Here is a 57,449-nt window from a genome sequence, read left to right as displayed (position 1 = left end):
TGATGTCACGCTTTATGAAGTGGATTGCCTTCATTATCTTTATCTTTGTAATGGATTTGTCGCGTTTCATCGATGCCATAGATAATAGCTTCTCACACTTTAAAAAGTGGTTAACTAAAAGTTAGAGAAACAGCAAAAAACACCTCGAAAAGAAGTTCTGATTCACAATAATTGAGAGGTACATTGAGAATCCTATTCCCTAACTTTTATTCGGGCGCCCCTAACCCCTAAAAAAGATGTGAGAAATCAATACGTTATTTTATAAAAAAGAGAGTATGGTACGCCCAAGGGGAATCGAACCCCTGTTTCCGCCGTGAAAGGGCGGCGTCCTAACCGCTAGACGATGGGCGCAAACCAATGATGAGGCTTATAGAGAGGATCTTTTTAATTCGCAAGCCCTCTCCGTGTTTTTTTTGAAAAAAACATATTTTATGAGATTATTTTTAGCTATGCTTCTCTAAAAAGTGGAAAAAATAATCATTTTTCTCCTATGTTTACTCTACGCGGTTAAATGAGGAGATTTTGGGAAGAGATAAGAGTTTACTGCTTCTTGCTCTTTTCTATATTTAAAATCTTTTTGTTTAGAGGTTTCTGTGCGTGGAGAAATTAAATTAGGTTGGTGTGCTCATAATTAGCCAATATTTGAGGATTGCGTTATATATAAGCCAAGCGTATGGTTCTTGTGTTGAGATAAGACTTATGAAGATGTTTGAATGTAGGAACAGACGTTTAAATTATAAGATACTAGCAGGATATGTAGTATTCACTTCTATTGTATTATATTCATCTTTTTCGTTTTTCATAACTTAAGTTTTTTCACCGAGCGTTATTTGTCTTTGAATTTTTTGCTTTATGCTTTGTTTATTGAGTTTAGCTTTTATGAATAAGATTTTGTTATCTTAGAATAAAACTATTTTTTGATATAATTTGTTAATAAAATCTGCATCTATAGATTTAACAGTTTCCATTGAGAATGTTTGCAATAGTTTACATGGAATATATTAAAAAAAATGTTAGACTAGCGGATATGTTTTTCTATTGAAAATGGATGAATTATAAGTTTTATGCAATGTAAAATCCTGTTGAGAATATGGGATATTTCCATAAGAGTGTTTGTGACCAATCCATTGAAAAATATATAAAGAAATATGGGGGCGTAATTAAAATTTTTATGCGCCATGCAATACCCAATATTTGAATCAGTCATTTTATAGAGATTCTTAATTTTTGAAAAAAGAAATGTTGGTGTTTTTAGGAATTTTGATTACGTGAGTGGTGGTGTTGTACGAGGGTAAAAATTGGTTTAAATAGAACGGGGGACTTCTTTAGATTATACTGGTTATAAGTGTTATTTGGATTGGTTAGCAGGTTATTTGAATATTTTTTAGAGAAGATAGGGATAAGCAGTTAGATAATGAGAGAGGCTTTAAGGATTGGCATTGCGGGGCTTGGTACTGTTGGTAGTTCAGTTATTCGAATTTTACGTGAAAAAGCCAATAGTTTGGCTGACCAATGTGGACGTGCAATTAAAATTGTTGCAGTTAGTGCACGTGATAAAGACCGTAACCGTGGCATTGATTTGAGTGATGTAAAATGGTTTGATTCACCTGTAGAAATGGCTGCTTCTCATGAGATTGATGTTTTTGTTGAGCTTATTGGTGGCGAATTAGATATTGTGTATACAGCTGTTAACAAGGCCCTTGAGGTGGGACATCATGTTGTTACTGCTAATAAAGCGCTTCTCGCCAAACACGGCGGGGAACTTGCTGTTAGTGCAGAAAAGAAAGGTGTGTTCCTTCATTTTGAAGCCGCCGTTGCAGGAGGAATTCCTGTCATTAAAGCGATGAGAGAATCACTTGTTGGTAATCATATATCGCGGATTTATGGCATTCTTAATGGTACATGCAATTATATATTAACGCGCATGTTTACAGAAGGTCTTTCATTTAAAGATTGTTTGGAAGATGCACAGAGGCTTGGTTATGCTGAAGCGGATCCCACTTTCGATATTGGAGGTCATGATACTGCTCACAAGTTAGCTTTATTGACAAGTTTAGCATTTGGAACGGCGGTTTCGTTAGATGATGTTTATGTTGAAGGAATTAGCAATATTTCGCAGATTGATATCCGTGCGGCTGATGAATTGGGGTATCGGATTAAGCTTTTAGGAGTTGCATTAAAGACTGATACTGGAATTGAACAACGTGTTCACCCCACAATGGTACCAACATCATCAATGATTGCGCAGATTCATGGTGTGACGAATGCTCTTTCTATTCAAAGTGATTTATTAGGTGAACTCTTATTTTCTGGTCCCGGTGCTGGGGGAGTGGCAACAGCATCAGCGGTTATTGGTGATTTAGCTGATATAGCTAAAGCATGTCCTGGTTTTCAGTATGCACCTGTTTTAAGAAGTCCAGCATTGAGGCTTGCTCCTCACAAAAAAGCGCGTATTTCGCATCATGCAGGTGGTTATTTTATTCGTTTAAATGTTCATGATCGTGCTGGGGTTTTTGCAGCGGTTGCAAAGCATATGGCTGATAATTACATTTCATTAGAGTCGATTGTTCAAAGGCCTTTTATAGAAAGCCAGATGCTCAAAACAATCATCTTAATAACGCATGAGACAACGGAAGTGAATGTACGGAAAGCACTTGCTGCAATTGAAAAAGATGGTCATCTTGTTGCAAAATCTCAATTTATTCGTATTGAGCCTATAGCATAGAACTGATAATTTGTTTATGGTGAGCAACAAAGGCCGGAGTGCTTTTTCTCTTGTGGAAAGTGTGCATCTTTGCCAAAAGCGTTCTTCTTTATATTTAGATATTTAGTAATAAATGCTAGTATCTGTTGTAATGCTTTTTCAGTAGGATTTTTTATATGCTAGCAACTCAGAAAATTTTAAATGGGCTTGATCGTATTTTAACCCTTGAATTGGTACGCGTAACTGAACGTGCTGCTGTTGCTGCGGCACACTGGCGTGGACGTGGTGATGAAAAGGCTGCTGATCAAGCTGCTGTGGATGCCATGCGTCAGGAACTTAATCGGTTGCCTATTGATGGTACAGTGGTTATTGGCGAAGGTGAACGCGATGAAGCTCCTATGTTGTATATTGGAGAGAAAGTAGGTTTACAAAACGGGCTGGCAATTGATATTGCACTTGATCCACTTGAAGGAACGACAATTTGTGCAAAAAATCTTCCTAATTCTTTAGCGGTGGTTGCTATTGCTGAAAAGGGTAACCTTCTTTATGCTCCTGATGTTTATATGAAAAAAATTGCTATTGGTCCTGGTTATCCAAGGGGTATTGTTGATATAGATGCGCATCCTGCTGATAATATTCACGCTCTTGCTAGGGCTCGGGGCGTGAGCGTTAATCAGATTACCGTTTGTATTATGGATCGTCCTCGCCATACAAAACTGATTGATGAAGTGCGAGCAACGGGCGCATCAATTCGTTTAATTGGTGATGGAGATGTTGCAGCTGTTATTGATACAACTGATCCAGAGGAAACGGGTATTGATATCTATATGGGGATTGGTGGAGCACCAGAGGGCGTGTTAGCTGCTGCAGCCTTACGCTGTATTGGTGGACAGATGCAAGGGTGTTTGCTGCTTGATACAGACGAAAAAGTCGCACGTGCAGCCAAAATGGGGATCGATAACCCCAATAAAGTTTACACAATGGAAGAAATGGTAAAGGGTGACGTGTTGTTTTCTGCAACAGGTGTAACGGACGGCAATATGCTTTCTGGTGTTAAATTTACTTCTCGTTATATTCAGACGGATACTCTTGTAATGCGTTCACATACGGGAACAATTCGTAATATTAAAGCACAGCATAGGGATTATTCAAAGTTTGATTAACCTCGTCTTTTGGCTGTAGCTCTTAAAAAATATCTTTTGAGAACGTATGCTCCCATGAGGTTTCTAAGAAATCCACTCTCATGGGAAATATTGACAGTTGTAATTAGAGAGACCTTTTTATTCTTATTATGAGAGCTTGACAGAATGTACCCAGCCATTTTTATCTTCTCTATTGCCTTTTTGAAGGTCAACGAGCTGTGTGCGAAGTTGTTTTGTTACCTCACCAATCATTCCATCTCCGATAACAAATTCACCGCCTTTATATTTGAAATGTCCAATTGATGTAATAACGGCTGCCGTACCACAAGCAAAAGCCTCTTTAAGATGGCCACTTCGTGCGTCTTCTTTAAGGGCTTCAAAAGAATAAGGACGTTCTTCTATCATTAGTCCCATTTGTTGAGCCAACTGTAAAATTGAATGACGTGTTATTCCTGGAAGGATAGTGCCACTAAGTGCAGGTGTTACAAGTGTATTATCTGCCATAATAAAGCAAGCATTCATACCACCAAGCTCTTCAATCCACTTATGTTCAATCATGTCAAGAAAAAGTACTTGGCTGCAATTATTTTCAGTTGCGATTTTTTGTGCAAGTAAGCTTGCTGCATAGTTACCTCCACATTTTGCTGCACCTGTTCCACCCAGACCTGCACGGCTATAATCTGTTTCAATCCATACGCTCACAGATTTTTCTTCTCCTTTGAAATATGATTCAACGGGAGATGCTATGATACAGAAAAGATATTCTTCAGAAGGGCGAACGCCCAAAAAGCTCTCATTGCCAAACATGAATGGACGTATGTAGAGGCTAGCATTTGGATTTCCAGAAACCCATTTTTGATCAATTCTTACCAATCGATGAACAGCGTCTAAAAAAATATCCTCTGGCAATTCAGGCATAGCTAAGCGTTTTGCTGATTCTATGAAGCGCTTTGCATTGGCTTCAGGGCGAAACAATAAAATACGCCCATCTTTTGCGCGATATGCTTTTAAACCTTCAAAAATTTCTTGCGCATAATGCAAAACAGCACTTGCTGGGCTAATTTCTAAAGGTTTGTATGGAGAAATAACAGCGTTATGCCAACCTTTGGTGTTAGTCCATTGGATGGTACATATGTGATCTGTAAAAAATTGCCCAAAACCTGGCTCTTTAAGAATATGCTCACGTTCTTCATCTGAGAAAGGTGATGGATGTTTTTCTATTTTAAACGGGATTGATGATGTAGGAGAGTTCATAAGTAAAACCTTTTGCGATATACTTTATTTCTAGGTGTTTTGTATTATAAAAATAAAGAAGTTCTTCTAATATAGCACTCTATTATTAGCAAATCAGTTGTGTCAATGCCTTATTATAAAATTAAAAGAAGGGCTATTGAGAGATGTTTTGTTGCTCTTTTTATATTTTCCTTCTCAATTTAATCAAATCATCAGGAACCTTTATACATATTGGTCGTTTTCTAAAAAGTGTCTGAATAATTTCATATATGTATATCTTATAACTTGAAGGTAGGGGAGTTTAGAAAAGGAATTTACCATGATTAATAGAAATTACCATACATACGAGGAACGTATCGCTGAAGAACAGAAAGAGCGTGAACAGCGTAATGCGATTGGTAAAGGTATTCTTGCCATTCTTCTAGCGCTTTTTTTACTCTGGTTTATTTTCGGTTTTTTAGGATCTTTTTTTGAAAAGTCCCCTGAACATGTATCTCACTATAATACGACGGAATCAAGCCAAACAATAACAACTCCAAAAAAAGATTTAAATCCAACAATTCCAGTACCTTATACCTATAGGGATCAGGGAGTATCTTTATCTCATGAAAAAAATCCTTAAGAAGAAACTAAACCAACATGGGTTAAAGAGTAAAATGACCTATAATCTATGGAAAAATTGATCAGATAGATTTTAACTCCTGAAGTTGGTCGATAAATTAATTGCTCTAAACATAAACACTGCAACGGGTTTAAAAACCGTTGCATGTTTTATTTACCGTGTGATGAAGCAACTTCCTCCATAATTTTTGATATTTTCACAAAGGCTTATGGCATCATTTCGGTTTTGTGTTTGAATCCGAACACGATAATAGGTTCCTTTTCCTGGTATGAGAGCAGATTGAATATTTACAGGACGAACGCCGATAAGGGATCCAAATTTAGACTTCATTTTTTTCAATGAATTCCTAGCGAGTTCATGGGTTGGTTGGGATGCAAGCTGGACGTAATAATTCTCTGAATTTTGTATGCTTATTTGCTTTGATAGTGTCGGGTGAGAAGCAGCATGTGTCTGTAACTGTGAATTTTTCTCTGCATGTGAAGGCACTGGTATAAATTTTTCTTCAATATCAGAATGAGGAGCATTTTCCGCTATTATTGCATCAATATCACTGGTAACTTTATCTTCTGTTTCTTTGTTATTTATATCGGACTCGTGCGAAGCAACAGGAGACAAATCTTGAAATTGCTCTACTGTCGTTTGATCACTCGTTTCTTTTATTTTATCTGTGGTTTTTCTTTCTGTGAGATTCCCTGGTGCTAATACAATCGTGCCGTCGTGATTTACGATAACAGTTTGTACTTCTCTTGTTGGAATGGTGTGATTGATGGCTTCGTTTACTGCGTCGTCGACATCGGTTTCAGCAAAAGAAGGAGATAAAGAATCTGTTGTCTCTTGTTGGTTTACTTCCGCTAAGTCTTCAGGCTGTTCAGAATTATCAATAAGGAATTTTTGTGTATTTTCTTGTTTTTCATTTTGCCCAGTTGTTTGTTTATAAATATCTAAATTATGAGCAACATCATCTTTCGTTTCAGTTGATTCTTGTTTGAATTTGAAAGGTGTATTGTCAGCATGGATAATAGGGACTCCTTCATTTTTTTCTGATGGCGTAAAAAAATGAGAATAACCAACAAAACCAATGGCTATTAAAATAAGAAGAAGAGCACTTTTGATAAGAGTTTTACCAACAATAAAACTTTTTACAGGAGGAGGAGCTGATGCATAAGTCGAAGTTTCATCTACACCTTTGTATGATGGACTCTCAGTAAAAGAGGAGGAACTATAATCCATATTGTCAGTGGGAAAAGAGTTGGAATTTTTATTTTGGGAATTTGTATATGCATCTTCTCTTGGATTTTGCATGGTTTGATGAAAGATTTCATTGAAAATTTCATTTTGTTGTTGCTGCCGCGAAAAATTTTCTTCTGAAACATGTCCGATATTGAGGACATCAGCAAATTCTTCTTTTAAACTATCCGTCGGTATGTCATATTCTGGAGCTTCATAGGGAACCTCAGGCACCATAATTGGTCCAGTTTTTTCTACGAGCTCCTCTGCAAATTTATAAGTATCGACATCTGGAGGGGGAGTGTTTTTATGCGTATAGTTATGAGCAAAGAAACTATCTGTTTGGCTTGTTGCAAAAGTCTCCGATGAGGAGCGTCTATCCTTTAAATTATTTTGATTATAGGGACTTTCTTTTTTACTGCTTTGCTCAGAGATATTTTCAGCAGCATTGATAAATTCGGTTTGAGTATCATGATATTTTTGAGTTTTTTCAGCATAAGTTTCTTGTTGTAAAAACTCTTCTTCATAAAACTTGGGGGAATTAGTTGTATGGTGCTCTTGGGGAGAGTCTTCTAAATCAGAATGTTTGTTTATCTGTGTTGCAGCATTTGAGGGTGATGAGAAGTTTTTCATTGTCTCATTTCTTCCAGTATCTTCTTTCTCTGCAATAAGATGAGAAGAGGAGAAAAATACGTCTGTAGAAGGGGGAGAGACATCAGTACGATATTCTTGAACTCGATTTTTTTCATTAGCCGAAAATTTATAGGGATGTTGCACAGAAGTATCGTAGAACCTTTGATTGTTATCATCATTTTGTTGTACGCTTCCAATATTTTTCTGATTTTCTTGCTGCGAAATTGTTGATGAAAAGCGATCAATGTGTTCGCGGTAGTCTGTTGTGATTTTCTTATTCGTAGTTTCATCTGTTTCATCAAAAAAGAAATCTTCTGGTCGTGCACTAAGATCACTTTTTTCAAAAGAAGTAGTTCTCTTTTGAGGTGATTGATTTTGAGGAATAGGTAACGGAGAAAGCGCATCTAAAATTTTCTCTTCATCATGATTCATAGGTAAAGAGTTTTCTTCTTTAGGCAAAAAGCTCCTTCTTTCTAAATGCTTGAAAGAAGAAGTTGAGGCAATATCTGGGGTTGATTCACCGCCGACTGTATGTAAATCCCATTGCTTCTTTTGATCATTACAGGATAAGTCGTTTGTTAAATTATTTTCAAGTTCCACTTCTAGGAAGGACAAATCAAAATCATCATAGGATGAAGTTTCAGGGGAGGATGGAGCTTTAGAGGAAGGAGACATCGCTTGATCAGTCTGTATAGAAGAGTGATCATTTTGACTTTCGCTTTGTTTGCGCGGATTAAAAATTCGCGTAAGTCTCTCTAAAGGATCATGATGTTCATGATCTTGTTTCATTTCGTGTGGATTCTTGCGATCGTTATCGCTCATAGCTTTTCTCACATGATGATCTGCATCTGCGTGCAATAAATGGTTAATTTTGATTTGTTATTTAATTACAATTTTCCCCTCTTTATCAAAATATACGAAAAAGTTTATTAATAAAGTACCTATTTTATGTAATTATAGAACTTTTTCAACGCATTTCTATTGGGGCTTCGACTCCTATAATTGTAAGTCCTGATGATAAAATATTTATGACAGCTTGTACTAAGCCCAATCTGGCAAGTGATAGTTCCTTATCATCAGGCTGAATAAAGCGTAAATTCAGATTATCACTTCCTTTGTTCCAATGGGTATGAAAGCTAGAAGCCAGATCATAGAGATAAAATGCCAATCGATGAGGTTCTTTATGAATGACCGACTGTTCAATGATACGTGGATATTCAGACAATTTGCGTATTAAGGATATTTCATTATCGTCTGTTAATCGGTTAAGATGCGTGATTATTGTATCATTTGGAAGATTTTCAATACGAAGAATTTCTTGTGCTTGACGAAGGACTGAATGACAGCGTGCATTTGCATATTGCACGTAAAAGATAGGGTTATCTTTTGATTGTTCTGTTACTTTTGCAAAATCAAAATCAAGAGGGGCTTCACATTTGCGATATAACATCATAAAACGGACTGGATCGCGGCCGACTTCTTCTACAACGTCACGCAAAGTGACAAATGATCCCGCTCTTTTTGACATGCGTACAGGTTGACCATTGCGAAAGAGCTTGACTAATTGGCATAAGAAAACACTCAACTTTGCTTTATCGCTAGAAATTGCTTTTGCCATCGCTTCTAACCGCTTTACATAACCAGCGTGATCAGCCCCTAAAATATAAATCATTTCATCAAAATGACGATTGAACTTATCATGAAAATACGCAACATCTGCAGCAAAATAAGTGTAAGAACCATCAGATTTAATTAAGACACGATCTTGGTCATCTCCTACATCTGTTGAACGGAACAAAGTTTGTTCGCTTGGTTCCCAGTCTTCTATAGTTTGCCCTTTGGGTGGTGGGAGTTTGCCTTTGTAGATATAACCGTTTAAGGTGAGGTCATTAATCGTATTACGAATAGCACGCGCATCATCTGCGTAAAGCATTCGCTCTGAGAAAAAAATATCGTGATAAATATTAAGGGCTGCTAAATCTTCGCGGATCATTGACATCATTGCATGAATGGCACGTTCTTTTACGATAGATAAAGCTTTCTCTTCGTCCATAGTAAGCAGTTGGTCACCAAATTCTTGCGAAAGTGCTTGTCCTAAGGGTATCAAATATTCACCAGGATAGAGACCTTCTGGAATTTCATTGATTTTTTCTCCAAGAGCTTCGCGATAGCGCAAGAGCACAGAGTGAGCGAGTATTTCGATTTGTTGACCAGCATCATTTATATAATATTCTTTTGTAATATCATAGCCGGCAAATTGCAGCAAATTGGAGAGAACATCTCCAACAACAGCACCGCGGCAATGTCCCACATGCATTGGTCCCGTTGGATTTGCTGATACATACTCAACATTGATACGTTTTCCTTGCCCCATAGAGATACGACCATAGGAAAGACCTAATTCAAGCATCGATTTTATAATATCTTGCCAAAATGATTTGGTCAGCTTTATATTGATAAAACCAGGGCCGGCAACATCAATATGCTCAATAGAGGGGTCATTTTTTAAAAGATTGATAATCTTTTCTGCAAGTATCCGAGGATTTAATCCAATAGGTTTGGCAAGCACCATAGCCGCATTGGTTGATAAATGACCATGGGAAGAATCGCGTGGAGGATCAACAGTGATTTTTGATAAATCTAAATCTTCTCCATTTTTTCCTTTTATATCAGATGACTCAAGTGATTTTTTAATTTTTTTCTCGAAGTTTTTAAAGACATTCATATTCAACTTCCATCATGGTATTCAAAAGCAATTAAATGAAATTATCTGTATAGTCAAATAAACGGTGATATTCACGTAGAGCATAGGGATCGGTCATACCTGACAGAAAGTCCGCAATGTGACGTGCTAACTCATGATTTGTTAAGTGCGCTGTTTTTTTGCACCAATTTTCAGGCAGGTTCTCTGGGTTTTTATAATAAGAGTCGAATAATTTTTGGACAATGCATTTTGCTGCATTACGACGACTAAGAACTTGATCATGGTAATAAAGATTTTTAAACAGGAAATCTTTGAGTTCTTTTTCATAAATGGCCATTGTGGGGGAAAAGGTAACAATGGTTTGTTTTGCGTGATGAATGTCATTGCTGCTTGTGGGGTTGATTTGTGCTAGGTTTTCTTGTGATTGTCTTATGACATCTTCAACCATGGTTGTTATCTGTCTTCGTACCAGTGCGTAACCACGACGAGTTTGATCGAGCTGTGGATGTTCGTCTGTGATGTCTTTTAATAATTTTGCTGTTAATGAAACTTGTTCGAATTGATCAAGTGTTAAAAATTGTGAACGTAGTCCATCATCAATATCATGCGCATTATAAGCAATATCATCAGCAATAGCAGCACATTGTGCTTCGAGTCCAGCGAAACAGTCAAGCTCAAGATCTTGCTTTGCATTGTATTGTAGAATATCGATAGGAACTTCTTTTTGGTTTGCATAAGGACCTAAAAGGGGACCGTTATGTTTTACAAGTCCTTCGAGTGTTTCCCATGTCAGGTTAAGTCCATCAAAATTTGCGTAGCGTTGTTCTAGCTTTGTGACAATGCGTAATGCTTGTGCATTATGGTCAAACCCGCCATAAGGTGCCATTGCTTCATTGAGGGCATCTTCTCCTGCATGACCGAAAGGCGTATGCCCAAAGTCGTGAACAAGGGCAATGGCTTCGGCAAGATCTTCATCAAGACAAAGTGCACGGGCTAATGTTCGTGCGATTTGAGAAACCTCTATTGAATGCGTCAGCCGTGTACGATAATGATCACTTTCATCAGCGATAAACACTTGTGTTTTGTGTTTGAGGCGTCGAAATGCATTAGAATGAATTATGCGATCTCTATCTCGTTGAAAAGGTGACCGTACGGTATTCATAGTCTCATAAAATAATCTTCCACGGCTTGTTTGCGGATTGGTACTATAGACCGCTCGAGTTTGGTAATTAATATTACTTATATCCATTGCAAGCTGTCCATTCTCATCTTAAAATTGAGGTTGGTTTATTAACTTCTCTTTAGTTAACAATACTCTTTCTTGATAGTTTAATGCAAGGATATACAGAATGCGTGTGAATATTTCAGATGTTGCTGCCAAGCAAATTGCTCAGATACTTTTGAGTGAACCCGATAAAATAGGATTACGTATTTGCGTTGAAGGCGGTGGGTGTTCGGGTTTTTCTTATAAATATAGTTTGGTTTCTGAAATGTGTGAAGATGATCTCGTTCTCAAAAAAGATGGAGCTGTCGTCTTTATTGATTCATTATCCCTTCCCTTTATGGAAGGGGCTGAGATTGATTTTGTTGACGATCTTATGGGACAGTCTTTTCAAATTCACAATCCCAATGCTGTTGCATCGTGTGGGTGTGGTGTGAGTTTTTCAATTTGAGAGTGATGATTTTGTGATATTGTTTCTTGAAAAAATGAACACTTTGGTCAACAATGTGAAAATGGGTATTTTTACAAAAAGATTGAGCCGGTGGTTGTGCGTGGTGTTTGGCTTATTGATTTGGAGCTATTGCGCCTTTTCTAAAGAAGGAGAAGATCACCAGCAGACACAATTAAAAAGCTTTATGATAAAATCTTCAGATTATGAAGCAGATCATGAAAAAGAAAATAAAGAAAATTTTGTTGCTCAAAGCCAGCTTATTTTGCATGCTCGATTAAAAAATAGCAATGAAGATATCGTAAAAGGGCTCATATGGCGGATTTATGCGCCCATCTTAGGGATTGATAATAAATTACCACTCATTGCAACTTATAAGGGGGGGAGTGCGCGTTTTGATTTAGAACCAGGGAGCTATCTTGTTCATCTTTCATTTGGTCACGTGAGTGCAGTACAGCATGTAGATTTAGAAAGTGGACAAAATCTTGTGAAGAATTTTGTCCTTGATGCTGGTGGTATTATTTTTAATGCTACACTCCTCAATGGTGCAATCAATGAAAAGGAATTGCGTTTTACTCTTTATGAGGATGAAAAAGAAAATGATGAAACTGGCGTTATTTTATCAAATATTAGTGCTCAATCAATTGTGCGTTTGAAAGCTGGCCGTTATCATGTTGCTTCCCATTATGGTTCTATTAATGCTACTGTTCGTTCTGATGTCCAAGTCGATGCAGGGAAAATTACAGAAGTCACTCTTGAACATCAAGCTGCTCAAATTATCTTAAAGTTGGTACGGCAAGAAGGAGGCGAAGCGCTTGCAGATACAAGTTGGTCTATTACCAATGATTCTGGTGATATTGTTTATGAGACAGTTGGCGCGTATGTTTCACTTGTATTAGCTGAGGGGGAATATATTGCGATTGCTAAAAATCAAGATAAAATTTACCAGAAAGCTTTTTCTGTTGTTTCTGGCCATGATGAGGAGATAAGTGTGGTAGCAAATGCACAAAATATGCAACGAATCGATGAGGAAATAGATTAACAGCTAAGAGCGGTTTATCGCATAAAGGATAATGAGAGACAGGTAGAGGGTTTTGGTGGTAGAAATTTCAACAGTTGGTGTTTTTTTTGCTGGTGCATTGTCTTTTTTATCACCATGTGTTTTGCCATTAGTTCCTCCTTATTTATGCTATATGGCAGGGATTGGTATTGATGATTTTCGTTCAGAAAAGCATCAGAAGAAAACGTTTATACGATGGGGGCTTTTATCCTCTGTTATTGCTTTTGTGCTCGGTTTTACAACGGTTTTTATTGCTTTAGGTGCCAGTGCAAGCACAATTGGTAAGTTTATCGGTTATTACCGAGATTGGTTTGCACTTGCTGCTGGAGTTATCATTATCATTTTGGGTTTAAATTTTTTGGGTCTTTTCAAGATTACTTTTTTATTTCGTGAAGCACGTTTTCAAACACGAGGAACGCCTGCTGGTCCTTTAGGCGCTTATGTTATTGGTTTAGCTTTTGCATTTGGTTGGACACCATGTATTGGTCCAATTTTGGGACCTGTCATAACTTTGGCTGGGACAAAAGAGACTGTAGGTGAGGGAGCACTTCTTTTGGGAGTTTACGCATTAGGTCTTGGAGTACCTTTTATTTTAGCAGCTCTCTTTTCCAGCAGTTTTATGAGATTTTTAAGAGCTTTTCGTATTCATTTAGGAAAAGTTGAAAAAGTTATTGGTATTTTTTTGGTTGTTAGCGGCATTTTATTTTTAACAGGTTCTATGCAAGATCTTTCCTTCTGGCTTTTGGAACATTATCCTTCCTTGAGTCATGTTGAAGCTCTTCGTTGGGACAATATTATAAGTTTTTTTGGATTTTCTCGTTAGTTTTATGTGTTTTTATGGTTAGAAATTGTCTTTCTATTATCCTTGCAGCAGGTGAAGGGACGCGGATGAAATCGTCTCTTCCTAAAGTATTGCATAAAATTGCTGGATTGCCTCTTATATGCCATGTCATCAAACAAATAGAAGCGGCAGGGACTTCGCAATTAGCTGTCGTTGTAGGATTTGGTGCTAAAGATGTCACGGAAATTGTTCAGTCCTTTGCAAAAAATGCAATGATTTTTGAACAAGAAGAGCGTTTGGGAACTGCTCATGCTGCTCTTTCTGCTCGTGCAGCTTTGCAGAAAGGGGTTGATGATGTGCTTATTGTTTTTGCTGATACCCCTTTGATTGAGCAAAATTCATTGCAACAAATTCGTGCACAACTTGCTGGTGGAGCAGATGTGGTTGTGGCTGGTTTTCATGCTCTAGAGCCAACAGGATATGGGCGTCTTGTTGAGAAAAATGGTAAACTTATCGCGATCGTAGAAGAAAAAGATGCCAGCGATAAAGAAAAAAAGCTCTCTTTTTGTAATGGTGGAATCTTTGCTCTTCAGGGAAAGCATGCTCTTTCTCTTTTAGGCAAGGTTGGTAATAACAATGCGAAGCAAGAATATTATCTCACGGATATTGTTTCTATTGCCGCGCGTGAAGGATTAGATATTCGTATCGTTGAAGTGCCTTTTGAAAATATTTTAGGGATTAATAACTGTTTTGAACTTTCTGAAGCTGATGCTTTGTGGCAAAAGCGTAAAGCACGTGATCTCATGTTGTCTGGTGTGACAATTCTTAAACCAGAGACCGTTTATTTTTCTTATGATACAGAGATTGAACCTGGCGTTGTCATTGAGCCAAATGTTTATTTTGGGTTAGGGGTGAGAGTACAATCTGGTGCGGTTATTCATGCATTTAGTTATCTAGAGGGAGCGGTGGTTGGTATGAATGCGCAGATTGGGCCCTATGCACGTTTACGTCCTGGAACAGAGTTAGCACGGTCAGTAAAGGTTGGAAATTTTTGTGAAGTCAAAAAAGCTCGGGTAGGAGAATTCTCTAAAATTAATCATTTGAGTTATGTGGGCGATGCAGAAATTGGTACACATAGCAATATTGGAGCTGGTACGATTACTTGTAATTATGATGGCGTTCATAAATATAAAACCACGATTGGTAATCATGCTTTCGTTGGGTCTAATTCAGCACTTGTTGCCCCCTTAATAATAGGGAATGGTTCATACATTGCTTCAGGAAGTGTTATTACTGAAAATGTTCCTATGAATAGTATGGCTTTTGGGCGTGCACGACAAGTGACGAAAAAGGATTATGCAACGAAATTGCGTGCGCGTTTATTAGCAGATAAACAGAAAAAGTGATCATTTTCAGTCTCTTTCGTTGTTTTTGGATGATCTGAAATTTTGTAGGAGGCTTATTTTAGATCTTAAAGTTTGAAATAAAGATAATTTGATTGTTTTATGAGATTATATAAAACTCAGATGTGAGTTGGAGCTTTTTAAAATGTGTGGGATTATCGGAATTCTTGGAAACAGATGTGTTACATCCTCTTTAGTTGATGGTTTAAAACGTCTTGAGTATAGAGGCTATGATTCTTCGGGGGTCGCAACAGTTCATAAGGGGAGGCTTTATCGCATACGCGCTGAAGGTAAGCTTGTTCATTTAGAAGAAAAATTAAAAAAAACACCTTTAGAAGGAAATTTAGGAATTGGCCATACGCGTTGGGCGACCCATGGAGTTGCTGTAGAGCGGAATGCTCATCCTCATGTAACTGAACGGTTGGCGATTGTTCATAATGGTATTATTGAAAATTTTGTAGAATTACAAAGGGAACTTATTGCAGATGGTTATAGCTTTGAAACAGAAACAGATACGGAGGTTATTGCACATTTAATTACGCGTGCATTAAACAGTGGTCTTTCTCCACAAGAAGCCATGCGTACAAGCTGGAAAAGATTGCAAGGTGCTTTTGCACTTGCTGTTATTTTTGAGGGTGAAGACAATCTTATGATTGCTGCTCGTTGTGGACCACCATTGGCAATTGGCTACGGAAAAGATGAATTTTTTGTTGGATCGGATGCCATTGCTTTGGCACCATTCGTCAATCGTATTAGTTATATGGAAGATGGTGATTGGGCTGTTTTGACACGAGAGGGGGTAACAATTTACGATACGGATAACCGATCGGTAAAACGTCCTATGACAACATTGTTTGACGGAAATTTATTGGTTTCTAAGGGTAATCATCGACATTTCATGCATAAGGAAATGTTTGAACAACCTGAAGTGATCTCTCATAATTTAGCGCATTATCTTGACCTTGTAAACCATACGGTTCGCCCACTTGAGAATTCAATTGATTGGAAAAATATTAATCGGATCGTTTTTGCAAGCTGTGGAACGGCTTATTATTCAACTTTAGTTGCGCGTTATTGGTTTGAAAAACTTGCTGCTTTAAGTGTTGATAATGATGTCGCTTCGGAGTTTCGTTATCGTGAACCCCCTCTCACTTGTGATGTATTATCGATATTTGTTTCTCAATCTGGTGAAACAGCTGATACATTGGCTTCTTTGCGTTATTGTCGTGAACGTGGTGTAAAAACCGCGACAATTGTGAATGTTGAGCAATCAACAATGGCAAGAGAGGCTGATTTTATTCTACCAACGCGCGCTGGACCAGAAATTGGTGTTGCTTCAACAAAAGCTTTTACCTGTCAGTTAACAACGCTTGCTGCAATAGCGCTTGGGGCTGCAAAGCAACGGGGATATCTCTCAGAGGAAGTGGAGCATCAGTTTGTTCAACAATTGGCAGAAATTCCGCGTATTTTTAATGAGGTCTTAAAGCTGGAGGATAAGATTGAACATATTTGTCGTGATTTAGCGCATGCAAAAGGTGTCTTGTATCTTGGGCGAGGGACTTCTTATCCTATTGCTTTAGAGGGGGCGCTTAAACTGAAAGAGCTGTCTTATATTCATGCTGAAGGTTATGCTGCGGGTGAATTAAAACATGGACCAATTGCGTTGGTGGATGAGACAATCCCAGTGATTGTTGTTGCACCTTATGATCGGTGGTTTGAAAAGACTGTTTCTAACATGCAAGAAGTGGCAGCCCGAAAGGGGCGTATTATTTTGATTACGGATAAGAGAGGAGCAAAAGCGGTTCATCTTGATACTTTATCAACGATCATTTTGCCTGATATTCCAGAATTTATTACACCTATTGTTTATGCTTTACCTATTCAGTTAATTGCTTATCATACAGCTGTTTTATTAGGAACAGATGTGGATCAACCGCGTAATTTAGCAAAATCAGTCACTGTTGAGTAAAAATGATTTTGTATTTTGAGATTTTGCAGGAATAATTTTAAGAATACAAAAGATTACTTAAGAGTGGTATTTATTTTTTACAGAATAGAGATGAGGCATTGCTTCACGCTTTTGTTTTTCACGTTCTTTAATGGTGGTATGCGCCTCACGTAAAACAGAACCCCAATGTGTTGAGTATTTGCGTACTTATTAAAAAAAGTTTTTCAATGCTTTTCAGCCCATTTTTGTGATAGCGTCCGTGGACGGTATCGTGATAAAGCTGTTGAAGCAACTACTTCCTTTGCGCTTATGAAGGAAAATCGAGTACCGTCATACTCTTTGCTCTTTGCCAGCTCCCAATATAGCGACATTTTTGGCAGCTAAAGCGGTTCATAAAAGATATTTTTAGTACTTTCTTGTGACAATTTTCATTCACACGCCAGTTCCGCTTGTGATGTGTAAGAAGGTGCTTTTGATTGCTTTTATATCAACAGGTTTGAAAGGGAGAAAATGACAGTATTCGGGGCTCTCATTCAATATGGTGAAACCATAAACTATCATTATAAATCGGTATATTATACATTTAATAACGATATTGAATACAGAAATATTTTTTCATTTTGTTTCAGAATACAGAAATATTTTTTGGCATGTCAGAAGAGGGATCAGATGTGTGAATAGGAAAATGTAGAAGGATATGCCTCTTATGAACTGTCTTCATGCGGATGCAGTAGAATCTTGGATGTGGGGAAAGAGAGTTTGGTTTGTGTGATTTCATAATTTTAAGGATAGCGACGAGAGTTTTTCAGTATATTTTATTTGGCGAAGGCAGTGGGCGGACAAACTATCAGCGAGCTTTTGAAGAAAGTTTTTCATTTTTATTGAATTGCTTTTTTATCATTATCCTGCTTGTAAGAGACGTGTAGCATCATCTCGTCCGAAAAGATAAAGCAGCAAACGTAAAGCTTGTCCTCGCTCTGAAGACAGATGAGGATCACGTTGCAGGAATAAACGCGCATCTCTTCTCGCTATTGATAAAAGATCACTATGTACGGAAAGATTTGCTATGTGAAACTCAGGCATACCAGATTGTCGTGTACCTAAAAGTTCCCCTTCTCCTCGCAGGCGCCAGTCTTCTTCAGCGATTTTAAAACCATCTTCGGTACCACGTATAATATTAAGGCGTGTTGCAGCCGTTTTTGTTAAGGGATCTTTGTAGAGCAAAATACAGGAGGATTTTTTTTCTCCCCTTCCGACACGTCCACGCAATTGATGTAGTTGTGAAAGACCAAAATGTTCAGCATGTTCGATGACGATGATTGAAGCATCTGGAATATCTACGCCTACTTCAATGACTGTTGTTGCAACTAAGATATTGATATTTCCGCATTTAAAGGATGTCATGGCTGCTTCTTTTTCATCCGTTGACATTTTGCCGTGGATCATACCAACACGTGTTCCAAATCGCTCTTGGAGAATAGCAAAACGGCTTTCAATAGAAGTAAGCTCTAGAGCGGTTGATTCTTCTACTAAAGGACAAATCCAATAGAGCTTTTCTCCTTTTTTTAGTGCAAGAGTAATTCGTTCTATGAGTTCATCAATACGTTTTAGAGAAAGTGTTGCTGTTGTAATGGGTTGGCGTCCCACTGGTTTTTCTGTGAGCTTTGAAACATCCATATCTCCAAAAGCTGTTAAGACGAGCGTGCGTGGAATTGGGGTAGCAGTCATGACCAGCATATCAGGTTTATGGCCTTTTGCTGTTAAAGCAAGACGTTGATGTACACCAAAACGGTGTTGTTCATCGATGATGCTCAGGGAAAGATTATGATAGGAAACACTCTCTTGTATGAGGGCATGGGTTCCAATGATAAAAGAAGCTTGGCCTGAGTGAATAGTGTTCAAAATATTTGTGCGGACTTTTCCTTTTTCTCGTCCTGTTAAAAGAACTGTTTGTAAACCAATCTTTTCGGCAAGAGGCGCAATTGTTGCAAAATGTTGTCTTGCAAGAACTTCTGTTGGGGACATTAAAGCTGATTGTCCTGAATTCTCAGCAATTTGTGCCATTGCCATCAGTGCTACGACGGTTTTTCCTGCGCCTACATCTCCTTGAAGTAGCCTTAACATTGGTTCTGCTGAAGCAAGATCATTGGAAATGTCATGTATCGCTTTTGTTTGTCCATTTGTCAGTTGAAAGGGAAGGGATTGCAGCAATTTTTTCGTGTAAATCCCTGTTGATGGTCGAGATGTTCCGACAAGAGACTTGGTTTTCAAACGCACGAGTCCAAGAGCCAGTTGACAGGCGAGTAATTCATCATAGGCAAGGCGTTTGCGTGCTGCACTCTCTAGGGCTAAATCATTGGGATCGATAGGTGTATGAATACGGTGTAAAGCAACAGAAAAAGAGCAAAAATTTTGCTGCTTTTTGATGTTTTCTTCTATCCATTCTGGTAAGAGAGGAAGAGAGTCAAGGGCATGTTGTATGATACGCCTTAGTGTTTTTGCCGATAGTCCAGCGGTAGAAGGGTAAACGGGTTCTATCAGGGGTATTTGATTTGATTGTTCGCTTGCTATGATATAATCGGGATGGATCATTGAAAGTTGTCCGTTAAAACGCTCAACTTTGCCTGATATAATGGCTTTTTTTCCTTCTGGTAGTTGTTTTTTTAACCAAAAAGGCTTGGCATGAAAAAAGACTAAACTCATTTTTCCTGTTGGATCATGTGCAATAACCCGATAGGGTAATCGGTTACGACCCATTGGTGGTGGCTGATGCTGATCAATAACAATTTCGAGTGTAACGGTATCTCCTTCTTGTGCAGCAGCGATGTTGGGACGCATTCTGCGATCTATAACGGAATAAGGCATTAATTGAAGAAGATCAATGAGGCTCGGCTCGTGTTGCGTGGGATTAGTGTTTAAGACTTTTGCTAGTAAGCTATAGACTTTAGGTGTAACCCCAGGAAGGGTACGGATAGAATTAAAAAGGGGAGTAATAAGGCTTGAAAGCATAAGCAAATTTACCTTGCTCTTTTTGTTTTTTCTAGTGCTTTAAAAGAGCTTTTTGGGGATAAGTTATCGAAGAGAAAGGTCGTTTATTTACATTTTGAACTTTAAGCAAAAAACTTTATCTTTGAATATATAAAATAAAAAAATGAGAGTTATTATTCATAATATTCTATCCGATTTTTTCCTTTTTATTTTTGTCTGTTTATTTGCTGTGAATAGAGATATTTTCTTGATGAAAGTCTTTTATAAATAGCAATAAAATTGCAATATCTTGCTCGTATACAGAGGGATGAACTTATAAATTTAAAGATGAGTAAGTTGGAGTATTCTCTATTATAAAGCAGATAAGGGTGCAATTTGATATTTATTTTTGAGTAGGAAACTGTGAGAGTGATAAAAGATAAAAGTAAAATACGAGATAAAAAAAAATCTCTTCCTCGCTTTATTCATTTGAGAGTGCACTCTGCTTATTCACTTCTTGAAGGGGCTTTGAAAATCCCACAAATTATTCAACATGCCATTTCAGATTATGCTCCAGCGGTTGCTATTACCGATACAAATAATTTATTTGGTGCTTTGGAATTTTCGCAATATTGTTTTTCTCACGGGATACAACCTATTATTGGCTGTCAGCTTGCCGTTGATTTTGCTGATGAAGATGATAATGTGTGTTTTTCTCAAGGGCGTCATCCTGCTCATTTCTGCTCTGTTGTTTTGTTAGCGGCTAGCGAGATCGGTTATGCTCATTTAGTTCGTCTTGTTAGTCGTGCTTATCTTGATAAGTGCGATAGTGATTCTCCTCATATTAAAATTGATTGGTTGTTGTCGCATAGTGAAGGAATCATTGCTTTAACGGGAGGCAAGGGAGGACCTATTAATTTCTCTTTGGCAGAAGGGAAGAAAGAACGTGCTGCTGAACGCTTAATTTCTTTAAAAAAAATTTTTGATGATCGTCTTTATGTAGAATTACAGCGGCATGGCTCTTTTGATCAACAATTAGAAGCTGCATTGATTGAGTTGGCGTATCAATATGAAATTCCTCTTGTTGCAACCAACGAAGCTTTTTTTATGAATAAAGAAGGTTATGAAGCCCATGATGCACTGATGGCCGTTGCAGAAGGACAAATTGTCTCTAATCCAGAGCGTAAACGTGTGACACCAGATCATTATTTGAAATCACAAGATGAAATGGTGGCACTGTTTTCTGATCTTCCAGAAGCTCTGGAGAACAGTGTTGAAATTGCCTTGCGTTGCCATATTGCTACGCCAGTCCGAAAACCTATTTTGCCTCGTTTTATAGAAAAGTCTGTTGATACAAACTGTACTTTAGAAGTAGAAGATAGTGAATTGTTAAATCAAGCTAAAGCTGGTTTAAAAATGCGCCTTGAGACAATTGGATTGGCTGAAGGATATACTGTTACAGATTATGAGCAGCGGCTTGATTATGAAGTGTCTATTATTACACGTATGCAATTTTCAGGCTACTTTCTTATCGTTTCAGATTTTATAAAATGGGCAAAAGCGCATGATGTTCCTGTTGGTCCAGGGCGTGGTTCTGGTGCTGGTTCACTGGTTGCTTATGCGTTGACTATTACTGATGTTGATCCATTGCGTTTTTCTCTTCTCTTTGAACGCTTTCTTAATCCTGATCGTGTGTCTATGCCCGATTTTGATATCGATTTTTGTCAAGAGCGGCGTGAAGAGGTGATTCAGTATGTTCAAAAAAAATATGGTCGTGATCAAGTTGCGCAAATTATTACCTTTGGTAAATTGCAAGCACGTGCGGTGTTGCGTGATATTGGGCGTGTTTTAGAAGTACCTTATCGTCAGGTAGATTATCTTACAAAACTTGTTCCTGCTACGCCTGGGAGTCAGGTTGAATTGGCTGATGCTATCAAGGATGAACCTAAATTTGAGGAAGAAAAGAAAAAAGATCCCCTCATAGGACGTGCATTAGATATCGCGCTTCAGCTGGAGGGGCTTTATCGTCATGCATCAACCCATGCAGCAGGGATTGTTATCGGTGATCGTCCACTTTTAGAACTTGTTCCAATGTATCGTGATCCTCGTTCTGATATGCCCGTGACACAATTTAACATGAAATATGTTGAACAGGCAGGGCTCGTCAAATTTGATTTCCTTGGATTAAAAACCCTTACTGTTTTGAAAATGGCGGTAGATTTTGTTGCACGAAAGGCTATCAAAATAGATTTGTCGAATATCCCTCTCAATGATGAAGCGACCTATGCTATGATGGCACGTGGTGAAACGGTTGGTGTGTTTCAAGTGGAAAGTGCTGGTATGCGTAAAGCACTGATTGGGATGAGGCCTGATCGTATTGAAGATATTATTGCTCTTGTTGCGCTGTATCGTCCTGGTCCAATGGAGAATATTCCAACCTATAATGCACGCAAACACGGGGAAGAGGAAATTGCTTCCATTCATCCTAAAATAGATCATCTCATTAAAGAAACACAAGGTGTTATTGTCTATCAGGAGCAAGTGATGCAGATTGCTCAGGTGCTTGCTGGTTATTCGCTTGGGGAAGCGGATTTATTACGTCGTGCTATGGGTAAAAAAATTCATAAAGAAATGCAACAACAGCGGACGCGCTTTGTGAATGGAGCTATCGCTGGTGGTGTTGATAAAGATCAAGCTGATATTATTTTTGATCTTTTAGCAAAATTTGCTGATTACGGTTTTAATAAGTCGCATGCCGCTGCTTATGCAATCGTTTCTTATCAGACAGCTTATATGAAAGCGCATCACCCCGTTGAGTTTTTAGCTGCTTCAATGACATATGATATGACAAATACGGATAAGTTAAATGATTTTCGTCGTGAAGCATTAAGGTTGGGTATTAAAGTTATTGCACCTTGTGTGCAAACGTCACATCGTGTTTTTGAAGTTGGTGATAACTGTATCTATTATTCTCTTGCTGCCATTAAAGGTGTAGGCGAAGCAGTTGTTGATCATATTGTTGCTTGTCGGGGAAATAAACCTTTTAAGGATTTGGAAGATTTTTGCGAGCGTATTGATCCGCGTATTGTTAATAAGCGTGCGATGGAAAGTTTAATTTGTGCTGGCGCTTTTGATTGCTTTCATATTGCACGGGAGGTTTTATTGGCAAGTCTTGGAACGCTTCATGCACGTGCGCTTCGTATTCTCGAAAACAATTCTAGTGGACAGATTGATATATTTGGCATTTCGGGTGGATTAAAAGAGCCGTTAATTTTATCGCAAACCTCTCCTTGGTTACCAGATGAAAAACTTCATCGAGAATTTCAAGCAATAGGTTTTTACTTTTCTGCGCATCCTCTAGATGAGTATCAGGCTATTCTTGCTAACAAACGCGTTCAAACTTGGCTTCATTTTGCCAATGCCGTAAAAGGGGGAGCAACTGCTGCTAGACTTGCTGGAACTGTCGTAGCAAAACAAGTGCGTAAAACAAAGTCTGGTAAAAAAATGGGAATTATTCATTTTTCTGATACGAGTGGACAGTATGAAACAGTTCTCTTTTCTGACGCACTTGCGGATTATGAAGAAATACTAGAGCCTGGGAAATCTTTTATCATCACAGTGAGTGCGGAAAATCGCTCTGAAGGTGTTAGTTTGCGTCTTGAGACGGTCCAATCTTTAGAAAAGGAAGCGTTGCAGAATCATAAAATGATGCGTCTCTTTATAAAGAGCGTTGATATGCTTGCGCAAATTGAGCAAAATTTAAATCATCATGGGAATGGAGAAGTTGGACTCGTCCTTATTCAGGAGGATGGATTACGGGAGGTCGAAATTGCGCTCCCAAAACGATACAAGGTTAATTCACATATAGCAAGTGCTATGAAATCAATTCAGGGGATTATCGCTGTGGAGTTGACTTAAATCAAGAGTTGTAAGATGAGGACTTATTGTACATTATGTTTGACGTGATTGGTGGTGGGGAATTTTACTTTAAACCAGATTGGAAACTTTGAAAATTCTTGTTTTTATTTTTGATAAATGATGTTGGGTCCCTAGCATCATAAAGTGAATAAAATATTTCTTGTATCTCTCAAGTTATTAAAGGTATTTTATAAGTTCTTATCATATATTTTTATGGCATTCATCGCATCATACATATAAAGCCAATTAAGCTGAGAGATGATATTCTCTGGTGTACGAATTTTCATAATAAAATTACGTGCAATTGCCATAGGACCCGTTGCGTGATAAACTATTTTATTGAAATCTCCACGTTTTTTTACTGCTCTTATGCGGGGTGTTCGTATTTTTTCATAAAGCGAAAGAGCTTTTTTTAATGACAGATTTTTAAGAGAGAGCGTTTCTGCTAATGTGGCGGCATCTTCTATTGCCATAGCAGCACCTTGTGCGGCAAAGGGAAGAGCTGCATGTGCACTATCACCAACAAAAACTTGTCGCTCTAAGCCTAGAAAACGGTGTTTTTTCATATGAAAGAGGGGCCAATAGGTCCATTCATCAATATGGTCAAAGATTTGCAAAATTTGTCCATGCCAATTTTGAAAAAGAAATTTCAAATGTTCTTTATTTCCTTTATGCGCCCATCCTTCTTTGGGATTGTTTCCATTTGTAATGGCTACAAAATTAAACAGTTTTGCTGATGGTTGAATGGGATAGACAACAAGATGATTTTGAGGTCCCATCCAAGCCATGATTGCTTTCATATTTTGCAATAAAGAGCGAAAGTCTTTAGGAAGATTTTCAAATTCTGTTGTTGCACGCCAAGCAATAAAGCCACTGAAATCTGCTGTTTCATGAAAAGGAGCCAATTTTCGTAATGTGGACCAAACTCCATCGCATCCGATAAGGAGCGATGTTGAATAAAACTGGTATGCTCCTGTCTTATTTGATGTATCTGTTTTGATTGTTTTTATGTTTATGCTGCTTATCGTTTGGGTCGTCGATAGAAAAGATTCGCCTGTTTTGTATTTAATAAAAGGATTTTCCATAACAGCGCTGTGTAAAACTTTTTGTAAGTCGGCACGATGAATCGTAATATAAGGGAATTTCCAGTATTTCTCTGATAAATTGATCAGATCAACACGCAATCGCGTTTTTAAAGAGACTCCATCTCTTAGCTCAAGAAAGCGTGGTATTGTACCCATTTCTATGAGCTTATTAAGAATTCCCCAATGAGAAAGTATACAGGTTGCATTTGGAGTAAGCTGAATACCAGCTCCCACAGCATCACGCTGTTGACACTTTTCAATAACTATCGTTTCTATTCCTTTATGGGCGAGTGCTAAAGCAGTGCTTAAACCTGCAATTCCACCTCCAACGATGATTGGCGATTGGTCCATAAGCCTCGTCATATTGAAAAAGCAGAAAATGCATTATAATGAATTGCTTGGATAATATAAACATCCTGGTGGATTTGTTTGATTGTATGATAGCGAAGAAATATAACGATAAAGGGTTGAACAATAAGGGCAAATTTTCTCATCAGCCGCTCCCATGTCAATAAAAATATGAGGGTGATCAAAGGGTTGTGTCGCCCCCACACACATAAATTCTTTTACACCAATTTCGATTGTTTTATATCCAAGATCATTTTGGAAATGGGGAATGTTGTGATCAGCCATGGTGTCAAGCTCCGGATAAATTGTCTCATCAGGTATGATTGGGATTTTTTATTTCATGCATGAGTTTGTAATAAAGCTTATGATAATGCAAGGTGCTTTTTAAGATAAACTCACTATCTTGTATGTTCATGAGCTTATCACTCTGTTTTTTAGCATTTTACGTACAGGAAGAGTATCAAATGTTTGAAATATTCAATGGAAATCACATGAGAAAAATAGATCGTTAAACAGTAATATATTATAAATTCTTCAGTAATATATTCAATTATGAAAATTTTAGAAAGTATAAAGGAAATTTAGCTAAAGTATATGGGACAGAGGGTGGAAGACCAGATTTCTTTATCGGATATAACAATGAAAAATCCGATGCGGTTTATTAATAGAGAATTTTCATGGTTACAATTTAATACGCGTGTATTGATGGAGGCCACTAATACAAGGCATCCTTTATTAGAACGGCTACAATTTCTTTCCATTTCCGCAGCAAATCTTAATGAGTTTTTTATGGTTCGTGTTGCTGGTCTTGCTGCTCAAATTCGTGCTGGCGTGACAGTGTGCAGTGCAGATGGGCGCACACCGCAGGAACAGCTTGATCTTGTGTTAGCTGAGATTTCACATTTGCAGGCTCAGCAATTACGAGAATTACGTGTTTTACGTCATGAATTAAAACAGAATGATATCGAAATTATTTGTCCTGAGGAACTTTCAGGAATTGAAAAATCATGGCTTGAAAAATATTTTCTTGACACAATTTTTCCTGTTCTTGAACCTTTGTTTGTTGATTCTGTTCACTCTTTTCCGTTTATTCCTAATTTAGGGCTTTCTCTTGCTTTGCAATTGTCTGGGGGTGCTGCTCAACAGGCAATTATAGCGTTGTTACCACTGCCAATGGCTTTAAGGCGTTTTATTCTTCTCCCTCAAAAAGACAGTCATTTTCGTTTTATTGCCTGTGAAGATGTTCTTCGTCTTTTCATAAATTATGTATTTCTTGATCATAAAGTGGACGGAATTGGTATATTTAAAGTGATTCGCGATAGTGATATTGAAGTAGAAGAAAAGGCTGAAGATCTTGTTCATTTTTTTGAAACTGCTCTTAAAAGGCGCCGTCGTGGGCAGGTTATTCGAATTGAATTTGATACGAAAACACCAAAGAATTTACGCCAGTTTATAAGCAGTGCTCTTGCTGTTCCTGATAATTGGATCAGTGTTCTTGATGGATTTTTGGCTCTTAATATGGTTTCAGAGATTGTTTCTATTCCACGTAATGACCTAAAATTTATTCCTTATCATCCTCGTTTCCCTGAATGTATTCGTAAGCATAAGGGTGATTGCTTTGCAGCTATTCGTGAAAGTGATATCGTACTTCATCATCCTTATGAATCCTTTGATGTTGTTGTACAATTTTTACATCAAGCCGCTTACGATTCTGATGTTGTGGAAATCAAACAGACTCTTTATCGTACATCGAATGATAGCCCAATTGTCAGTGCTTTAATTAAGGCTGCTGAACAGGGGAAATCAGTGACTGCTTTGGTAGAACTTAAAGCACGTTTTGATGAGGAAGCAAATATTCGTTGGGCGCGTGATCTTGAGCGCGCAGGTGTACAAGTTATTTTTGGTTTTATTGCCTTGAAAACACATGCTAAAATGTCACTGATAACGAGGCGTGAAGATAAACGTCTTTGCTCTTACGTTCATCTTGGCACGGGAAATTATCATCCTATTAATGCTAAAGTTTATACCGATCTTTCTTTTTTTACCAAAGATGATGATACTGCACGTGATGTTGCGTTATTGTTTCATTATATTGCTCAGTATGAGCGCCCAAATGAGGTTATGAAGATTGCTTTTTCACCCTTAACATTGCGCAATCGTATTTTGGAGCATATTGAAGGGGAAATTACTCATGCGCGGCAGGGGCGGTTTGCTGCTATTTGGATGAAAGTCAATGCATTGGTTGACCCGGAAATTATCGATGCTTTATATCGTGCTAGTCAAGCGGGTGTACAGATCGATTTGGTGGTGCGTGGTATATGTTGTTTGCGTCCTAGTATTCCAGGAATTTCAGATAATATTCGTGCAAAGTCAATTGTAGGGCGCTTTCTTGAACATAGTCGTATTTTTTGTTTTGGTAATGGTGAAGATTTACCCAATGAGAACGCACTTGTTTATTTAGGATCTGCTGATATGATGCCTCGTAATCTGGATTATCGTATTGAAATATTGGTTCCAGTTTTCAATAAAACGGTTCGTAAGCAAATTCTTTTACAAATTATGTTAGCTAATATTATTGATAATCAACAAAGTTTTGATATACTCTATAATGGAAAATCAAGGCGTATAATACCGCAAAGAGGTGAAAGTCCGTTTAATGCACAGGAGTATTTTATGGCCAATGCAGGTTCTGCGGGCTGGAAAAGTTCTTTTGAGTCTTCTGCTTCATCTTTGATGGCGTTGCATCGGCAACAAGCCGAAATACATAAAGACTGAAATCCAATGACATATATAAATGCTCAGGGACGGTTAAAAGGATGTAAACCTGTTGCTGTTATCGATATTGGCTCAAATTCTGTTCGACTCGTTATTTATGAGGGTCTTGTTCGTTCGCCAACGGTTTTATTTAATGAAAAAGTTCTCTGTGGTCTTGGGCAAGGTGTTGCAAAAACTGGATTTTTAGAAGAAAATTCCATAAAAATGGCGTTGCAAACACTGAAACGTTTTCGTGCGCTTTGTCAACAGATTGGAGCAGATGAGGTCTATACACTCGCAACAGCAGCAGCGCGAGAAGCAAAAAACGGATCAGTCTTTATTCAAAATGCTGAAGATATCTTGCAAAATAAAATATATCTTCTTTCAGGAAGTGAAGAAGCTGTTTATTCAGCATATGGGGTGATTTCTACTTTTTACAAACCTAAGGGTATTTCTGGAGATCTTGGTGGTGGAAGTTTGGAGCTTATTGATATTGATGACTCTGAGGTAGGAGAGGGCGTAACACTGCCCTTAGGTGGTTTACGCCTACAGTATATGTCTAATAATGATATTGCTGTTGCTGCAAAAATTGCCCATGAGCAGTTTGGTAAATCTGCTGTCGTTTGTAAAGGCAGGGCACGTTGTTTTTATGCTGTTGGAGGGACTTGGCGTAATTTGGCAAAGCTCCATATGGCAACCAAACATTATCGGTTGCCTGTTATGCATGGCTATGAAGTTGATGCAGCTGAAATGGAAGATTTTCTACGTTTTGTTGTGCGTGGCAGCATTGATAATATGCAAGGAATTACAGCTGTTTCAAAAAATCGTCGTCAGCTTTTATCTTATGGGGCGATCATTCTTGTTGAACTTATTCAATGTATGGGGGTAAAAAAAATAGTTTTTTCTGGAGCTGGTGTTCGTGAAGGCTTTCTTTATTCACGATTGCCACAAAAAATTCGTGCTTCAGATCCGCTCATTGCAGCATGCACGGAAATGGCTATTTTACGGGCTCGTTCACCAAAGCAGGCAGAAGAACTCATTGATTTTACGACAAGCGCTTTTAAAGCTTTTGGGATTCTCGAGACTGAAAATGAATGCCGTTATCGCAAGGCTGCGTGTCTTCTTGCGGATATTGGTTGGCGTATCCATCCAGATTATAGGGGTAATGAGGCGGCCAATCGAATAGCACTAGGATCATATCCGGGGATTTCTCATGAGGGGCGTGCTTATGCTGCGCTCGCTGTTTTTTTTCGCAATACAGGTTCATTAATTGATGAGGAATCCCTTCCTATTTTTCAACTTGCAACTAAAAATCTCGTTGATAAAGCAAGAATTCTTGGTGAAATTATGCGGATTGCTTATCTTTTTAGTGCGTCTACTGCAGGAATTTTACCTCATTTATCGTGGCAAAAAAAGACAGATCACGTTGTTTTATATATTCCCAGGCGTTATGCTGATTTATTAGGAGAACGTCCTTTCAATCATTTAAAGAAGTTATCAAAAATAATAAACCAGCCTCTTTGTTTTGAAACATTCTGATTCTTTTCTATTATTTGTAGAAATTCATTGCTCTATTATTACTTATGAGGGGGCTATGCAAATTTATTTTTTGTTGTTGTGTCACGGTTGCTATAGGATATTCATAATATGAGGATATGAGATATTATGCTTCCACATTTTTTTGCGCTAAACTCATATTTCCGCAAACGAATCCGCTATTATTAGAGGAAAGTTTTTCCGTTATTCGATTAGGGGGCTTGTTTTTTCATCGTCATTTTGAGCAAGCATTGATCAAATTTAAGTTTTTAAATTATAAGTTTTTTTACCGTATTTGTATTGGTCATAAAGCACATTCTAAATTGACGCGGGAATATGGATAATGAGGCAGATTTTTCCGGAATAAAAGTACTTAAAATTTATTTAGAGCTTTTATTTTTTCAAATACAATTTGCTTAGCGGAGTGAGATTACACAATTCCTCTTTTTTGATTCTCACTTCATGTATTATACTCAAAATAAATATACTCTTTTCAAAAATTTTATTGCACCCATTTTAGAATGCAAATGGTGAAAAATCTTTTGTAAATTAGAGTTGTTTGATGTTTATTTTTCCACTGTCAAAATAAAATCCTATCTGGCCTTTTAGCATTTGTTCGGCTTTTTTACCAAATATTTCATAGCGCCAACCATTCATAGCGGGAATATTTTTCTTGATACATCCATTAGCGATTTTTTCTAAATCATTGGTAGTGGCAATAACTTTGGGTGCAATGTCATTTTCGTTGGCAACGTGCTTTAATAACACTTTAAGAAGGTCGATAACGGCAGTTGATGTCTCATTGAGTGGATTATATTTAGGAAGGGGAGGTAAAGTCGCAAGATCAACTTCTAAGCCTTCATTTACAGCTTGTATGAGTGTTTGTGCGATTGAAAATTTATCCCAGTTTTTGTTCAGACTGCGCAAGCGTTTCAGGGCAGTTTCATCTGTTGGCTGTTGAATTGCTATTTCAATTAAGCACTCATCTTTCATGATATGACGGCGTGGAATATTATATTTGCGTGCTTTACGTTCACGCCAAGCAGCTATTTTTTGTAATACGGCAAGTTCACGTGTTTTTTTGATTTTGCCTTTTACTTTTTTCCATGCCTCATCTTCTGGCATATCATAGGTTTTAGGTGCTAAAAGGATTGCTATTTCATCATCCATCCAGTGGGTGCGTTTGTTTTTTTCTAGCTGTTTTTTTAATAAGAGATAAACATCTCTAAGATAGGTGACATCGGCAAGTGCATAGAGCAGCTGTTTTTCCGAAAGAGGGCGGTAGCTCCAGTCTGTAAAACGAGATGATTTATCAATGTGATGCCCAGTGCAACGTTGTACAATCTGGTCATAGGAGATAGAATCACCAAAACCACAAATTGATCCTGCTATTTGTGTATCAAAGAGAGGGGAGGGAATGATGCCTCCAAGATGATAAATGGTCTCAATGTCTTGACGTGCTGCATGAAACACTTTAACAATTTTTTTATCCTTCATGAGATCAAAAAATGGTTGTAAATCAATATCTTGTGACATTGGATCAATGAGAGCTGTTGTGTCTGGTGAGGCAAGCTGAATGAGACACAGTTGGGGCCAAAAAGTTGTTTCACGAATAAATTCAGTGTCGACTGTTACAAAATCTGAGGTACGCAGAATAGAAAGTGCAATTTCAAGATCTTTGGTTTGTGTAATAAGATTCATCATCACTCTATTATAACGAGAGAAATTAAATTTGTCTTTTCTTGACTTTTTTTTTGAGTCTTTATCCTCATATCTTGACAAATGGTTATGAAAAGGACTTTGTAGCCCATGTGAAAATTATATCAAAGGCAAAAAACTATGCACCGTTATCGCAGTCATAATTGCGCTGCTCTTCGTAAATGTGATGTAGGGACAAAGGTTCGTCTTTCGGGATGGGTTCATCGTGTTCGTGATCATGGCGGAATCCTTTTTGTAGATTTACGTGATCATTTTGGAATCACGCAGATTGTTGCTGATCCTGCTTCGCCAGCTTTTAAAATTATTGAGAGCGTACGTTCTGAATGGGTCATTCGTGTAGATGGGGAAGTATGTGCACGTGCTGATGAGGTTGTTAATACATCTCTTCCAACAGGCGAAATTGAAATTTTTGCCAAAGAGGTTGAAATTCTTTCAAAGTCTGATGAGCTTCCTTTACCTGTTTTTGGCGAACCTGATTATCCAGAAGATATCCGCTTGAAGTATCGTTTTCTTGATTTACGTCGTGAAACTATGCACAAAAATATTATGCGTCGCACTGAAATTATTGCTGCTATTAGACGCTCTATGCAAGAGACTGGTTTTACAGAATTTACAACACCGCTTTTGACGGCTTCATCACCGGAAGGAGCACGTGATTTTTTGGTGCCAAGTCGTATTCATCAGGGAAAGTTTTATGCATTGCCACAAGCTCCTCAACAATACAAACAATTGTTGATGATGTCGGGTTTTGATCGTTATTTTCAAATTGCTCCCTGTTTTAGAGATGAAGATCCCCGTGCTGATCGTCTTCCTGGAGAATTTTATCAATTAGATCTTGAAATGAGTTTTGTTGAACAAGAGGATATTTTTGTAACAATGGAACCTATTATGCGCTCTCTTTTTGAAGAGTTTGCAGATGGAAAGTCTGTAACACAAAACTTTCCTCGTATTTCTTATGATGAAGCAATGCGAAAATATGGTTCGGATAAGCCTGATTTACGTAATCCGATTATTATGGAGGATGTCTCACAGCATTTTTATGATTCTGGCTTTAAAGTTTTTGCGCATATTTTAGCAAATGATAAAAATGCACGAGTGTGGGCTATTCCAGCTAAAACGGGTGGAAGTCGTGCTTTTTGTGATCGTATGAATGGCTGGGCACAAGGTGAGGGACAGCCTGGGCTTGGTTATATTTTCTGGCGTGAAGAGCAAGGAAAGTTTGAAGGGGCTGGTCCTATTGCCAAAAATATTGGCGAGCAAAGAACTGAAGCACTTCGTATGCAGCTTGGACTTGAAAGTGGTGATGCCTGTTTTTTTGTGGCAGGAGATCCCAAGAAATTTGCATCTTTTGCCGGTGCAGCACGCACAAGAGTAGGGGAAGAATTAGATCTTGTTGATCTAGATTCTTTCTCTTTAGCATGGATTGTTGATTTTCCATTTTTTGAATGGAATGAAGATGAGAAAAAGCTTGATTTTGCACATAATCCTTTTTCTATGCCGCAAGGAGGAGAGAATGCTCTTGACTGTCAAGATCCTCTCACGCTTAAAGCATTTCAGTATGATCTTGTTTGTAATGGTTATGAGATTGCATCGGGTGGAATTCGTAATCATTCACCAGAAATGATGCTTAAAGTTTTTAATCTTGTTGGTCTTTCCAAAGAGGTGGTAGAAGATCGTTTTGGTGCTCTTTATCGTGCATTTCATTATGGAGCTCCACCACATGGTGGTATGGCGGCTGGTATTGATCGTATTATTATGCTTTTACAAGGCGTTAAAAATTTACGTGAGGTTGCTTTATTTCCTATGAATCAACAAGCGTTTGATCTTTTGATGGGGGCGCCGTCTGATGTTTCTTCTGCACAATTACGTGATTTAGGGATACGAATGGCTCCTGTTAACAAAAATAGTTAATGAATTGGTTTTGGGTTTTTAGCAGTTTTCTCTCTACAGTGAAGTTTTAAGATTTTTAGTTCATGTGTATATGTTGTTTATAAAGCTTAGGTTTATACTGCATTTGCATTTTTTTACATTGTAGAAAAGGGCAGTTATTTTAGTGTTTAATAAGCATAATGCGATGCTATTAAGCATCGCATTATGCTTAAAATTCCGTACAGTCCGTAATAGAAACGAGATATTATTTTTGTCCGATTGTTTTCCAAAACAGTATTATTTGAGATCACGATATAAGGTAGCTAATGCTTTATACATTGAGTTTCTTTGTTAGCAATAGAGATAAATATTCAAGGTGGGGTTTGCTCTTAGAGTCTATGAAGAGAATTGCATGGAGGACAGCCAAGGGAAATTTGCTAAAAAAGCAGAATTGTTGACCAAAACGGTGTGCATAGTAATCTTTGTTTTTAGAGCAGTAAGAGGTCAAGCATATTCAATAGCTATAATGTTTTAGAGCTTAGTAACAAGCCGGTACTATCGCTGTTTCCTAGAGATTTCCAATATTGCGACAGCTCTTGTCCCTGAGAGGGTTTATAAGAGGCATTTTTTTACAATTTTTATCCACATGCTCATCCCACGTGTCATTTGCAAAAGGATGTTTTTATTGATTCATCTTGAATAGATTTTAAATGAGAAAATCTTACTATATTTTGATTTTCTTATTTTGTTATCAAAACAGTGAATTATCATTATAAATTAATGCGTTGTAGGTATTGTTAGACTTTCAGAAAAAATTAGGCTGAATGTATTCAGGATTTCTGTATGGCTTTTTAGACAAAGTTTAGAGTATGCATATAACTTTTTCAATTTGATATAATTTTCTGTTCATGTTTTAATCGTCCTGTTTATTTTTATATAGTCGATTTTCAATAACAATAGTCGGCTCATAAAAGATTACACTCAAAATCTTATGGAATAATTGCTCATTATTTTGGGAATTGTTGTCCTTATATTATGTCTGATAAAATGAATTTACCTTTTGATAAAGAACATATTGAACCAATAGAATTACGTTCTGCTTTACAAGAGCGTTATTTAGCTTATGCGCTTTCTACTATTATGCACCGCGCGTTACCTGATGTCCGTGATGGTTTAAAACCGGTGCATCGGCGAATTGTCCATGCTATGCGTTTACTCAAGCTTAATCCAGGGCAGTCTTATGCTAAATGTGCACGGATTGTTGGTGATGTGATGGGAAAATTTCACCCCCATGGTGATGCCTCTATTTATGATGCATTGGTGCGTTTGGCTCAGAGTTTTGCTGTTCGTTATCCATTGGTGGATGGACAAGGCAATTTTGGTAATATTGATGGTGATAATGCTGCTGCTATGCGTTATACGGAAGCGCGTATGACTGAAGTGGCTGCGTTGCTGCTTGAGGGGATTAATGAAAATGCTATTGATTTTCGTTTAACCTATAATGAAGAAGATGAAGAACCAGTTGTTTTACCTGGAGCTTTTCCTAATCTTTTAGCAAATGGTTCATCAGGCATTGCTGTTGGTATGGCAACATCTATTCCACCCCATAATGTTGCTGAGCTTTGTGATGCAGCCCTCCATTTGATTGCATATCCCGATGTAAATGATGAGGAATTAAATCGCTTTGTTCTTGGTCCTGATTTTCCAACAGGTGGTATTTTAGTTGAGCCTAAAAAGAGTATTGAGGAATCTTATCGTGTTGGACGTGGATTTTTTCGCTTGCGTTCACGTTGGCATCAGGAAACTGGCAGTCGTGGTTCTTATGTGATTGTTGTGACCGAAATTCCCTACCAAGTTCAAAAGTCACGCCTTATTGAAAAAACAGCAGAATTGCTCCTTGCACGACGCTTACCAATGCTTGAAGATATTCAAGATGAATCGGCAGAAGATATCCGCATAGTGCTTATTCCTAAAAATCGTACTGTTGATCCTGAACTCCTTATGGAGTCTCTTTTCAAATTGACTGATTTTGAAGTAAGATTTCCTCTTAATTTGAATGTTTTATCTTCTGGAAAAATACCCAATGTTCTTTCTCTGCGTGAAAGTTTACAGCAATGGCTCCAACATCGCCAAGAAGTGCTTGTTCGCCGTTCTCATTATAGGCTTGATCAAATTGATTGCCGATTAGAAATTCTTCATGGATATCTCATCGCATATTTAAATCTTGATGAGGTGATTCAGATTATTCGTGAAGAGGATGAACCAAAAAAGAAGTTCATCGACCGTTTTCAATTAACAGAAAATCAAGCTGAGGCTATTCTTAATATGCGTTTGCGTTCTTTACGTAAGCTTGAAGAATTTGAAATTCGTAAGGAATTTGAAAATTTGCGTGCTGAAAAAGAAAAACTGCAGAATTTGTTAGCCTCTCGTGTAAAGCAGTGGAAAGTGATTTCAGAGGAAATCATAAAGGTTCGTAAAATTTTTGGTCCTGATACTCTTTTGGGAAAAAGACGTACGACATTTGAGGAGGCACCAAAGCATGATATTGATGATATTCACCAAGCGATGATCGAAAAAGAACCAGTTACGATTGTAATTTCTGAGAAGGGCTGGATGCGTGCTTTAAAAGGACATTTAAGTGATTATAATGCGCTTTCATTCAAAGAAGGGGATTGTTTGAAGTTAGCTTTTCCAGCATTCACTACAGATAAAATTATTGTAGTAAGTACGGGGGGAAAGTTTTTTGCTATTGCTGCAAATACTTTACCTGGAGGAAGGGGGCATGGTGAACCCATTCGCCTTTTAGTTGATATGGATGATGAGCACGATGTTTTGACAGCTTTTGTCTATCATGCACAGGATAAATTGCTTTTAATTTCATCTCATGGAAATGGTTTTATTGTATCTGCAACCGAAGTGATTGCTAATACACGAAAAGGCAAGCAAATTATGAATGCAAGGGCTTCTGATAAAGTAAGGCTTTGTATTCCAGTAAAAGGTGATCATGTTGCAATAGTTGGTGAAAACCGTAAAATGCTTATTTTTGCCATTGAACAAATACCAGAAATGAGTCGTGGTAAAGGTGTTCGTCTGCAACGTTACAAAGAGGGCGGTATTGTTGATGCCAAAACCTTTCATTTATCAGAAGGGCTAAGTTGGCAAGATACAGCTGAGCGCTGTTTTAACCGTCAAGCTGATGACCTTATTGAGTGGATGGGAATGCGTGCTGGAGTGGGGCGTTTGGTTCCCAAAGGATTTCCAAAATCAGGAAAATTTACGAATTGAATTGTTGATCTGATTTATAAATTATAGACCGTTAAAAAGAACAACTGTATGATTTTCTTTGAGTAAGAGTATTGTGAACCTTTTTTTGAGTTGCTTCTATTCGTTAGGATTATGGTGATATTGCCTAAAAAGATATCCACGTTCAGCCCATAGAACAAGAAATATGGCGATGATGCTGAGAAAGAAAAATGCTGCTGAATTGGGTATTGTTGTTTCATCAAATTGTTGTGCAATAAAAAAGCCAAGACTGGTGGCGATAGATGTCTGAAGAAAACCAGATACGGAAGATGCTGTCCCAGCAATTTCCCCTACAGATTCGAGAGCAAGTGTATTGAAATTAGCCATAATGCCGCCACAGGCAAACATCAATATACAAAACAGCAGCATGTAAAAAGGAAAAGGGATAACACCATCTGTTAAGAGTGAGCCAATAAACCAAATACATGAGGTGATACAAAAGAGCAAAAGCATGGTGTGTGCGATACGTCGCATGCCAAGACGTCCAACCAATTGAGAATTAAAGAATGATGATAGAGCTTGAAAAGCCGCACCAACAGCAAAGGCAATTGGAAACCAGAGTCCTAGATTGTAAATTCCTTCATATGTTTGCTGCGATGTATTAACAGCGGTAAAAATACAACCTAAAACAATAGAAGTTGCTAGTGTGTAGCAAAGTGTGGTGCGATTGGTTATGACGACCCATAAGTTATGTTTGACCGAAGAAAAAGAAAGAGAACGTTGTCTATAAAGAGTTTCAGGCAAGCGTAGTTGAATCCAAATCATCAGTCCAAAACCAATAATTGCCATAAAGATAAAGATAATTTGCCAGTTTCCAAACAATAAAATGAATTGTCCTGTTGCTGGTCCAATCATGGGTGCAATAAGAAAAACCATCATAACGATAGACATAACTTCTGCCATTTTTCGACCACTGTAAAGATCGCGTACAACAGAAACAGTAAGGACGCGCATAGCAGCACCTCCTATACCTTGCAAGATACGTAAAATAAGCAATAGAGAAAAGTTGGATACAAAAGCACAACCAATCGCTGTAACGGCATAAAATGCAAGACCAAGGAGAATAAGTTTACGACGTCCATAACGATCACTTATCGGACCAAAAAATATTTGTGTGATGCCATAACTTATAAGATAACTAGAAATGATATAATGTTGATCATTTTCATTGAGAACATGTAAGCTGTTCAAAATATCAGGCATGGCTGGAAGCATAATGTCAACAGCTATAGAATTGATAGCCATGAGTGCTCCAATAAGAAGAACAAATTCTTTATAGCCAATTCTTTTTCTAATCGCATCACGGTGCGTTTGTTCGTCAATTAAATATGACATAAGGCATCCTTGAAATAACAATTTCTACCGACCACAGCTCTTTTTAAGAGGCTGAAAAATGAAAGATACCTATGATTTATTACAAGGAATATTTTTCTCTTTTAACAGTTCTTGCAATTCATTATTTTGAAACATTTCTTTCACAATATCACAACCACCAACAAACTCACCTTTGATATAGAGTTGTGGAATTGTTGGCCAATTTGAGTAGTCTTTAATTCCTTGACGCAATTCATGAGAAGTTAAGATATTGATCCCTTTATAATCTAATCCTAAATAATCAAGGATTTGAACAACCTGTCCTGAGAATCCGCATTGCGGAGCATTGGGGGTTCCCTTCATGAATAAAACGACGTCATTTTCTTTAATTTCGTTGTCAATAAAATCATGAACAGTGCTCATCTTTATTCCTCAATATTGCAGATTTTGTAAATGTATGTTGTACATTCATGATATTTTCTACTCGTATTGAGTGAATGAATGCAAGAAGAATTTTTAAAATCATTTGGGAATATTCGTTTGCAGCATTAACGCATGAAGATCATTTCCCATATTGCCTTTAAGAGCATCATAGACCATTTTATGTTGCTGGACACGGCTTTTCCCGCGAAAACTTTCAGAAGTCACCTCAGCAGCGTAATGCTCTCCATCGCCAGCCAGATCACGAATTATCACAGTTGCATCGGGAATACCTTCGCGAATAAGTGTTTCAATCGCATGGGCACTCATTGCCATGATTATTCTCCTTTATTTATTCTTTGTCAGAATCGCATTAAGTCAAGTAGAGACGAAGAACTTTTTATTCCTCGCCCATGAATTGCGGAAACCAACTTTCATAAGCTTGTGTAAGTTTGTCTATGGAAAGTGCTAATATCCCCTCTATGTCAAGAGAATCACCCTCAACTCGACCAAGTTCCGTTAAAGAAACTGCGTTTGTTTGTGCGAGTTCTTTAAGATCGCTGAGGGCATGAGATTTGACGCTTAAAAGATAACGCGCTTGGTCTTCTGCAAAAAGCTCTGCATGAGATGGTTGTTTGTTGCTTAATTTGACTTTAATTCCTTTCTCAGCTTTTATGACCATTTCTGCAAGAGCAATGGCTAATCCACCGTCAGAAATATCATGAGCGGCATTTACAAAACCATGATCAATGACATCTCGAACAAATTGTCCATGCTTTTTTTCAAGCTGTAAATCTACCTGAGGTGGTGCACCTGTCTCAATATTTAAAATATTACGTGCATAGATTGATTGACCTAAATGAGAGCCGCATGCTCCAATCAAAACAATAGTATCTCCATTTTGCATACCACTGATTGTTACCATTTTAGACCAGTCAGCAAGAAGGCCGACACCAGCAATTGTTGGGGTAGGAAGAATTGCTTCTCCATTGGTTTCATTATAAAGAGAAACATTTCCTGAAACGATAGGGAAGTCGAGGATTCTACAAGCTTCCCCTATACCTTTAATGGCAAAAACCAATTGTCCCATAATTTCAGGTTTTTCAGGATTACCAAAATTGAGATTATCTGTAGCGGCTAATGGTGTTGCACCTGTCGTGCTGATATTTCGCCAGCATTCTGCGACGGCTTGTTTTCCTCCTTCATAAGGATCAGCTTCACAATAGCGAGGTGTTACATCAGAAGAAAAAGCAAGAGCACGTTTGTCATGACTGCTTACACGAATGACTCCAGCATCACCTCCTGGACGAACAAGCGTATTTCCTTGAATAAGTGTATCATATTGTTCATAAACCCATCGCCTTGAACTTTGATCAGCAGAATTCAATAATGAGAGAAGTGCATCTCCCAAATTTTCAACCTTCTCAATTTCTTCTACTTTAAGAAGTGGCTTTTTTACGGGTTCACTCCAAGGACGATCATAAACAGGCGCTTCATTCCCAAGTTCCTTGATGGGAAGATTGACGACTTCCTCTCCTTGATGAAAGACACGGAAACGTAAATCATCGGTTGTTTTTCCAATAATGGAAAAATGAAGTCCCCATTTATGAAAAATTGCTGCAGCTTGCTTTTCTAGCTCTGGTTTCAATATCATGAGCATGCGTTCCTGGCTTTCAGAAAGCATCATTTCATAGGCTGTCATGTTTTCTTCACGAACAGGAACTTTATCAAGATTAAGCTGTATCCCTAAATCTCCTTTTGCTCCCATTTCAACCGCAGAAGATGTTAAACCTGCTGCCCCCATATCTTGAATAGCAACGACAGCTCTCAGTTCCATGAGTTCTAAGCAAGCTTCAAGAAGGCATTTTTCTGTAAAAGGATCACCTACTTGGACTGTTGGGCGTTTTTCACTCATTGAATCGTCAAATTCGGCAGAAGCCATTGTTGCTCCACCAACACCATCACGTCCTGTTTTTGCTCCAAGATAAACAACAGGAAGTCCTACTCCTTGGGCTTTGGAATAAAAAAGAGAGTTGGTCTTTGCAATACCAGCGACAAAGGCATTTACAAGGATATTGCCATTATAGCGCTTGTCAAAATTGACTTCTCCACCAACGGTTGGGACGCCAAAAGCATTACTATAACCACCTATTCCAGAAACAACGCCAGAAACAAGGTGGCGTGTTCGAGGATGACTTGGAGCCCCAAATCGCAAGGCATTCATAGCTGCAACAGGACGTGCACCCATGGTAAAGACATCACGCAAAATACCACCAACACCCGTTGCTGCACCTTGATAAGGTTCAATATAGGAGGGATGGTTATGGCTTTCCATTTTGAAAACAACGCATTGCCCCTCACCAATATCAACGACACCAGCATTTTCACCAGGTCCTTGAATGACACATTTTCCTTCTGTTGGAAGTGTTTTAAGCCATTTTTTGGATGATTTGTAGGAACAATGTTCGTTCCACATTGCCGAAAAAATTCCCAGCTCAGTAAAGGTTGGCTCTCTACCAATTAAGGTCAGGATATGTTGATATTCATTATCTTTTAGACCGTGTTGGACAATGAGTTCTGGCGTAATGGCTCTGTTATTGCAAGGATTCATGAATTTTTATCCGTCAAATTGATCAAGATTTAGCTTCTTTATTATTTTAAATCTAGCAGCTTAGGTCATCAAGAGTCTTATCGTTTGATAAGGCAGTGGTCTATAGATCCTAAACGAAAATGCTTGTTATTGTCTCTTGTTATTAAGGTCTTTTGAATAAATCTTTGTGTGTTTTTAAAGTACACTCCGTTGTGTTTGTAAAAATATTTTATTGGTAAATTTGTCGTGTGGGAAAATGATACAGATTTTTGACTTTAACACAGTGAGGCAGCATAAAATCTTCTTTGTTATTATCCATTGGTCAATTCTAAAGCACTTTGGAAAAGCAAACGACCATCAGTACCACCATGTGCGGGTTCAATAAAATTTTCAGGATGAGGCATCATACCAAGAATATTACCAGCCTTATTGACGATACCAGCAATGTCCTTTATCGAACCGTTGGGATTTGTATTTTCTGCATAGCGAAAAACAATTTGCTCATCGTCTTCCATTTGTTTTAATGTCTCACTGTCGACAAAATAATTTCCATCGTGATGTGCAACAGGACAACGAATAATTTGCCCTTTGGAATAATAGCGAGAAAATTTTGTATTGGCATTTACCACTTCAAGCTTTATTTCACGACAAACAAATTTCAATGAGGTGTTACGCATTAAAGTGCCGGGTAATAAACCAGCTTCCAATAAAATTTGAAATCCATTACATATGCCAATGATTGTAACACCTTTTTTTGCTTTCTCACGCACAGCTTGCAAAACGGGGGTTCTTGCACCGATAGCTCCACATCTTAAATAGTCCCCATAAGAAAAACCACCAGGAATAACAATGATATCTACATCCGGAATTGTTGTTTCTGTTTGCCAAATTTTAAACGGTTCGATTCCTGTTATATGGTGTAGTGCTGCAACCATATCCCCATCGCGATTTAATCCAGGTAATTGAATAATAGCAGTTTTCATGAAGTGTCCCACTTACAGAAGCTCTATAGTGCAGTCTTCAATGACGGTATTTGCCAGTAACTCTTTACACATTTCTTCAAGTTTTTGCGTTGCAGTTTCAGAAGGCTGATCATCGAGCACAACATCAAAAACTTTTCCTTGGCGAACGGAATGAATGCCTTTGAACGCTAAACTTTTTAAAGCACCTACAATTGCTTCTCCTTGTGGGTCAAGGACACTGTTTTTTAAAGTCACTGTAACACGTGCTTTCATTTTTTATCTCCTGTCGCTAAAGTTCCTCTTCTTAAAGAGGTTCATTTGCTAATATTAAAGGAATGTGATCTCATGTCACTATTTTACTAATACTGGACCAGTTGGTCGTGGAGGTTCATTCTCATTGATAATGCCAAGGCGTTTTGCCACTTCTTGATAAGCGTTAATAAGCCCACCCATATCACGCCGAAAACGATCTTTATCCATTTTTTCTCGTGTTTGCATGTCCCATAACCTTGCAGAATCAGGAGAGATTTCATCAGCAAGAACAATACGCATTGTTTCATCTTCCCATAGGCGTCCAAATTCCATTTTGAAATCAATGAGCTGAATGTTAACACCTGCAAAAAGCCCGGAAAGAAAATCATTAATACGAATCGAAAGTTGCATAATATCCTCTATTTCTTGGGGAACAGCCCATCCAAAGGCAGTGATATGCTCTTCCGTTACCATTGGATCATCAAGAGAATCATTTTTATAGTAAAATTCAATAATGGATTGCGAAAGGGCTGTTCCTTCTTCCAATCCCAAACGCTTGGCAAGAGAACCAGCAGCAACGTTACGAACAACAACTTCCAATGGAATAATTTCAACGGCTTTAATGAGCTGTTCACGCATATTTATGCGTTTAATAAAATGGGTCGGGATACCCAAACGGCTAAGATGACTAAAGATATGTTCCGAAATACGGTTATTTAAAACCCCTTTTCCGTCGATAATTTCATGTTTTTTTGCATTAAAGGCAGTTGCGTCATCTTTAAAAAATTGAATATAGGTCCCTGGTTCAGGTCCTTCATATAAAATTTTGGCCTTGCCTTCATAAATACGGTGGCGACGATTCATCATGATTCTCTATTGATTTGAGAGGTTTCTAATAACACTGATAAGTAATACTATCCTAATTGTCAGAAATTCTCAATGATTGCTATAGCACTTCTTATATTTTTTGTCATTGGGACTTTGAGCAAAGAGTCATGAAACTACAAATATAGAGGGCGTGAAGGCAATTATCTCTCTTTCATTAAATTTTTGCAAGAAAATGAGAGAGAACCATAAGTCCTTCAGGCCAAGGTCCATGGCCAGATTCTGCATTAATGTGGCCAGATTGCCCAGCATCAACAAACAGTGCTCCCCAATCATTCGCAAGTTTTTCTGCTACTGAAAATTGACAAAATTCATCGTTGCGGCTGGCTATAATGACAGAGGGGAATGGTAATTTTTTACCATGATAGGGACCAAATGTCATAAAATGTTTGGGGCGGATGTTTTCATTGTTTACATCTGGAGGTGCAACAAAAAAAGCGCCACAAACTTTTTCTGCGTTTTGTTTCGTTGCATGAATAGCTGTAGGAACGCCTAATGAGTGGGCAATAATCACAACAGGTTTTTGTGCTTGTGCAATGGCGCTTTTAACCTCATTAACCCATTCTTCACAAACAGGTTTCGACCAATGGGTTTGTTGAACGCGGCGGGCTGTAGATATTTTTTTTTCCCATCGTGTTTGCCAATGATCAGGACCAGACCCTTTGTAGCCAGGAACAATAAGAATATCGAGTTGATTTGCTTTCATTAATTGCTTCTTTCATTACCACAGCTTTTGTCTCATGAGGCAAGGACAACATGCTTGTTGCTTGTGTACAATATATGCTTTTGTCATTTTCCAAAAACGCGTTGAAAAATCGTGTTGATATGTTTGGTGTGGTAGGAAAGATCAAATTTTTCACGAAGTTCTGCTTCACTTAAAGCTTTTGTAACATCTTTGTCATGGAGTAATTCTTCTAAAAAATCTTTTCCTTGTTCCCACACCTTCATCGCATTGCGTTGTACAATTCGGTAAGAATCTTCACGACTCATTCCAGCTTGCGTGAGTGCTAAAAGCACTCGTTGTGAATGAACAAGCCCTCGGAATTTGTTGAGATTTTTTTGCATATTTTCTGGATAGACAATTAAATTTTCAATAACGGATGTGAGTCGAGCAAGAGCAAAATCAAGGGTAATGGTAGCATCAGGGCCAATATAGCGCTCAACAGATGAATGGGAAATATCTCGTTCATGCCAAAGTGCTACATTTTCCATGGCAGGTATTGCAAAGGCACGTACCATACGCGCTAATCCAGTGAGATTTTCGGTTAAAACGGGATTACGCTTATGGGGCATAGCCGATGAGCCTTTTTGTCCAGGTGAAAAATATTCTTCTGCTTCCAAAACTTCTGTTCGTTGTAGATGACGTATTTCTATAGCTAATCTTTCAATGGATGATGCAATAACACCAAGCGTTGCAAAGAACATGGCGTGACGATCGCGTGGTATCACTTGGGTGGAAACGGGTTCAGGATGCAGTCCCAATGCTTTTGCTACATGTTCTTCAACGCGTGGGTCAATATTTGCAAAAGTGCCTACGGCACCTGAAATAGCGCAAGTGGAAATTTCTTCTCGTGCGGCAAGAAGGCGTTTGCGACACCGAGAAAATTCAGCGTATGCAAGAGCGAATTTGATACCAAATGTTATTGGTTCAGCATGAATACCGTGACTGCGTCCAATGGTAATTGTTTCTTTATGTTCAAAAGCACGTTTTTTTAATGCTTCAAGAAGTTGGTCTATGTCTTTTAGCAAAATATTACTGGCACGCATCAGTTGTATATTAAGCGTTGTATCTAGAATATCTGATGAGGTCATACCTTGATGAATGAAACGTGCTTCTGGTCCAATAAATTCAGCTAAGTGGGTTAGAAATGCTATAACATCGTGCTTGGTGATGTCCTCAATTTCATTAATGCGATTGACATCAAATTCGGCGGCTTTTCCTTTTTCCCAAATAATGTTTGCTGCTTCTTGTGGAATAATACCCAGTTTTGCTAGCGCATCACAGGCATGTGCTTCAATTTCAAACCAAATACGATACTTTGTTTGTGGTGACCAAATTGTTACCATTTCAGGGCGGGAATAACGTGTTATCATGACTTTTTCCTTATTGTGAGTGAATTGCGGCTTGGCGCAGTGCATTAATACGGGTTTTGTAAAGCGCTTTGTTGCCATCTTTATAAATTGCAGAGCCTGCGACAAATACATTTGCGCCCGCTTTCGCAGTTATCCCAATTGTATCAACAGTGATACCACCATCAACTTCAAGATCAATAGGCCTGTTTGCAATCATGTTTTTAACGCGTTTGATTTTATCTTTCATTTCTGGAATAAACTTCTGTCCTCCAAAACCAGGATTAACTGTCATGATGAGGATAAGGTCTAATTGATCAAGCAAATACTCAACTATATGTTCTGGCGTGCTTGGATTGAGAGCAATTCCTGCTTTTTTCCCCATTGCTTTAATTGTTTGCAACGAACGGTGAAGATGGGGAGTTGCTTCAGCATGAATGGTTATAATATCTGAGCCAGCCTTTGCAAAAGCTTCTAAATAAGGATCTACAGGTGTGATCATCAAGTGGACGTCAAATATTGCTTTGGTTAATGGGCGGAGAACCTTGACGATATCTGGGCCAAAAGTGATATTAGGAACAAAGTGGCCATCCATGATATCAAGATGAAGCCAATCTGCTCCAGCATCAATAACATCAAGTACTTCTTGACCAAGTTTGGAGAAATCACAGGCCAAGAGCGAAGGTGAAATGAGGTGAGAATGGGGCATGAAGATCTCCTTGATAGGCTGTTTTTATCATGTCGTTTTGTATACTAAAATATCTTTTGTGCTATGACGTAAAAGAAAAATACATGTCATGAATTTTTTATGGAAAAATTATTGGGAATTTAAAAGCTGTATAAGTGAAGGATATGTCAAACCATACAACACATTTAATGCCTAAACTTCAACATAATATTACTGTTTCTTCGCAAGAATATCGAGATGCTATGAGTCATTTTGCAGGAGCTGTGCATATTGTGACCACAAATGGTATGAGAGGAAGACGCGGGGTAACGGTTTCAGCGTGTTGTTCTTTATCTGATGATCCTCCAACTATTCTTGTTTGTCTTATGCGGCATAACTTCAAGAATCGATTGTTTATGGAGAATGGGAACTTTTGTGTGAATAGTTTAGCGGGTAAACATCGTTCACTAGCGGATATTTTTTCTAGGCGTTGCAATATTACACAAAAAGAACGTTTTGATATCGCACAATGGAAGACGTTGCTAACTGGCGCACCTAGTCTTTCAGATGCTTTAGCGTCTTTTGATTGTCGTTTAATTTGTTGGCATGAACATGCAACCCATTGTGTTTTGATTGGTGAAGTTGTCGCGATCAGCCTTAATCAAGAAAAAGACGCTTTGATGTATTTGAATCGTAAATATCACACTCTATCTTTGTAAAGTTTTTTGTTTTTTACATATTGAGACAATTGATTGTTAATATATTTAAGGTTTAGCGAAATCATTGGATAAAGATGAGTTTACATGACACTGAATATCTACATTATTTATGGTTTATAGACATGGCTAAAAAGATGGATAGAAGAGCCCTGAACAACTGGTTATGTTGAGAAAATATATTTTATGCAAAAAAGTTGTGGAAACATACTCCGTGACTTTAAACACATTTTTAAGTAGATGGAAAAAGAATTTTACACTTGTGTTGCGTGGTGTTGCACAATATAGAGTCCGCACATACCATATATGGAGGTTTTTATGGCATGAGCGAAGAGATTGATCATCAATATCGCCCTAGTGAAGATGAGCCTTTTATGAATGAGCGACAAAAGGCATATTTTCGTGCTAAATTAGTTTCTTGGAAGAATGATATATTAAGAGAAGCGCGTGAGACTTTAGAAAATTTGCAAGAAGAGAATGTTGGTCAACCTGATTTGACCGATAGAGCATCTAGCGAAACTGATCGTACAATTGAATTACGTGCTCGTGATCGTCAGAGGAAACTCATTTCAAAAATAGATGCTGCTTTGGAGCGCATTGATAATGGAACTTACGGTTTTTGTGAGGAAACTGGCGAGCCTATTAGTATAAAGCGTCTTGAAGCCCGACCAATTGCAGTTTTATCGTTGGAAGCACAAGAGCGCCATGAACGACGAGAAAGAGTTTATCGCGATGATTAAAATCGATTACAATGTTTGCCAAATGAAACTCTTAGTGCTGGAATTGAGCATTTCATTTGTTTTGAGGGGGGATAAATAAAGATGGTTCGTGCCGTCCTTCGATTTCGGCGGTGATTGCTGAATCCTCTACATGTTGCTTCATAAAAGAAGCAGTGTTGTTGCTTTGCGCGTGTTCTCTTTTATTTAGAGATCTTTGTTCTGTGGACATGTTGCTTAGATTGGTTTCTTTTATCGATAATGTTGGCTGTGTGTCTTCCTTTTTTATGAGAGACGTACTGTTTATGTTGGCTTCTACAACAATGTCTGTAAGTCCGCCAATAAGAAGCAAATGCTCTTTATTATCACAACGTACCAAAACAAGACGACGTGTACGATCTATAACAATTGTTTCGCAGAGAGTTAATCGCGGTGGACGCTTATTTCTATGGATACTAAGCCTCTTTTTCTTTAAACGGCTTAAAAACAGGATGAGCATAGCAATAGCTATGCATGTTATGACGCAAAACACAAAGCTTGTGATTATGTTAGCGGTGGTTGTACCTATTTGGTTTGATAACCAGATAACCATAAAACTTCTCCCATTTTAGAATGGAAATATTATTTTTATTGAGACAGCTTTGTAAATATACCCTACAGAGATTTTCTTAATAATATAAGAAAAAATCTTTTAACATTGAGTGATTTGTTTTGGGGGAGATATTATCATAGTATATACTTTATAACAACGGTTATAGAGGCAATTTATCGCTAAGCAATAGCGATAATCAAGGCAAAGTGAGATGGATAAAGGTTTTGAGAATAGTGAAAGATCATTATCTTCTTCTGGATATCGAGGAGGTGTGATTCTTGGTATTGTTTTTATAATAGCTTTTCTCTTCATTTGGGGTGTTGTCGGTCTTTTTTATCCACAGAGCTTTTTGCAAAAGATTGGAATGGCGTTTTTTTGGGCTTTGGCAGCTATAGGGGGGGCTGCACTTGTTTTGAGTGGAATAGGGATTTTAAAGTATAATGCCGTGCAACTACATGATGAATGTGATCTTAATATTTTTAATAATAGCGATGACGCAATTATCGTCTCTGATTTATTTGGTTTTGTTTATTATTCTAATCAAAATTACCGAAAAATTCTTACCTATAACCCTCAGTCTTCTTGTTATGTGGTTATCGCTGATCTTCCAGGAGCTGGTGCATTGGCGTATCGCTTAAAGGTTGCTGCGTGTAATCATCTTGCCGCGCAAGAAGAGTTAAGAGTTGAACAAGCGATTTTTGCTCATTCTACGCAAAAAAGGGCTACTTGGTATAATATCTCTGTTCAACCGATCACAAAGCAGGGAAAAAAGCTTTTATTTTGGCGTATTGCTGATATTTCGCATTTGCAGGAATATCGTGAAGTTTTTTTCTCTCATCTTCAAGAAGCTATCAATCATTTAGATCAAGCACCTGTTGGTTTTTTATCCGTTAATGCACAAGGAATAGTTCTTTACGCAAATACGATTTTTGCTGAGTGGTTTTCAATTGATTTAGCAAATTTTTCTGTCGGTCAATATAGTTTTGATCAGTTATTGAACAGTGTTGGAGAAAAAATTACATGGAGTGATATTTGTTTGCAAAACAACAAATATCAAAGTTTAGGATACTCTTTGCCTTATAGGTTTTCATTATGTTGTAATACACAGAGCAGTGTTAAGAAAATATTGAATTGTTTTATGTGCGTTTCTTCTCTTTCAGAGGATGAGACCATTTATCGTATTGTGATCATTCCACAGCAAAAACAAAGGCAAGAGAATGATGATCAATTGAAATTACCCAGTGTTTTTGTGGAGTATTTTAATGCAAGTCCCTTTGCAATAGCGGTGGTGGATCAAAAAGGTCAATGGGTTCACATGAATAATACATTTTCATCATTGATGGGATGTACAGACAAAACTCTCAATCTTTATAATGTGATATCTCGTCGCGATCATACACTGTTAGAACGTGCATTTCAGAAAATGACCACAAATAAAAATGATACAGTTCTAGAGACCGTTTTGGAAAATAATGAAGAACGCCATTTGCGTCTTCATATTATGCCTATAAAGTCGTATTATGATGACCTTTTACAGGATTTTGTCATTATCTCTGTTATAGAAACAACAGAACACAAAACACTTGAAGATAGAATGATGCAAAGTCAGAAAATGCAAGCTGTTGGGCAATTGGCTGGCGGTATTGCGCATGACTTTAATAACGTTTTAACAGCAATTTTGATGTCTTGTGATCTTCTTTTAAATACGCACCGTAGTTCTGATCCTGCTCATGCGGATCTTATCAATATTAAAAATAATGCTAATCGTGCAGCGGCACTTGTACAACAATTACTCGCTTTTTCTAGAAAGCAAACACTTCGACCTGAAGAAGTTGATTTTACAGACTTTTTATCAGATATTCGCAATCTTATTTTACCTCTTTTGGGCAATAATATTCAATTAAAAATTATTCATGGAAGAGATTTATGGAGCGTTGAAGTTGATCAAGCATCTTTCCAGCGTGTGATTATGAATTTGGTTATTAATGCACGTGATGCTATGCCCAATGGAGGTGTGGTTACGATTGCAACAAATAATATTACAAAACAACAGAGTGCTGAATTCGACCATGTTGGTTGTGAAATTGGTGAGTATGTGCAATTGACTATTTCAGATACAGGGACCGGTATATCATCTGCTGTACAAGAAAAAATGTTTGAACCATTTTTTACAACAAAAGAAGTGGGAAAAGGAACTGGGCTTGGTTTATCAATGGTTTATGGAATTATCAAGCAGACAGGTGGTTATATTTATTGTGAGAGTAGAGAGGGTGAAGGAGCAACATTTCATATTTTTCTTCCTCGTTATATTCCTTATAAGAGTAGAAAAATTTCTCCACAGATTGAAAAAGCTGAAGAGCAAGAAAAAAATACAGATTTAACAGGATCTGCAACTGTTTTGTTGGTTGAAGATGAAGATGCTGTCAGAATGGGAGGAGTAAGAGCGCTGCAAATGAGAGGATATACTGTTTTAGAGGCAGCAAGTGGAGTGGAAGCCCTCGCCATTCTTGAGAAAAATAACGGAAAAATTGATATTATTGTTTCTGATGTGGTGATGCCAGAAATGGATGGCCCAACTTTGCTCAAAGAAGCACGTAAAAATTATCCTGATATCAAATTTCTTTTTGTTTCTGGATATGCAAAAGATGCATTTGCTAAAAATCTTCCTCAAGACGCTATTTTTGGTTTTTTATCTAAACCATTTACACTCAAACAATTAGCTTTAACAGTTAAAGAAACACTTGCACAATAAAATGAAAAGTTATGCAATAGAGAAATTATCTTATTATACGGTAGAGCATTGTTGTTTAAGGAGGATGGAATAGGATAAGGGATGTAAAAGTTTATACATTAGGTGTTTTCGTAAGTCATAGAAAAGAATATTAAAGTGGGAGGTATTCCGTAGCACCTATGGAGTTAAGCGCATGAAGTGATCAGTCGTGGGGAGCTGCGAAAAGAATCTAGATCGTTTATAGACTGTTGCGGTTCAGAATCAGCGTTTTTTAGAGTGGGGAGAGGGAAGTTATTTTAAGATTCTTTAGGTAAAAATTGGCAAATCCTGAAAAGATAAACATGGGCATAAAATTATTAAAGAGAATAAATAGCAGTTATTTTGGGTCCCTTTAGCCATTAAAAAAAGATCATAGATCTCGCATGAAAATTATTCGTGGGGAAAATGGTTTTTCTTATGTTGAAATATCGTAGATTCAAAATAGGATAATTGATGATAAATTTTAACTGTAATACTGGGAAACACTCAACGGCATATTCAAAAGGATAAAAGTTGTTGCTGGGTATTTACAGTTTTGTTTTTCCCTTCAATGAAGCTTTTTAAAGCCTGCGGATAGAGGATATGCTCTGCTTTAAGAACTCTCTGCGCTAAGCTTTCAGCAGTATCATTTGGGCAGACTGGAACGGCCGCTTGAGCAAGAATTTTTCCTGCATCCATGTCTTCTGTAACAAGATGAATAGTGCAACCAGTGATTTTAACACCTGCTTGTAAAACTCTTTCATGTGTATTTAAACCTTTAAATGAAGGTAAAAGAGAAGGGTGAATGTTTAAAATTCGCCCTTCATAAAGTTTTACGAAACGTGATGAGACGAGGCGCATATAACCTGCAAAGCAGAGTAGGTTCGGCTGATATTGAGCGAGAACCATGAAGATAGCTTCTTCATGGGCTTCTTTTGTTGGATAGCTTTTGCGATCAATAACATGAACAGGTAGGTTATGATGATAAGCTTTTTCAATGCCAGCAGCATGAGGATTATCACAAATAATTGCAACGATTTCAGCAGGGTATTTTTTTTGTTTACAGGCATTGGCAAGGGCAACCATATTAGATCCGTTGCCAGAAATAAAAATAACAATTCGTTTTTTCATAAGTAAAGCACACCTTTGTAGAGTATTCCTTTATCTTGGCGTTTTGTTAAAACGCCAAGGTTGGTAACGGTTTCTCCTTGCATTTCAAGTTCTTGCGTAATTTTTTCAACTACTTGTTGTGCTACAATAACAATCATGCCAATGCCGCAATTGAATGTTCGTAGCATTTCTGTTTTTTCTATTTTACCTTGTTTGGCAATCCATGAGAAGACGGAGGGGACATGAATGTTAGAAAGATTGATTTCAGCGCAGAGAGAAGATGGAAGTACCCGTGGGATATTTTCAGGAAAGCCACCACCGGTGATATGTGCAAGAGCTTTGATCCCTTGGTAATTTCGCATAATAGGAAGAAGTGATTTTACATAAATGCGTGTTGGTGTGAGGAATGCTCTACCAAGGCTCATTTGAGTATTAAACGGGGCTGGATCTTCCCATTTGAGAGGGCTCTGTTGAACGATTCGCCTGACAAGAGAAAAGCCGTTGGAATGAACTCCAGATGCGTTAAGACCTAAAATGATATCACCTTCTGTAAGGTCTTTTGAAGGGAGTAATGCGCCACGTTCACATGCTCCTACAGCAAAACCAGCTAAATCATAATCTCCTTGTGCGTACATACCTGGCATTTCTGCAGTCTCTCCCCCAATAAGGGCTGCCCCTGCTTGTTTACATCCTTCAGCAATACCGGAAATGATTGCAGCACCTTGTTCAGGATCAAGCTTCCCTGTTGCGAAATAATCGAGAAAAAAGAGAGGTTCAGCACCTTGTACGAGTAAATCATTCACACACATAGCGACAAGATCAATTCCCACAGTATCATGGATACCTGCTTCAATGGCAATTTTTAATTTTGTTCCCACACCATCATTGGCAGCTACAAGAATGGGATCTGTGAAGCCTGCTGCTTTTAAATCAAAAAGTCCACCAAAACCACCAATTTCTCCATCGGCTCCTGTGCGTTTTGTTGCACGTATGAAGGGTTTAATTTTTTCTACCATAGCATTGCCCGCATCAATGTTTACACCGGCTTTTGCGTAGGTAAGACCACAGTTGGATTTATCATTTATGATATCTTGATTGCTCATTGGAGCCTTCCTTATGAAAAATCAGGTTTTAATGTTATGCAATGCCATGATAGAGTGATCTCTGCAAGAGATATTGATAAGAAAAGAAGCAACTTTACTTGTAGCTTATGGTGAAGAAGTTTATAATCTTTGTGGAGAGTTTTTTTTAGGATATTTTATGAGCAAGATATCAGATAATCACGGACAATCTTCTTGGCAGCTTATGAAAAAAAAAGTGCGTGAGAATGGTTCTGGTGACCGTTATAAGACTTATGTACCAGCTTATACTCAAATACCGTTACCCAATAATATGAAGAAACAAATTTTTTTCTGGCTTGGTACACTGTTTTTTTTCATTCTTTTTATGTTTGTTTTTGGATCCATTTTGCTTCCTTTTGTAGCAGGAATTGTGTTGGCTTATTTTCTTAATCCCATTGTTCAATTGCTTGAAAAATTTGGTATTCGTCGTGCTTTTGGCACTATCCTCATTACTGTGTTAATTCTTGTTGTTTTTGTTGCTGCTTTAGTTATTTTGATTCCTATTATCAGTTGGCAAATACAACAATTTGTGAGTAATGGTTTACCCGTTTATATTAATCGTATTCAAACTTTTTTTGTTGAACACGATTTTGATTGGGTTAGGCGCTATTTTGGGAGTGATCCAAATGAATTACAGAGTAATATTAAAGGACTTTTAGGCAAAAGTTCTGATTTTATTACCTCTCTCTTAAATTCACTTTTAAAGTCAGGAAAATCTATCGTTAATCTTGTCAGCCTATTTGTCGTGACACCTGTCGTGACGTTTTATATGCTCTTAGATTGGCCCCGTATGGTTGCAACAATTGATTCGTTGATACCGCGCGATCATCTTGAAACCGTTCGTAGTATTTTTTATGAAATGGATAGAGCTATCGCTGGTTTTGTTCGTGGACAAGGAACAGTTTGTCTCATATTAGGAGGATATTATGCTATTGGTCTGACTATCACGGGACTCAATTTTGCTCTTTTGATTGGTATGTTTATTGGCCTTATCAGCTTTGTTCCTTATATTGGTACAATGAGTGGTTTTATACTTTCTGTTGGTGTTGCCTGGGTTCAATTCTATCCAAATAATTGGGGGGGGATTGTCGTTGTTGTGATTCTCTTTTTAATTGGTCAATTTGTCGAAGGCTACATTCTCCAACCAAAACTTGTGGGGTCATCCGTGGGATTACATCCAGTGTGGTTGATGTTTGCACTTTTTGCTTTTTCTTCACTTTTTGGTTTTACTGGTATGCTCGTTGCTGTTCCTGCGGCAGCGGCTGTTGCTGTTTTAGTTCGTTTTGCTCTTCATACGTATCTTAATTCTCAGATGTATTCGCGAAGTGAAAATTCGGAGCTGCTAGAATGAATGGGCGTGAAACGCAATTACCTTTAAACTTTCCTTACAATCCGATTTTTCGATTCGATGATTTAGTGGTGACTGAAAGCAATCGTATGGCTTTTCAGCTTATTGATCATTGGCCAAATTGGGCTTTCCCTATTGCAGTTTTGGTTGGACAAGAAGGATCTGGAAAAACGCACTTTTCTAACGTATGGCTGCAAAAAACGAATGCTTTAAGTATTCATCGCAATGAAATTGATCAAGCTGTGGCTATGGCTTCTTTAGGACGAGCATGTTTAATTGAAGATATTGATGCGGGGGAAATTAGTGAGACAGGGCTCTTTCATTTGATGAATAGTGTTAAGCAAGCAAATCTTGATAAACGTCAGGCTACTTTGTTGATAACTGCTCGTACAGTACCATCAGCATGGGATTTAAAGTTAAATGATTTAAAAAGTCGTCTTAATTCAGTTGTATTGGTTGCTATTAATCAACCTGATGACGCATTGTTAACAGCTGTTGCTTTCAAACTTTTTTCGGATAAGCAGATTATTGTTCATCCAGATGCTGTTTCTTATCTTGTAAGCCGTTGTGAACGTTCTATATTTGCACTGAAGCGTGTTATTGATTCGGTTGATTGGTTAACATTACAACGAAAGCGCAAAGTAACGCGTGCTATCATTAGTGAAGTTCTTAATATTGAAATTCAATAAATGTTTTTTAGTATGGCTCAAACTGTTCAATAAAAGTGCTGCTGTTCTATTGTTTTGCTATTGTCGTAAATAGAAATGTGGTTCTTTAAGTGTTTGCTTTTTTGACAGCTGTCTAAAGTTAATAAAGTAGTGTATTTTTGTTTATCTGTTTCTCGCATGATAGTATTTTTTATGAGCTTTTTTGTCGTTTGCACAAATATGTTCAGCATTTGAAAATAATTTTACAAACGAATCTTTTTTTATAATGAAAGTTTTATAATTTAAGAAAAATATTTATTTTTTAATTTAGGTATTGGTATTGTTAGAAAAACATAGAATTGAAAAAACAAAAGTGATCAGGTGAGAGGTAATAACAGGAGATTTTTAATTTTTTATGATTCGTTCTGAATCCTCTATTATGAAAAATAGCTAGAATTTTATAGTTTTTTGTGATGCTAAATGAGCGCATGAGGATCGTATTTATGAGATGTTTCTGATGTCATGGAAATCATTTTTGAAATGATATAATATTTAAAGTTTTTATAGAGAATTGCGTTATTTGTTAACCTCAATTAACTTCCTTGCTTGATGGATATTGTTTTTTTATTTCTGTCAATGAATCTTTCAAATAAGAGAAAAAACTAAAAAAGTGCTTTCTTGTAGAGAAATACAATAAAATTTTTTAAAAAATGTGTTTTTCTCTTGCACTTCTGTCGTGAAAATTTTAGGGAAGATGCATCAAATGAATATAAATGGCGGAGCGTAGCGCAGCCTGGTAGCGCACCTGATTTGGGATCAGGGGGTCGTAGGTTCGAATCCTATCGCTCCGACCATATTTGATTTTATGTGAGGGAATGCTACAATCGGTGTGTGGTGAGAAATTATCATTCAAGTGTTGTGTAGTCTAAAGGAAAGTAGCTATGATTGCGCGTATTTATAGTCCTGCAAAGACGGCTATGCAGTCAGGTAGAAGGAATACTGGTTTTTGGATTTTGCAATATGAGCCATCACAGGCAAAAATGCTTGAACCTCTTATGGGGTATACGGCAACCTCTGATATAAGAAGTCAGATAAAAATCCATTTTAAGAGCAAGGAAGAGGCGATTGCTTTTGCAGACAAAAATGCTATTCCTTATCGTGTAGAGAGAACGCATAGGTCGATTCGGCGTGTTGTTTCTTATTCTGATAATTTTCGTAGTGATAGGCAACAACCTTGGACGCATTGAGTTTAAGGATGTTGTTTCTAATGGAGAGAATAATCAGTTGGTCCCGTAGCTCAGCTGGATAGAGCAACGGCCTTCTAAGCCGTGGGTCACAGGTTCGAATCCTGTCGGGATCACCATGCTTAGATAATATCAATAGCTTATACAAAAGTTCGCGAATTTATGTTTTTTTGATTCTATGAACTTGTTTTTCTATGTACTCTGAACCTTTTGAAAGTTTTTATTTGTTCTACTGCTAAGTGTTTTCTATTGACTTTTTTAGTATAAAGTTGATGCTAGTCTGTTGTTTTGTCTAGCTAAAAATTGCTTTAAGTTGTGATACGGTAGCTTTCCTGTATAGGTTGCAAATAGGTGCTTCTGCTTATTTTCTCAAATCCATGTGCTGATTTATTGATTCCTGCTTGATTTATACGCTGCACGAAACAGCTTGCTAAAACTCTCTTTGACAGGCTTGTTTCTACCTTTCCCAAAAATGAATATTTTATCACTTAGGGAGCAACTTAAAGGTTTCCTGCTTATTCCGCTAAAATAGGAAAAAATAGCTGTTTTAAATTGGTTTTTTCTATCTTGAGATGAATGATATGGATCTTTTATAACTTTTTAGTTTATCCTAACTGTATCATCGTGGCAAAATATATAAAGCACGTCAATTCAAATACGCACATACGGATACCTAACTGTCCAGTAACAGGGCAGTATGGGTTGATATCTTCTTCTGATTATAGCATGAAATTTTTTTGTTTTCAGAAAGGGGAGGCGGTTTATATTCAAGGCAAAATTTCTGTTTAAAAGAATATTATCAAATGCTTAATTAAAAAGATTTTTTTAATAATGAAGATTGCGCATTGTTTCACACTTTTTTTCACGTTCTTTAATGGGGAATGCCTCTCATGCAAAACAGAACGCCACCCAGTTATACATTCACGAGCTTTTTTAAAAGAAGCATCTTTTAAGGCACCCAAGCCCATTTCACGACGGTACCCGTGAATAGTATAACGTTAAATCCATTGGGACTTCTCATCTTTAAGCTTATGAAGTAACAAGCCGGCACCATTATACTATTTTCCAGCCTCCCATGTTGCTACAGCCCTTGTCACCTAAGACTCTTCATAAGAGCCGTTTTTAGTTCTTTCTTGTACAATTTTTAACCACACACTTATCCCACTTGTGATGTGTAAGCGAGTGATTTTGATTGATTCAACATGAGAAAGGCTTGAAATGAGAGAATCTTATGGTATCCAAGTTTCTAATTTAATAATTAACACTAAATTCTCATTATAAATCAATGTCTTGTGTTATAACGTAGGAACCAAAGCGTTTTGCCAATCGACATTGTTGAAAAAGCTTAATCAAGGGGATTACGAATCGGTTCCGGTAGAATTACAGAAATGGAATAAGGTAGGAGGCAAGCGTCTTAAAG

Annotated in this window: 40 protein-coding genes, 3 tRNA genes and 2 pseudogenes; 22 read left to right on the top strand and 23 right to left on the bottom strand. The window is 37.7% G+C overall.

The features are described 5' to 3' along the window. Window positions 1–276 precede the first annotated feature (276 nt). Window positions 277–351 (bottom strand) — tRNA-Glu (locus tag PVV69_RS05375). 1,063 nt (window positions 352–1,414) lie between these two features. Between PVV69_RS05375 and PVV69_RS05370 the strand changes: the two genes are divergently transcribed. Together PVV69_RS05370 and glpX are read left to right on the top strand one after the other, a co-directional pair. Beyond that, window positions 1,415–2,725 (top strand): homoserine dehydrogenase, encoded by a 1,311-nt coding sequence (locus PVV69_RS05370; RefSeq protein WP_273756750.1) that lies wholly within the window; start codon window positions 1,415–1,417, stop codon window positions 2,723–2,725. A 155-nt stretch (window positions 2,726–2,880) separates the two neighbouring features. Beyond that, a complete protein-coding gene (glpX, locus tag PVV69_RS05365; RefSeq protein WP_273756749.1) occupies window positions 2,881–3,867 on the top strand; it encodes a class II fructose-bisphosphatase in 987 nt (328 codons plus the stop codon). A gap of 126 nt (window positions 3,868–3,993) precedes the next feature. Here glpX and PVV69_RS05360 read toward each other — a convergent pair whose 3' ends face one another. Next, window positions 3,994–5,100: a branched-chain amino acid aminotransferase gene (locus PVV69_RS05360; RefSeq protein WP_273756748.1), complete on the bottom strand. Its 1,107-nt coding sequence runs from the start codon at window positions 5,098–5,100 to the stop codon at window positions 3,994–3,996. A 298-nt stretch (window positions 5,101–5,398) separates the two neighbouring features. Here PVV69_RS05360 and PVV69_RS05355 point away from each other — a divergent pair, with 298 nt between their 5' ends. Then, the gene (locus tag PVV69_RS05355; protein ID WP_273756747.1) at window positions 5,399–5,701 is read left to right on the top strand and encodes a hypothetical protein; all 303 of its coding nucleotides are present in this window, start codon (window positions 5,399–5,401) and stop codon (window positions 5,699–5,701) included. A 153-nt stretch (window positions 5,702–5,854) separates the two neighbouring features. Here the strand turns inward: PVV69_RS05355 and PVV69_RS05350 are convergent, their stop codons facing one another. The 3 genes from PVV69_RS05350 to PVV69_RS05340 all read right to left on the bottom strand — a co-directional run bounded on the left by PVV69_RS05350 (window position 5,855) and on the right by PVV69_RS05340 (window position 11,514). Then, window positions 5,855–8,383 carry an SPOR domain-containing protein gene (locus PVV69_RS05350; RefSeq protein ID WP_273756746.1) on the bottom strand — a complete coding sequence of 843 codons (2,529 nt, stop codon included), beginning with the start codon at window positions 8,381–8,383 and terminating at the stop codon, window positions 5,855–5,857. Window positions 8,384–8,528: 145 nt separating this feature from the next. Next, window positions 8,529–10,286 carry an arginine--tRNA ligase gene (argS, locus tag PVV69_RS05345; protein WP_273756744.1) on the bottom strand — a complete coding sequence of 586 codons (1,758 nt, stop codon included), beginning with the start codon at window positions 10,284–10,286 and terminating at the stop codon, window positions 8,529–8,531. 31 nt (window positions 10,287–10,317) lie between these two features. Continuing rightward, a complete protein-coding gene (locus PVV69_RS05340) occupies window positions 10,318–11,514 on the bottom strand; it encodes a deoxyguanosinetriphosphate triphosphohydrolase (protein ID WP_273756743.1) in 1,197 nt (398 codons plus the stop codon). A 100-nt stretch (window positions 11,515–11,614) separates the two neighbouring features. Between PVV69_RS05340 and PVV69_RS05335 the strand changes: the two genes are divergently transcribed. From PVV69_RS05335 to glmS, 5 genes are all read left to right on the top strand, one after another. Beyond that, window positions 11,615–11,938: an iron-sulfur cluster assembly accessory protein gene (locus tag PVV69_RS05335; RefSeq protein ID WP_273756742.1), complete on the top strand. Its 324-nt coding sequence runs from the start codon at window positions 11,615–11,617 to the stop codon at window positions 11,936–11,938. A gap of 61 nt (window positions 11,939–11,999) precedes the next feature. Continuing rightward, a complete protein-coding gene (locus tag PVV69_RS05330; RefSeq protein WP_273756741.1) occupies window positions 12,000–12,977 on the top strand; it encodes a carboxypeptidase regulatory-like domain-containing protein in 978 nt (325 codons plus the stop codon). Window positions 12,978–13,029: 52 nt separating this feature from the next. Beyond that, window positions 13,030–13,818 carry a cytochrome c biogenesis CcdA family protein gene (locus PVV69_RS05325; protein ID WP_273756740.1) on the top strand — a complete coding sequence of 263 codons (789 nt, stop codon included), beginning with the start codon at window positions 13,030–13,032 and terminating at the stop codon, window positions 13,816–13,818. 14 nt (window positions 13,819–13,832) lie between these two features. Next, a complete protein-coding gene (glmU, locus tag PVV69_RS05320) occupies window positions 13,833–15,182 on the top strand; it encodes a bifunctional UDP-N-acetylglucosamine diphosphorylase/glucosamine-1-phosphate N-acetyltransferase GlmU (RefSeq protein ID WP_273756739.1) in 1,350 nt (449 codons plus the stop codon). Between the two features lie 142 nt (window positions 15,183–15,324). After that, window positions 15,325–17,148, top strand: a complete 1,824-nt coding sequence (glmS, locus tag PVV69_RS05315) for a glutamine--fructose-6-phosphate transaminase (isomerizing) (RefSeq protein WP_273756738.1) — start codon at window positions 15,325–15,327, stop codon at window positions 17,146–17,148. An 879-nt stretch (window positions 17,149–18,027) separates the two neighbouring features. On the opposite strand, the gene recG is transcribed toward glmS, so the two are convergent. Then, window positions 18,028–20,136 carry an ATP-dependent DNA helicase RecG gene (gene recG, locus PVV69_RS05310; protein WP_273756737.1) on the bottom strand — a complete coding sequence of 703 codons (2,109 nt, stop codon included), beginning with the start codon at window positions 20,134–20,136 and terminating at the stop codon, window positions 18,028–18,030. A 387-nt stretch (window positions 20,137–20,523) separates the two neighbouring features. On the opposite strand from recG, the gene dnaE reads away from it, so the two are divergent. After that, window positions 20,524–24,012 (top strand): DNA polymerase III subunit alpha, encoded by a 3,489-nt coding sequence (dnaE, locus tag PVV69_RS05305; protein ID WP_273756736.1) that lies wholly within the window; start codon window positions 20,524–20,526, stop codon window positions 24,010–24,012. A gap of 188 nt (window positions 24,013–24,200) precedes the next feature. Here the strand turns inward: dnaE and PVV69_RS05300 are convergent, their stop codons facing one another. Both PVV69_RS05300 and PVV69_RS05295 read right to left on the bottom strand, forming a co-directional pair. Continuing rightward, on the bottom strand, window positions 24,201–25,448 hold the full coding sequence (locus tag PVV69_RS05300) for an FAD-binding protein (protein ID WP_273756735.1): 1,248 nt from the start codon (window positions 25,446–25,448) through the stop codon (window positions 24,201–24,203). Between the two features lie 33 nt (window positions 25,449–25,481). Continuing rightward, window positions 25,482–25,730 carry a zinc-finger domain-containing protein gene (locus tag PVV69_RS05295; protein WP_273756734.1) on the bottom strand — a complete coding sequence of 83 codons (249 nt, stop codon included), beginning with the start codon at window positions 25,728–25,730 and terminating at the stop codon, window positions 25,482–25,484. Between the two features lie 309 nt (window positions 25,731–26,039). On the opposite strand from PVV69_RS05295, the gene PVV69_RS05290 reads away from it, so the two are divergent. Together PVV69_RS05290 and ppx are read left to right on the top strand one after the other, a co-directional pair. Then, a complete protein-coding gene (locus PVV69_RS05290; protein WP_273756732.1) occupies window positions 26,040–28,220 on the top strand; it encodes an RNA degradosome polyphosphate kinase in 2,181 nt (726 codons plus the stop codon). 6 nt (window positions 28,221–28,226) lie between these two features. Then, a complete protein-coding gene (gene ppx / locus PVV69_RS05285; protein WP_273720672.1) occupies window positions 28,227–29,738 on the top strand; it encodes an exopolyphosphatase in 1,512 nt (503 codons plus the stop codon). Window positions 29,739–30,284: 546 nt separating this feature from the next. Here the strand turns inward: ppx and rnd are convergent. After that, on the bottom strand, window positions 30,285–31,439 hold the full coding sequence (gene rnd / locus PVV69_RS05280; protein WP_273720673.1) for a ribonuclease D: 1,155 nt from the start codon (window positions 31,437–31,439) through the stop codon (window positions 30,285–30,287). A gap of 135 nt (window positions 31,440–31,574) precedes the next feature. Here rnd and aspS point away from each other — a divergent pair, with 135 nt between their 5' ends. Further along, window positions 31,575–33,365, top strand: coding sequence for an aspartate--tRNA ligase (gene aspS, locus PVV69_RS05275; protein ID WP_273720674.1), 1,791 nt, complete (start codon window positions 31,575–31,577; stop codon window positions 33,363–33,365). 993 nt (window positions 33,366–34,358) lie between these two features. Next, window positions 34,359–36,608: a DNA topoisomerase IV subunit A gene (gene parC / locus PVV69_RS05270; RefSeq protein ID WP_273720675.1), complete on the top strand. Its 2,250-nt coding sequence runs from the start codon at window positions 34,359–34,361 to the stop codon at window positions 36,606–36,608. A gap of 96 nt (window positions 36,609–36,704) precedes the next feature. On the opposite strand, the gene PVV69_RS05265 is transcribed toward parC, so the two are convergent. The 10 genes from PVV69_RS05265 to rpe all read right to left on the bottom strand — a co-directional run bounded on the left by PVV69_RS05265 (window position 36,705) and on the right by rpe (window position 45,828). After that, window positions 36,705–37,961, bottom strand: a complete 1,257-nt coding sequence (locus PVV69_RS05265; protein WP_273720676.1) for a multidrug effflux MFS transporter — start codon at window positions 37,959–37,961, stop codon at window positions 36,705–36,707. A gap of 69 nt (window positions 37,962–38,030) precedes the next feature. After that, a complete protein-coding gene (gene grxD / locus PVV69_RS05260) occupies window positions 38,031–38,363 on the bottom strand; it encodes a Grx4 family monothiol glutaredoxin (RefSeq protein ID WP_273720677.1) in 333 nt (110 codons plus the stop codon). Between the two features lie 99 nt (window positions 38,364–38,462). After that, window positions 38,463–38,696, bottom strand: a complete 234-nt coding sequence (locus PVV69_RS05255) for a BolA family transcriptional regulator (protein WP_273720678.1) — start codon at window positions 38,694–38,696, stop codon at window positions 38,463–38,465. A gap of 64 nt (window positions 38,697–38,760) precedes the next feature. Next, complete coding sequence (gene purL / locus PVV69_RS05250) at window positions 38,761–40,971, bottom strand: phosphoribosylformylglycinamidine synthase subunit PurL (RefSeq protein WP_273756731.1); 2,211 nt, start codon at window positions 40,969–40,971, stop codon at window positions 38,761–38,763. 290 nt (window positions 40,972–41,261) lie between these two features. Further along, on the bottom strand, window positions 41,262–41,933 hold the full coding sequence (gene purQ / locus PVV69_RS05245) for a phosphoribosylformylglycinamidine synthase subunit PurQ (protein ID WP_273756730.1): 672 nt from the start codon (window positions 41,931–41,933) through the stop codon (window positions 41,262–41,264). A 12-nt stretch (window positions 41,934–41,945) separates the two neighbouring features. Then, window positions 41,946–42,185, bottom strand: a complete 240-nt coding sequence (gene purS, locus PVV69_RS05240) for a phosphoribosylformylglycinamidine synthase subunit PurS (protein WP_273720681.1) — start codon at window positions 42,183–42,185, stop codon at window positions 41,946–41,948. A gap of 78 nt (window positions 42,186–42,263) precedes the next feature. Beyond that, window positions 42,264–43,028 (bottom strand): phosphoribosylaminoimidazolesuccinocarboxamide synthase, encoded by a 765-nt coding sequence (gene purC / locus PVV69_RS05235; protein WP_273720726.1) that lies wholly within the window; start codon window positions 43,026–43,028, stop codon window positions 42,264–42,266. Window positions 43,029–43,206: 178 nt separating this feature from the next. Further along, on the bottom strand, window positions 43,207–43,755 hold the full coding sequence (locus tag PVV69_RS05230) for an alpha/beta hydrolase (protein WP_273756729.1): 549 nt from the start codon (window positions 43,753–43,755) through the stop codon (window positions 43,207–43,209). Between the two features lie 83 nt (window positions 43,756–43,838). Beyond that, window positions 43,839–45,143 (bottom strand): adenylosuccinate lyase, encoded by a 1,305-nt coding sequence (purB, locus tag PVV69_RS05225; RefSeq protein ID WP_273756728.1) that lies wholly within the window; start codon window positions 45,141–45,143, stop codon window positions 43,839–43,841. 10 nt (window positions 45,144–45,153) lie between these two features. Then, entirely contained in the window at window positions 45,154–45,828 is a 675-nt protein-coding gene (gene rpe, locus PVV69_RS05220) for a ribulose-phosphate 3-epimerase (RefSeq protein ID WP_273756727.1), read from the bottom strand. A gap of 143 nt (window positions 45,829–45,971) precedes the next feature. Here rpe and PVV69_RS05215 point away from each other — a divergent pair, with 143 nt between their 5' ends. Together PVV69_RS05215 and dksA are read left to right on the top strand one after the other, a co-directional pair. Next, window positions 45,972–46,505: a flavin reductase gene (locus PVV69_RS05215; protein ID WP_273756726.1), complete on the top strand. Its 534-nt coding sequence runs from the start codon at window positions 45,972–45,974 to the stop codon at window positions 46,503–46,505. 320 nt (window positions 46,506–46,825) lie between these two features. After that, window positions 46,826–47,242, top strand: coding sequence for an RNA polymerase-binding protein DksA (gene dksA, locus PVV69_RS05210; RefSeq protein ID WP_273756725.1), 417 nt, complete (start codon window positions 46,826–46,828; stop codon window positions 47,240–47,242). 52 nt (window positions 47,243–47,294) lie between these two features. Here the strand turns inward: dksA and PVV69_RS05205 are convergent, their stop codons facing one another. After that, window positions 47,295–47,810 (bottom strand): flagellar biosynthetic protein FliO, encoded by a 516-nt coding sequence (locus tag PVV69_RS05205; RefSeq protein ID WP_273756724.1) that lies wholly within the window; start codon window positions 47,808–47,810, stop codon window positions 47,295–47,297. A gap of 211 nt (window positions 47,811–48,021) precedes the next feature. On the opposite strand from PVV69_RS05205, the gene PVV69_RS05200 reads away from it, so the two are divergent. Continuing rightward, complete coding sequence (locus tag PVV69_RS05200; protein ID WP_273756723.1) at window positions 48,022–50,562, top strand: ATP-binding protein; 2,541 nt, start codon at window positions 48,022–48,024, stop codon at window positions 50,560–50,562. A gap of 516 nt (window positions 50,563–51,078) precedes the next feature. Here the strand turns inward: PVV69_RS05200 and purN are convergent. After that, entirely contained in the window at window positions 51,079–51,690 is a 612-nt protein-coding gene (purN, locus tag PVV69_RS05195; protein ID WP_273756722.1) for a phosphoribosylglycinamide formyltransferase, read from the bottom strand. Continuing rightward, entirely contained in the window at window positions 51,687–52,772 is a 1,086-nt protein-coding gene (gene purM / locus PVV69_RS05190) for a phosphoribosylformylglycinamidine cyclo-ligase (RefSeq protein ID WP_273756721.1), read from the bottom strand. Before purM ends, purN begins: the two co-directional genes overlap by 4 nt. 157 nt (window positions 52,773–52,929) lie before the next feature. Between purM and PVV69_RS05185 the strand changes: the two genes are divergently transcribed. From PVV69_RS05185 to PVV69_RS05165, 5 genes are all read left to right on the top strand, one after another. Then, complete coding sequence (locus tag PVV69_RS05185) at window positions 52,930–54,141, top strand: AI-2E family transporter (RefSeq protein WP_273756720.1); 1,212 nt, start codon at window positions 52,930–52,932, stop codon at window positions 54,139–54,141. Beyond that, window positions 54,138–54,827, top strand: coding sequence for a DnaA regulatory inactivator HdaA (gene hdaA / locus PVV69_RS05180; RefSeq protein ID WP_273756719.1), 690 nt, complete (start codon window positions 54,138–54,140; stop codon window positions 54,825–54,827). Before PVV69_RS05185 ends, hdaA begins: the two co-directional genes overlap by 4 nt. Window positions 54,828–55,562: 735 nt before the next feature. Further along, window positions 55,563–55,639, top strand: a tRNA-Pro gene (locus PVV69_RS05175). An 87-nt stretch (window positions 55,640–55,726) separates the two neighbouring features. Beyond that, window positions 55,727–56,032, top strand: coding sequence for an ETC complex I subunit (locus tag PVV69_RS05170; protein ID WP_273756718.1), 306 nt, complete (start codon window positions 55,727–55,729; stop codon window positions 56,030–56,032). Between the two features lie 39 nt (window positions 56,033–56,071). Then, window positions 56,072–56,148 (top strand) — tRNA-Arg (locus tag PVV69_RS05165). 709 nt (window positions 56,149–56,857) lie between these two features. Here the strand turns inward: PVV69_RS05165 and PVV69_RS05160 are convergent. Next, a pseudogene (locus PVV69_RS05160) lies at window positions 56,858–57,126 on the bottom strand (integrase arm-type DNA-binding domain-containing protein); the annotation flags it as partial. Between the two features lie 196 nt (window positions 57,127–57,322). On the opposite strand from PVV69_RS05160, the pseudogene PVV69_RS05155 reads away from it, so the two are divergent. Further along, window positions 57,323–57,449: pseudogene (locus PVV69_RS05155) on the top strand (lysozyme); the annotation flags it as partial.

The sequence above is a fragment of the Bartonella sp. MM73XJBT genome (genome assembly GCF_028618465.1).
Taxonomy (GTDB): domain Bacteria; phylum Pseudomonadota; class Alphaproteobacteria; order Rhizobiales; family Rhizobiaceae; genus Bartonella.
This window is presented reverse-complemented; position numbering and strand designations above follow the sequence as displayed.

Bases quoted from the DNA above. Each gene is read 5' to 3' on its own strand.
- PVV69_RS05370 (WP_273756750.1), top strand. From the start codon at position 1,415: ATGAGAGAGGCTTTAAGGATTGGCATTGCGGGGCTTGGTACTGTTGGT.
- glpX (WP_273756749.1), top strand. From the start codon at position 2,881: ATGCTAGCAACTCAGAAAATTTTAAATGGGCTTGATCGTATTTTAACC.
- PVV69_RS05360 (WP_273756748.1), bottom strand. From the start codon at position 5,100: ATGAACTCTCCTACATCATCAATCCCGTTTAAAATAGAAAAACATCCA.
- PVV69_RS05355 (WP_273756747.1), top strand. From the start codon at position 5,399: ATGATTAATAGAAATTACCATACATACGAGGAACGTATCGCTGAAGAA.
- PVV69_RS05350 (WP_273756746.1), bottom strand. From the start codon at position 8,383: ATGAGCGATAACGATCGCAAGAATCCACACGAAATGAAACAAGATCAT.
- argS (WP_273756744.1), bottom strand. From the start codon at position 10,286: ATGAATGTCTTTAAAAACTTCGAGAAAAAAATTAAAAAATCACTTGAG.
- PVV69_RS05340 (WP_273756743.1), bottom strand. From the start codon at position 11,514: ATGGATATAAGTAATATTAATTACCAAACTCGAGCGGTCTATAGTACC.
- PVV69_RS05335 (WP_273756742.1), top strand. From the start codon at position 11,615: ATGCGTGTGAATATTTCAGATGTTGCTGCCAAGCAAATTGCTCAGATA.
- PVV69_RS05330 (WP_273756741.1), top strand. From the start codon at position 12,000: ATGGGTATTTTTACAAAAAGATTGAGCCGGTGGTTGTGCGTGGTGTTT.
- glmU (WP_273756739.1), top strand. From the start codon at position 13,833: ATGGTTAGAAATTGTCTTTCTATTATCCTTGCAGCAGGTGAAGGGACG.
- glmS (WP_273756738.1), top strand. From the start codon at position 15,325: ATGTGTGGGATTATCGGAATTCTTGGAAACAGATGTGTTACATCCTCT.
- recG (WP_273756737.1), bottom strand. From the start codon at position 20,136: ATGCTTTCAAGCCTTATTACTCCCCTTTTTAATTCTATCCGTACCCTT.
- PVV69_RS05300 (WP_273756735.1), bottom strand. From the start codon at position 25,448: ATGGACCAATCGCCAATCATCGTTGGAGGTGGAATTGCAGGTTTAAGC.
- PVV69_RS05295 (WP_273756734.1), bottom strand. From the start codon at position 25,730: ATGGCTGATCACAACATTCCCCATTTCCAAAATGATCTTGGATATAAA.
- PVV69_RS05290 (WP_273756732.1), top strand. From the start codon at position 26,040: ATGGGACAGAGGGTGGAAGACCAGATTTCTTTATCGGATATAACAATG.
- ppx (WP_273720672.1), top strand. From the start codon at position 28,227: ATGACATATATAAATGCTCAGGGACGGTTAAAAGGATGTAAACCTGTT.
- rnd (WP_273720673.1), bottom strand. From the start codon at position 31,439: ATGATGAATCTTATTACACAAACCAAAGATCTTGAAATTGCACTTTCT.
- aspS (WP_273720674.1), top strand. From the start codon at position 31,575: ATGCACCGTTATCGCAGTCATAATTGCGCTGCTCTTCGTAAATGTGAT.
- parC (WP_273720675.1), top strand. From the start codon at position 34,359: ATGTCTGATAAAATGAATTTACCTTTTGATAAAGAACATATTGAACCA.
- PVV69_RS05265 (WP_273720676.1), bottom strand. From the start codon at position 37,961: ATGTCATATTTAATTGACGAACAAACGCACCGTGATGCGATTAGAAAA.
- grxD (WP_273720677.1), bottom strand. From the start codon at position 38,363: ATGAGCACTGTTCATGATTTTATTGACAACGAAATTAAAGAAAATGAC.
- PVV69_RS05255 (WP_273720678.1), bottom strand. From the start codon at position 38,696: ATGGCAATGAGTGCCCATGCGATTGAAACACTTATTCGCGAAGGTATT.
- purL (WP_273756731.1), bottom strand. From the start codon at position 40,971: ATGAATCCTTGCAATAACAGAGCCATTACGCCAGAACTCATTGTCCAA.
- purQ (WP_273756730.1), bottom strand. From the start codon at position 41,933: ATGAAAACTGCTATTATTCAATTACCTGGATTAAATCGCGATGGGGAT.
- purS (WP_273720681.1), bottom strand. From the start codon at position 42,185: ATGAAAGCACGTGTTACAGTGACTTTAAAAAACAGTGTCCTTGACCCA.
- purC (WP_273720726.1), bottom strand. From the start codon at position 43,028: ATGAATCGTCGCCACCGTATTTATGAAGGCAAGGCCAAAATTTTATAT.
- PVV69_RS05230 (WP_273756729.1), bottom strand. From the start codon at position 43,755: ATGAAAGCAAATCAACTCGATATTCTTATTGTTCCTGGCTACAAAGGG.
- purB (WP_273756728.1), bottom strand. From the start codon at position 45,143: ATGATAACACGTTATTCCCGCCCTGAAATGGTAACAATTTGGTCACCA.
- rpe (WP_273756727.1), bottom strand. From the start codon at position 45,828: ATGCCCCATTCTCACCTCATTTCACCTTCGCTCTTGGCCTGTGATTTC.
- PVV69_RS05215 (WP_273756726.1), top strand. From the start codon at position 45,972: ATGTCAAACCATACAACACATTTAATGCCTAAACTTCAACATAATATT.
- dksA (WP_273756725.1), top strand. From the start codon at position 46,826: ATGAGCGAAGAGATTGATCATCAATATCGCCCTAGTGAAGATGAGCCT.
- PVV69_RS05205 (WP_273756724.1), bottom strand. From the start codon at position 47,810: ATGGTTATCTGGTTATCAAACCAAATAGGTACAACCACCGCTAACATA.
- PVV69_RS05200 (WP_273756723.1), top strand. From the start codon at position 48,022: ATGGATAAAGGTTTTGAGAATAGTGAAAGATCATTATCTTCTTCTGGA.
- purN (WP_273756722.1), bottom strand. From the start codon at position 51,690: ATGAAAAAACGAATTGTTATTTTTATTTCTGGCAACGGATCTAATATG.
- purM (WP_273756721.1), bottom strand. From the start codon at position 52,772: ATGAGCAATCAAGATATCATAAATGATAAATCCAACTGTGGTCTTACC.
- PVV69_RS05185 (WP_273756720.1), top strand. From the start codon at position 52,930: ATGAGCAAGATATCAGATAATCACGGACAATCTTCTTGGCAGCTTATG.
- hdaA (WP_273756719.1), top strand. From the start codon at position 54,138: ATGAATGGGCGTGAAACGCAATTACCTTTAAACTTTCCTTACAATCCG.
- PVV69_RS05170 (WP_273756718.1), top strand. From the start codon at position 55,727: ATGATTGCGCGTATTTATAGTCCTGCAAAGACGGCTATGCAGTCAGGT.